General features: G+C 63.7%; 52 protein-coding genes and 1 pseudogene. 16 read left to right on the forward strand and 37 right to left on the reverse strand.

All coding sequences use genetic code 11. From position 1 onward, the window contains the following. Positions 1-111 precede the first annotated feature (111 nt). Complete coding sequence (locus IDM28_RS01815) at positions 112-879, forward strand: SDR family oxidoreductase (protein ID WP_188035236.1); 768 nt, start codon at positions 112-114, stop codon at positions 877-879. A gap of 48 nt (positions 880-927) precedes the next feature. Here the strand turns inward: IDM28_RS01815 and IDM28_RS01820 are convergent, their stop codons facing one another. The 3 genes from IDM28_RS01820 to IDM28_RS01830 all read right to left on the reverse strand — a co-directional run bounded on the left by IDM28_RS01820 (position 928) and on the right by IDM28_RS01830 (position 3,172). Then, on the reverse strand, positions 928-2,037 hold the full coding sequence (locus IDM28_RS01820) for an AGE family epimerase/isomerase (RefSeq protein WP_150572868.1): 1,110 nt from the start codon (positions 2,035-2,037) through the stop codon (positions 928-930). A gap of 58 nt (positions 2,038-2,095) precedes the next feature. Continuing rightward, on the reverse strand, positions 2,096-2,728 hold the full coding sequence (gene fabR, locus IDM28_RS01825) for an HTH-type transcriptional repressor FabR (RefSeq protein ID WP_101315997.1): 633 nt from the start codon (positions 2,726-2,728) through the stop codon (positions 2,096-2,098). A gap of 123 nt (positions 2,729-2,851) precedes the next feature. Continuing rightward, positions 2,852-3,172, reverse strand: coding sequence for a hypothetical protein (locus tag IDM28_RS01830; RefSeq protein ID WP_188035237.1), 321 nt, complete (start codon positions 3,170-3,172; stop codon positions 2,852-2,854). Between the two features lie 328 nt (positions 3,173-3,500). Between IDM28_RS01830 and IDM28_RS01835 the strand changes: the two genes are divergently transcribed. Next, a complete protein-coding gene (locus IDM28_RS01835) occupies positions 3,501-5,564 on the forward strand; it encodes an AsmA family protein (RefSeq protein ID WP_188035238.1) in 2,064 nt (687 codons plus the stop codon). A gap of 60 nt (positions 5,565-5,624) precedes the next feature. Here IDM28_RS01835 and IDM28_RS01840 read toward each other — a convergent pair whose 3' ends face one another. Together IDM28_RS01840 and osmE are read right to left on the reverse strand one after the other, a co-directional pair. Continuing rightward, positions 5,625-6,155: a bacterioferritin gene (locus tag IDM28_RS01840; protein ID WP_101316002.1), complete on the reverse strand. Its 531-nt coding sequence runs from the start codon at positions 6,153-6,155 to the stop codon at positions 5,625-5,627. Between the two features lie 43 nt (positions 6,156-6,198). Then, on the reverse strand, positions 6,199-6,540 hold the full coding sequence (gene osmE / locus IDM28_RS01845) for an osmotically-inducible lipoprotein OsmE (RefSeq protein WP_101316004.1): 342 nt from the start codon (positions 6,538-6,540) through the stop codon (positions 6,199-6,201). Between the two features lie 123 nt (positions 6,541-6,663). On the opposite strand from osmE, the gene IDM28_RS01850 reads away from it, so the two are divergent. The 3 genes from IDM28_RS01850 (at position 6,664) to IDM28_RS01860 (ending at position 8,984) form a co-directional block, all read left to right on the forward strand. Continuing rightward, entirely contained in the window at positions 6,664-7,554 is an 891-nt protein-coding gene (locus IDM28_RS01850) for an esterase/lipase family protein (RefSeq protein WP_188035239.1), read from the forward strand. A 78-nt stretch (positions 7,555-7,632) separates the two neighbouring features. Beyond that, positions 7,633-7,905, forward strand: a complete 273-nt coding sequence (locus tag IDM28_RS01855; protein WP_101316008.1) for a PsiF family protein — start codon at positions 7,633-7,635, stop codon at positions 7,903-7,905. A gap of 71 nt (positions 7,906-7,976) precedes the next feature. Then, positions 7,977-8,984, forward strand: coding sequence for an AI-2E family transporter (locus tag IDM28_RS01860; protein WP_101316010.1), 1,008 nt, complete (start codon positions 7,977-7,979; stop codon positions 8,982-8,984). 51 nt (positions 8,985-9,035) lie between these two features. On the opposite strand, the gene IDM28_RS01865 is transcribed toward IDM28_RS01860, so the two are convergent. Further along, positions 9,036-10,307 (reverse strand): Hsp70 family protein, encoded by a 1,272-nt coding sequence (locus IDM28_RS01865; protein ID WP_188035240.1) that lies wholly within the window; start codon positions 10,305-10,307, stop codon positions 9,036-9,038. A gap of 164 nt (positions 10,308-10,471) precedes the next feature. Between IDM28_RS01865 and cbpA the strand changes: the two genes are divergently transcribed. Then, positions 10,472-11,434, forward strand: a complete 963-nt coding sequence (gene cbpA, locus IDM28_RS01870) for a curved DNA-binding protein (protein ID WP_101316014.1) — start codon at positions 10,472-10,474, stop codon at positions 11,432-11,434. A 2-nt stretch (positions 11,435-11,436) separates the two neighbouring features. Next, positions 11,437-11,742, forward strand: a complete 306-nt coding sequence (locus tag IDM28_RS01875) for a chaperone modulator CbpM (protein ID WP_188035241.1) — start codon at positions 11,437-11,439, stop codon at positions 11,740-11,742. 145 nt (positions 11,743-11,887) lie between these two features. On the opposite strand, the gene IDM28_RS01880 is transcribed toward IDM28_RS01875, so the two are convergent. The 17 genes and pseudogenes from IDM28_RS01880 to cbiE form a co-directional block, all read right to left on the reverse strand. Further along, positions 11,888-12,397 carry a GNAT family N-acetyltransferase gene (locus IDM28_RS01880; RefSeq protein ID WP_188035242.1) on the reverse strand — a complete coding sequence of 170 codons (510 nt, stop codon included), beginning with the start codon at positions 12,395-12,397 and terminating at the stop codon, positions 11,888-11,890. Between the two features lie 31 nt (positions 12,398-12,428). After that, entirely contained in the window at positions 12,429-13,127 is a 699-nt protein-coding gene (urtE, locus tag IDM28_RS01885; RefSeq protein ID WP_101316020.1) for an urea ABC transporter ATP-binding subunit UrtE, read from the reverse strand. Positions 13,128-13,177: 50 nt separating this feature from the next. After that, on the reverse strand, positions 13,178-14,035 hold the full coding sequence (urtD, locus tag IDM28_RS01890) for an urea ABC transporter ATP-binding protein UrtD (protein WP_188035243.1): 858 nt from the start codon (positions 14,033-14,035) through the stop codon (positions 13,178-13,180). Next, positions 14,032-15,111 carry an urea ABC transporter permease subunit UrtC gene (gene urtC, locus IDM28_RS01895; protein ID WP_101316024.1) on the reverse strand — a complete coding sequence of 360 codons (1,080 nt, stop codon included), beginning with the start codon at positions 15,109-15,111 and terminating at the stop codon, positions 14,032-14,034. The genes urtD and urtC overlap by 4 nt, the downstream gene beginning before the upstream one ends. Then, complete coding sequence (urtB, locus tag IDM28_RS01900; protein ID WP_101316026.1) at positions 15,111-16,598, reverse strand: urea ABC transporter permease subunit UrtB; 1,488 nt, start codon at positions 16,596-16,598, stop codon at positions 15,111-15,113. Before urtB ends, urtC begins: the two co-directional genes overlap by 1 nt. Before the next feature lie 99 nt (positions 16,599-16,697). Further along, positions 16,698-17,963, reverse strand: coding sequence for an urea ABC transporter substrate-binding protein (gene urtA, locus IDM28_RS01905; protein WP_101316028.1), 1,266 nt, complete (start codon positions 17,961-17,963; stop codon positions 16,698-16,700). A gap of 195 nt (positions 17,964-18,158) precedes the next feature. Continuing rightward, positions 18,159-19,562 carry a D-serine/D-alanine/glycine transporter gene (cycA, locus tag IDM28_RS01910; RefSeq protein ID WP_150571350.1) on the reverse strand — a complete coding sequence of 468 codons (1,404 nt, stop codon included), beginning with the start codon at positions 19,560-19,562 and terminating at the stop codon, positions 18,159-18,161. Positions 19,563-19,696: 134 nt separating this feature from the next. Then, entirely contained in the window at positions 19,697-21,061 is a 1,365-nt protein-coding gene (locus IDM28_RS01915; RefSeq protein ID WP_188035244.1) for a PepSY-associated TM helix domain-containing protein, read from the reverse strand. Between the two features lie 49 nt (positions 21,062-21,110). Beyond that, positions 21,111-23,175, reverse strand: a pseudogene (locus tag IDM28_RS01920) (TonB-dependent copper receptor). A gap of 66 nt (positions 23,176-23,241) precedes the next feature. Continuing rightward, on the reverse strand, positions 23,242-23,700 hold the full coding sequence (locus tag IDM28_RS01925; RefSeq protein WP_316936990.1) for a DUF2946 domain-containing protein: 459 nt from the start codon (positions 23,698-23,700) through the stop codon (positions 23,242-23,244). Between the two features lie 25 nt (positions 23,701-23,725). After that, positions 23,726-24,208 (reverse strand): copper chaperone PCu(A)C, encoded by a 483-nt coding sequence (locus tag IDM28_RS01930; protein WP_188035245.1) that lies wholly within the window; start codon positions 24,206-24,208, stop codon positions 23,726-23,728. A 48-nt stretch (positions 24,209-24,256) separates the two neighbouring features. Beyond that, entirely contained in the window at positions 24,257-24,646 is a 390-nt protein-coding gene (locus tag IDM28_RS01935) for a DUF2946 domain-containing protein (RefSeq protein ID WP_181089637.1), read from the reverse strand. Positions 24,647-24,775: 129 nt separating this feature from the next. Then, positions 24,776-25,627: an SPFH domain-containing protein gene (locus tag IDM28_RS01940; RefSeq protein ID WP_101316041.1), complete on the reverse strand. Its 852-nt coding sequence runs from the start codon at positions 25,625-25,627 to the stop codon at positions 24,776-24,778. A gap of 25 nt (positions 25,628-25,652) precedes the next feature. Continuing rightward, positions 25,653-26,090, reverse strand: a complete 438-nt coding sequence (locus IDM28_RS01945; RefSeq protein WP_150571354.1) for an NfeD family protein — start codon at positions 26,088-26,090, stop codon at positions 25,653-25,655. A gap of 127 nt (positions 26,091-26,217) precedes the next feature. Then, complete coding sequence (locus tag IDM28_RS01950) at positions 26,218-26,937, reverse strand: cobalt-precorrin-6A reductase (protein ID WP_188035246.1); 720 nt, start codon at positions 26,935-26,937, stop codon at positions 26,218-26,220. Continuing rightward, positions 26,934-28,028, reverse strand: coding sequence for a cobalt-precorrin-5B (C(1))-methyltransferase (locus IDM28_RS01955; RefSeq protein ID WP_188035247.1), 1,095 nt, complete (start codon positions 28,026-28,028; stop codon positions 26,934-26,936). The genes IDM28_RS01950 and IDM28_RS01955 overlap by 4 nt, the downstream gene beginning before the upstream one ends. Beyond that, a complete protein-coding gene (cbiE, locus tag IDM28_RS01960) occupies positions 28,021-29,232 on the reverse strand; it encodes a precorrin-6y C5,15-methyltransferase (decarboxylating) subunit CbiE (RefSeq protein ID WP_188035248.1) in 1,212 nt (403 codons plus the stop codon). The genes IDM28_RS01955 and cbiE overlap by 8 nt, the downstream gene beginning before the upstream one ends. Before the next feature lie 131 nt (positions 29,233-29,363). Between cbiE and cobG the strand changes: the two genes are divergently transcribed. From cobG to IDM28_RS01995, 7 genes are all read left to right on the forward strand, one after another. Beyond that, a complete protein-coding gene (cobG, locus tag IDM28_RS01965; protein WP_410524650.1) occupies positions 29,364-30,695 on the forward strand; it encodes a precorrin-3B synthase in 1,332 nt (443 codons plus the stop codon). Then, positions 30,688-31,314, forward strand: coding sequence for a precorrin-8X methylmutase (locus IDM28_RS01970; protein ID WP_101316053.1), 627 nt, complete (start codon positions 30,688-30,690; stop codon positions 31,312-31,314). The genes cobG and IDM28_RS01970 overlap by 8 nt, the downstream gene beginning before the upstream one ends. Further along, the gene (locus tag IDM28_RS01975) at positions 31,311-32,045 is read left to right on the forward strand and encodes a precorrin-2 C(20)-methyltransferase (RefSeq protein WP_101316055.1); all 735 of its coding nucleotides are present in this window, start codon (positions 31,311-31,313) and stop codon (positions 32,043-32,045) included. Before IDM28_RS01970 ends, IDM28_RS01975 begins: the two co-directional genes overlap by 4 nt. Then, positions 32,033-33,739: a precorrin-3B C(17)-methyltransferase gene (gene cobJ / locus IDM28_RS01980; RefSeq protein WP_188035250.1), complete on the forward strand. Its 1,707-nt coding sequence runs from the start codon at positions 32,033-32,035 to the stop codon at positions 33,737-33,739. Before IDM28_RS01975 ends, cobJ begins: the two co-directional genes overlap by 13 nt. A 94-nt stretch (positions 33,740-33,833) precedes the next feature. After that, on the forward strand, positions 33,834-34,523 hold the full coding sequence (locus tag IDM28_RS01985; RefSeq protein ID WP_188035251.1) for a hypothetical protein: 690 nt from the start codon (positions 33,834-33,836) through the stop codon (positions 34,521-34,523). Between the two features lie 60 nt (positions 34,524-34,583). Beyond that, on the forward strand, positions 34,584-35,267 hold the full coding sequence (locus tag IDM28_RS01990; protein WP_188035252.1) for a hypothetical protein: 684 nt from the start codon (positions 34,584-34,586) through the stop codon (positions 35,265-35,267). Continuing rightward, on the forward strand, positions 35,267-35,890 hold the full coding sequence (locus tag IDM28_RS01995; protein WP_188035253.1) for a hypothetical protein: 624 nt from the start codon (positions 35,267-35,269) through the stop codon (positions 35,888-35,890). Before IDM28_RS01990 ends, IDM28_RS01995 begins: the two co-directional genes overlap by 1 nt. Here IDM28_RS01995 and IDM28_RS02000 read toward each other — a convergent pair. The 14 genes from IDM28_RS02000 to IDM28_RS02065 form a co-directional block, all read right to left on the reverse strand. Beyond that, positions 35,887-36,483, reverse strand: a complete 597-nt coding sequence (locus IDM28_RS02000) for a MarC family protein (RefSeq protein WP_101316065.1) — start codon at positions 36,481-36,483, stop codon at positions 35,887-35,889. The two genes, IDM28_RS01995 and IDM28_RS02000, sit on opposite strands and share 4 nt — an antisense overlap. A gap of 95 nt (positions 36,484-36,578) precedes the next feature. Next, positions 36,579-39,356, reverse strand: a complete 2,778-nt coding sequence (locus IDM28_RS02005; protein ID WP_188035254.1) for a hybrid sensor histidine kinase/response regulator — start codon at positions 39,354-39,356, stop codon at positions 36,579-36,581. A 139-nt stretch (positions 39,357-39,495) separates the two neighbouring features. Further along, positions 39,496-40,788 carry a phosphoribosylamine--glycine ligase gene (gene purD, locus IDM28_RS02010; RefSeq protein WP_150571361.1) on the reverse strand — a complete coding sequence of 431 codons (1,293 nt, stop codon included), beginning with the start codon at positions 40,786-40,788 and terminating at the stop codon, positions 39,496-39,498. Between the two features lie 109 nt (positions 40,789-40,897). Then, the gene (purH, locus tag IDM28_RS02015) at positions 40,898-42,505 is read right to left on the reverse strand and encodes a bifunctional phosphoribosylaminoimidazolecarboxamide formyltransferase/IMP cyclohydrolase (RefSeq protein WP_150573670.1); all 1,608 of its coding nucleotides are present in this window, start codon (positions 42,503-42,505) and stop codon (positions 40,898-40,900) included. A 79-nt stretch (positions 42,506-42,584) separates the two neighbouring features. Then, positions 42,585-42,905 carry a DNA-binding transcriptional regulator Fis gene (fis, locus tag IDM28_RS02020; protein WP_101316071.1) on the reverse strand — a complete coding sequence of 107 codons (321 nt, stop codon included), beginning with the start codon at positions 42,903-42,905 and terminating at the stop codon, positions 42,585-42,587. Beyond that, complete coding sequence (gene dusB, locus IDM28_RS02025; RefSeq protein WP_101316073.1) at positions 42,902-43,915, reverse strand: tRNA dihydrouridine synthase DusB; 1,014 nt, start codon at positions 43,913-43,915, stop codon at positions 42,902-42,904. Before dusB ends, fis begins: the two co-directional genes overlap by 4 nt. A gap of 173 nt (positions 43,916-44,088) precedes the next feature. Further along, a complete protein-coding gene (locus IDM28_RS02030; RefSeq protein WP_188035255.1) occupies positions 44,089-45,450 on the reverse strand; it encodes a DUF3426 domain-containing protein in 1,362 nt (453 codons plus the stop codon). A gap of 28 nt (positions 45,451-45,478) precedes the next feature. Next, on the reverse strand, positions 45,479-46,372 hold the full coding sequence (gene prmA, locus IDM28_RS02035) for a 50S ribosomal protein L11 methyltransferase (RefSeq protein WP_188035256.1): 894 nt from the start codon (positions 46,370-46,372) through the stop codon (positions 45,479-45,481). Between the two features lie 165 nt (positions 46,373-46,537). Continuing rightward, positions 46,538-47,893 carry an acetyl-CoA carboxylase biotin carboxylase subunit gene (gene accC, locus IDM28_RS02040; protein ID WP_101316079.1) on the reverse strand — a complete coding sequence of 452 codons (1,356 nt, stop codon included), beginning with the start codon at positions 47,891-47,893 and terminating at the stop codon, positions 46,538-46,540. A 17-nt stretch (positions 47,894-47,910) separates the two neighbouring features. After that, positions 47,911-48,369 (reverse strand): acetyl-CoA carboxylase biotin carboxyl carrier protein, encoded by a 459-nt coding sequence (gene accB, locus IDM28_RS02045; protein WP_103435906.1) that lies wholly within the window; start codon positions 48,367-48,369, stop codon positions 47,911-47,913. Positions 48,370-48,469: 100 nt separating this feature from the next. Next, on the reverse strand, positions 48,470-48,922 hold the full coding sequence (gene aroQ, locus IDM28_RS02050; protein WP_101316084.1) for a type II 3-dehydroquinate dehydratase: 453 nt from the start codon (positions 48,920-48,922) through the stop codon (positions 48,470-48,472). 178 nt (positions 48,923-49,100) lie between these two features. Then, a complete protein-coding gene (locus IDM28_RS02055; RefSeq protein ID WP_188035257.1) occupies positions 49,101-50,870 on the reverse strand; it encodes a protein-disulfide reductase DsbD in 1,770 nt (589 codons plus the stop codon). Positions 50,871-50,948: 78 nt separating this feature from the next. Beyond that, positions 50,949-52,910, reverse strand: a complete 1,962-nt coding sequence (locus IDM28_RS02060) for a methyl-accepting chemotaxis protein (RefSeq protein ID WP_188035258.1) — start codon at positions 52,908-52,910, stop codon at positions 50,949-50,951. A gap of 131 nt (positions 52,911-53,041) precedes the next feature. Next, a complete protein-coding gene (locus tag IDM28_RS02065; RefSeq protein ID WP_101316090.1) occupies positions 53,042-54,379 on the reverse strand; it encodes a diguanylate cyclase in 1,338 nt (445 codons plus the stop codon). A 245-nt stretch (positions 54,380-54,624) separates the two neighbouring features. On the opposite strand from IDM28_RS02065, the gene IDM28_RS02070 reads away from it, so the two are divergent. Further along, entirely contained in the window at positions 54,625-55,692 is a 1,068-nt protein-coding gene (locus tag IDM28_RS02070; protein WP_101316092.1) for a DUF2333 family protein, read from the forward strand. 2 nt (positions 55,693-55,694) lie between these two features. Then, on the forward strand, positions 55,695-56,231 hold the full coding sequence (locus tag IDM28_RS02075) for an NUDIX hydrolase (RefSeq protein WP_101316094.1): 537 nt from the start codon (positions 55,695-55,697) through the stop codon (positions 56,229-56,231). Positions 56,232-56,323: the final 92 nt, after the last annotated feature.

A 56,323-nucleotide genomic window follows, 5' to 3' on the forward strand; every position in this document is an offset into this window, starting at 1 on the left:
TTGCGCAATGTGTACGTTTTTTGACCAGTCGCTTAAACGGCTTGCTGGCTGGGCCGGCCACGGGCATGCTTCAAGGCCTGCCGACGACACCCCATTGCGAAGGAGAACAGCATGACGTCTACCGTATTCATCACGGGCGCCACTTCCGGTTTCGGCGAGGCCACCGCCCGCCTGTTTGCCGACGCAGGCTGGAAGCTGGTCCTGACCGGCCGCCGTAAAGAACGCCTGGATGCGCTGTGCGCCGAGTTGTCGGCCAAGACCGACGTGCATGGCATCGTGGTCGACGTGCGCGACCGCGCGGCAATGGAGCAGGCCATCGCCAACCTGCCGCCGGCGTTCGACAAGCTGCGCGGGCTGGTCAACAACGCAGGCCTGGCACTGGGTGCAGACCCTGCGCAGAAGTGCGACCTGGACGACTGGGACACCATGGTCGACACCAACATCAAGGGCCTGATGTACACCACCCGCCTGCTCCTGCCGCGGCTGATCGCTCATGGTCGTGGCGCGTCGATCCTCAACGTGGGTTCGGTGGCGGGTAACTATCCATACCCTGGCAGCCACGTCTATGGCGGCACCAAGGCGTTTGTCGGTCAGTTCTCGCTGAGCTTGCGCTGCGACCTGCGTGGCACTGGCGTGCGGGTCAGCAACATCGAGCCAGGCCTGTGCGAAAGCGAGTTTTCGCTGGTGCGCTTCGGTGGCGATCAGTCCAAGTACGATGCAACCTACGCTGGCGCCGAAGCGATCCAGCCGCAGGACATCGCCGAGACCATCTTCTGGATTCTCAACCAGCCGGCGCACATCAACATCAACAGCCTTGAGTTGATGCCGGTGAGTCAGGATTGGGCTGGGTTCTCGATCGATCGCTCGCGCAAAGGCTGAGCGCAGCAACGGGGCCGGCCTGCGGCCCCTTGGTGCGACGCGTAACCGTCAGGCCAGCGCGTCCAGCCCTTGCAGGCAGGTCGCCAGGTGATAGGGCGTGGTCGACGGCATGTCGTGCCGGCTGACCGCGCCGGTGGCGTCCAGGCATTCGCGCCAGCCGCCTGCATGCAGGAACTTGTCCTCCAGCGAGCGTAGCTGTTGCAACAGCTGCTGCTCACTGCCCGGGCGCAATGCCAACGCGCGCAGGTATTCTGCCTTGGCCCAGATACGCTGGGTTGGGTCGAGCACCTTGCCATTGATATCCAGGCTGGCGAGTACCGCCGCATCGATCACGCCATGGCGCTCGGCGTAGTCAAAGCCACGGGCGATCGACCCATGCAGCGCGCTGCTGTTGAGCAGCGGCGATGTTTCGAGCAGGTAGAACCACTCGAACTGATGACCAGGTTCGAACCAGTTATCCACAGCGCCGCGCGGTTTTTCCAGCATCAGGCCGTGCTCGGGCTCGATGAAGTGCGTTTGCAGCGCCTCACACAGTTGCAGCAACGCTTGCTGTACGTCCTGATCGTCGCGTACTGCGAGGGTTTGCAGGAAGGCCTCGGCCAGGTGCATCTGCGGGTTTTGCAGCGGGCCGCTGCCCAGGTCGGCCCAGTCTTCGCCCAGGCTTGCTTCATACAGGCCATCGTCGCGCGCGAAGCGTTCGGCTACCACTTCCAGCGCTGCGTTCAGTGTGGCTTCGACCAGCCCCTCCTGCACCTTGCCCCAGTAATGCGCGCAGGCGAACACGATGAACGCATGGGTGTACAGGTCCTTGCGCCGGTCCAGCGGCTTGCCGGCGGCGTCTACGCTGTAGAACCAGCCGCCGTGTTCGGCATCGTGGAAGTGGCGCTGCAGCGAACGGAACAATGCTGCGGCGCGCTCGGCGGCGCCGGCTTGCTCGATACGGCTGCTGAACAGATACAACTGACGTGCGACGGCCATCGCCCGGTAGCGCTGCACGGGCAGTGGCTGGTGCTGTTCATCGAGGGCTTCGAAAGGCAGAGCCAGTTCGTCGTTCCAGCCTGGGCCTTGCCACAACGGCACGATGCGTTCAGCGAAGTGCTGACGGAAACGCGCCAGGCGGGTGCTCAGCTCGGGCAGGGTAGGGCGGGGGTCGGACATGGCAACGCTCGTCGCAATCGGGCAGGGCGCCATGATAGCAGCTAGCGGCCAAGGGTCGTCAGCCAGGGGTGCTCAAACCCTGCCAGTGGCGTGCACCGACAAAGATGAAACGCAGCTGCTGGGTGATCTTCTCCTGCGCGCTGAGCGGCTGGGCGGTGTGAGGGTCAGGGCTGTCGATCAGCTCGGGCAAGGTGGCGAACACGGTCTTGACCACCAGGTCGGCCATCACTTCCAAGGCTGCCGCATCAAGGTGCTTCCAGCGCGGCATCAGGCCGAGGTCAGTGGCAAGGTCGGAACTGATGTGCTGGCGCAGGCGAGCGATGGCCTGGCGCACCGGCTGCGAGCCGCCGTATTGCTCGCGGGCGAGAAACAGGAACTGAGTGCGGTGCGCCGCGACCATGTCGAGAAAGATGCGTACCGAGGCATCGGTGATGCCACCCATTTCAAATTCGTTTTGCCGCACCAGGCGGATCGCGTGGCGGAAGGTCGCGTCGACCTCTTCGACCAAGGCCAGCCCGAGCGCGTCCATGTCAGGAAAGTGCCGATAGAAACCGGTGGGCACGATGCCGGCGGTCTTGGCCACTTCACGCAGGCTGATGCTGCCAAAGCCACGGCCGCTCTCCATCAACTGGCAGGCAGCGTCCAGCAAGGCTTGACGGGTCTGGAGCTTCTGTTCGGCGCGAGGCAGCATGGGGCAGGCTTCTGTGGCTGTACGACGGGGTTATTCTGGATAAAAAAACAAAGCCCGGTCAATGGACCGGGCTTGGAGGGTAGCAGGCGCAATATCGAGGATCGACCTTTTCTGCCATGGCAATCAGCTCACACGGCTGAGTTCAAGCAGACGATCCGAGCCACCTTCAGCTACTCGGCCACTGCGCTCGATCAGGCGGTCCGAGCCACCTTCAGCGACGCGGCCACTGCGTTCGATCAGGCGATCAGAGCCACCTTCGGCAACACGGCCACTGCGTTCGATCAGACGATCCGAGCCACCTTCGGCAAGGGTGTTCAAAGGCTGCACGGCGGCCGCGTCGCTGGAGCGCGATTCGGCGGTCAGGTGCTGCTCCTGACCAGGCAAGGCGAAGGCACTGGTGGCCGCGATGGACAGGGCAAGGCTAAGCAGTAATTGGCGTTTCATGATCAGGGCGCTCCTCTGGAGGGCTGGAAAGTGGGTACGAAGCCAATGCTACCCGCCGCACCGCCAGAGAAAAGTTCATAAGGATAATGGTAACAATCGACAGGATTGATACTGTTGCAGCAGCGGCTCTAACCCAGGCATTTCGGCTCCGCGCGCATGCCACTGAGCAGCTTGGTAACCAGTCAATCTCACGGCAAAGCTGATGAGGTCGTCAGAAAATTCTTGGCTAGAATGCGCCATGGATTAAACCCAGCGGCTTTTCATCAGTCCCACTTATTAAGTGTCACCGTCGTGGCGCCATGAGCCATGCAGTCAGGAGAATCACGCAATGACGCGCCCCGCCAGAATCATCACCTGGACCCTCGCCACACTGATCACCTTGCTGGCGATCCTGGTGGTGGTGATCGCCACCTTCGACTGGAACCGCGCCAAGCCGCTGCTCAACGAGAAAGTCTCAGCCGCCTTGCAGCGCCCGTTCGCCATCAACGGCAACCTCGCCGTCAAATGGCGCACCGAGCCTGAAGAAGGCGGCTGGCGCGCCTGGGTGCCGTGGCCGCACTTCATTGCCGAGGACCTGACCCTGGGCAACCCGGAGTGGCTCAAACAGCCGCAGATGGTCGGCCTGGAGAAGGTCGAATTTCGTCTGTCACCGCTGCCGCTGATCTTTCAGCACATTGTCATCCCGCGCATCAACCTGACCAAACCCAATGCCAGCCTGACCCGCCTGGCCGATGGCCGCGCCAACTGGACGTTCGATTTCGGGCCAAAGGATGAAAACGCCGAACCGTCGAAATGGGTGCTGGATATCGGCGCCATCGGTTTTGATCAGGGCAATGTCAGCTACAACGACCAGATCCTCAAGGCTGACATGAAGGTGCAGATCGACCCGCTGGGCAAGCCAATTCCATTCAGCGAGATCGTCGGCAAGGCCCGCGCCGAGAAGAGCGCCGGCGCCCAGGACTACGCCTTTGGCCTCAAGGCCAGCGGCCGCTACAAGGATCAGCCGGTGTCCGGCACTGGCAAGATCGGTGGCCTGCTGGCGCTGCAGGACGCCAGCCAGCCGTTCCCGTTGCAGGCCGACGTGCGTATTGCCGACACCCATGTGGTGGTCGCCGGCACCCTGACCGACCCGCGTAACCTGGGCGCGCTGGACCTGCGCCTGAAGCTGTCCGGCGCGAGCCTTGGCAACCTCTACCCGCTGACTGGCGTGACCCTGCCGGACACACCTGCGTACTCCACCGACGGCCATCTGCTGGCCAACCTGCACGCTGCCGAGGGTGCGCGGTTCAGCTATGAAGGTTTCAACGGCAAGATCGGCGACAGCGACATTCATGGCGATCTGGCCTTTGTCGCGAGCAAGCCGCGGCCCAAACTGAGCGGCAAGCTGGTCTCCAATCAGCTGCTGTTCAAGGACCTTGCGCCGTTGATCGGCGCTGACTCCAACGCCGAGCAAAAGGCCCGTGGCGGTGCCAGCAAGCAGCCAGGCGACAAAGTGCTGCCGGTCGAAGAGTTTCGGACCGAGCGCTGGCGTGCAATGGATGCCGACGTCAGCTTCAGCGGCAAGCGCATCGTGCACAGCTCCAAGCTGCCGTTCAACGACCTGGCCGTGCACCTGATCCTCGATGACGGCCTGTTGCGTCTGCAGCCGCTGCGCTTTGGCGTAGCCGGTGGCAATCTCGCCGCCAACATCCGCCTGGATGGCCGTAACGTGCCGATGCAGGGCCGGGCCCGGCTGACCGCGCGTGGCTTCAAGCTCAAGGAACTGTTCCCAGGCTTTGCGCCGATGCAGACCAGCTTTGGCCAGCTCAACGGCGATGCCGATATCAGCGGCCGTGGCAATTCGGTTGCGGCGCTGCTCGGCACCGCCAACGGCGACATGCGCATGCTGATCAACGATGGCGCGATCAGCCGTGAGCTGATGGAACTGGCCGGCCTCAACGTCGGTAACTATGTGGTCGGCAAATTGTTCGGCGACAAGGATGTGCAGATCAACTGCGCGGCCGCCGATGTCGGCATCAAGGACGGCCTGGCGAGCACGCGCGTGTTTGTCTTCGATACCGAGAACGCGATCATCTATGTCGATGGCACGGTCAACTTCGCCAGTGAACAGCTCGACCTGAAGGTCACCCCGGAGTCCAAGGGCCTGCGCCTGTTCTCGCTGCGCTCGCCGCTGTATGTACGCGGCAAGTTCGTCAAACCCAGTGCTGGTGTGCAGGCGCTGCCGCTGGCCTTGCGTGGCGCCGGCATGGTTGCCCTGGGCGTTGCGGTTGGCCCGGCAGCAGGGTTGCTGGCGCTGATTGCACCGGGTGACGGCGAGCAGAATCAATGCACGCCATTGCTCGAGCAAATGAAAGCCGGCAAGGCGCCGGCTGAGGTCAAGACGAAGAAGTAAGGCGGGTTCGTTATCGGCCTCTGCACCGCAGGTTGCGGGCAGAGGCCAGAGGCTAGCGAATCACAGACCCTTGAGCAGATCGGCCATGTCGTCGGCGTGCTCTTCTTCCTGGGCCAGGATGTCTTCGAAGATGCGCCGGGTGGTCGGGTCGCTCTCGCCGATGTACTGGATGATCTCGCGGTAGCTGTCGACCGCGATGCGTTCAGCCACCAGGTCTTCCAGCACCATCTCCTTGAGCGAGTTGCCCGCGACGTACTGCGCGTGGGAGTTCTTGCTCAGGTTGTCCGGGTTGAAGTCCGGCTCGCCGCCCAGCTGGACGATACGCTCGGCCAATTTGTCGGCGTGTTCGGCTTCCTGGGTGGCGTGCTCGAGGAACTCGTCAGCTGCTGCTGCCGCCTTGATCCCGCTGGCCATGAAGTAGTGGCGCTTGTAGCGCAGTACGCAGACCAGCTCGGTTGCCAGCGACTCGTTGAGCAGCTGGATGATCTTCTCGCGGTCGGCGCTATAGCCTTCGGTCACGGCGCCGTCTTCAACGTGCTGGCGGGCGCGTTCGCGCAAGGTGTGTTTATCGGTCAGTTCAACGTTGCTCATGCTTATCTCCGAGATATCAGGGTTGTCAGGGCTTCAGGAAGACTCACGCGCCAGTTGCGGCTTTCTTGTCTTCTTCTCGTTGTTTGCAGGTCTTGAAGCCTTTGGCATCGACGTGGCCGGTGGCATCGAAGCGCACGTAGTAGGGCTGCTGATGGCCATCACGGTTGAGGATGTAGTCGTTGCAGGTGCCGCCGTTGGGCAGGTCAATGACCATCGACGGGCTGCCACCGATGGCGATTACCTTCTGCATGGTCATGCCGTTCTCGACCTGCTTGACCAGCGGCTCGTCGCGGTAGGTAACGTAGTCCACCGGGTTTTCCGGACGGCTGCCGCAGGCGGCCAGGGTTGCGCTGGCCAGAAGGATTGCCAAAGTCTGTTTGTACATGGTCCCGCTCCTTGCTCAGGGTGTGTGCAGGATTGGAACCGCAGCGCGGCTCAGGAGTTCGATTGTGGCTGTCATCTACCCCGCGTTAGTGTTGGCGCACGGCCAAACCCGAGGAGAACGGCAATGAAACAGGATCTGGCGACGCGATACCCGGTGGTGCTGGTGCCGGGCATGCTCGGTTTTGTCCGGCTGCTGGTTTATCCCTACTGGTTCGGCATCGTGTCGGCGCTGCGCCGCGGCGGTGCCAAGGTCTATCCGGTGCAGGTGTCGCCGCTGCATTCCAGCGAGGTGCGTGGCGAGCAGCTGTTGGCGATCATCGAAGACATCTGCCAGCGCAGCGGCGCCGCCAAGGTCAACCTGATCGGCCACAGCCAGGGCGCACTCAGCGCGCGCTATGCCGCTGCCAAGCGGCCAGACCGGGTTGCCTCGGTGACGTCGGTGGCCGGGCCCAATCACGGCTCGGAGCTGGCCGACCACCTCGAACGCACGGCGCCCGGGCACTCGCTTAAAGGGCGTGTGCTGCGCGTCGTGTTGCACGGCCTGGCGCGGTTGATGGGCTGGCTGGAAACGGGCTGGCGCCGTGAGCGGCTGCCGATCGACGTGCACGCGTCGCATCAGTCGCTGACCTGCGCGGGTGTGGCGCTGTTCAACCAGGCTTATCCACAGGGCCTGCCTAAGGAATGGGGCGGCGAGGGCGCCTATGAGGTCAATGGCGTGCGCTACTACTCGTGGTCGGGCACGCTGCAGCCAGGCTTGACCGACCAGGGCCGCAACCGCTTTGACGGCAGCAACCGCTTCTGTCGCCTGTTCGCCCGCAGCTTCGTCCGCGAGAAAGGCCAGTGCGACGGCATGGTCGGGCGCAACAGTTCGCACCTGGGCCAGGTGCTGGGCGATGACCACCCGCTGGATCATCTGGACATCGTCAATCAGTCACTCGGTGCGGTGGGCAAGGGCGCCGAACCGGTGCGGCTGTTTAGCGAGCACGCCGCGCGCTTGAAAGCCGCGGGGCTCTGATGGCGCTGGCACGCGGAAATAGTTGGCTACACTCAGGCTTGGATCCGTGCATTGGGCGCGGAACAAGGAGACCACTCCATGAAGCGACTGCAAGCGCCATTGCTGGTATTGGGCATGTTGATCTGCGCGCAGGGCTTTGCCGCCACCGCCCAGCAGGAAAAGATGAAGAGCTGCAACGCCGACGCCACTGCGCAGACCCTCAAGGGTGATGAGCGCAAGGCATTCATGAGCAAGTGCTTGAAGGTCACCCAGCAGGAGAAAATGACCCGCTGCAACGCCACCGCCACCGAGAAGACCCTCAAGGGTGACGAGCGCAAAGCATTCATGAGTACCTGCCTGAAGAAGAAATGAGCTGTATCTATGTTTGCGCGCCGAAGGCTGGCAGACTGCGATTCTTTTCCGCTGTCTGCCCCTGAGGCTGTATGACTTTCACCCCTCGCCAGGTCACCCTGGCCAGCTGGATCATCGTCTTTGCCGGCCTGTTGCTGGCCCTGCCGCTGAAGTTGTTGCCAAGCCTGCTCGCCGGCCTGCTGGTGTTCGAACTGGTCAATATGCTTACCCCGCGGCTACAGCCGATCATTGCCGGGCAGCGCGCGCGCTGGCTGGCGGTGGCGTTGCTGGGCACGCTGGTGGTGATCAGCCTGACGTTGCTGATTGCGGGCGCGTTCAGCTTCTTGCTGCATGAAGCGGAGAACCCTGGCGCCTCGCTGGACAAGTTCATGCTGCTGGTGGAGCAGGCGCGTAGCCAGTTGCCACCGTTCATCGAAGGCTACCTGCCGGCCAGTGCGGCCGAGTTCAAGGTGGCGATTGGCGAATGGCTGAGGAGCCACCTCGGTGAATTGCAGCTGGTTGGCAAGGGCATGGCGCACATGTTCGTCACCCTGCTGATCGGGATGATCCTCGGTGCCATCGTTGCCTTGCAGCGCATCCCCGATATCTCCCGGCGCAAGCCACTGGCAGCGGCGATGTTCGAACGGCTGGCGCTGCTGGTGCAGGCGTTTCGCAATATCGTCTTCGCCCAGATCAAGATCTCGCTGCTCAACACCTTCTTCACCGGGATCTTCCTCGCAGTGGTGCTGCCGCTGTTCGGCGTACACCTGCCGCTGACCAAGACCCTGATCGTGCTGACCTTCCTGCTCGGCCTGCTGCCGGTGATCGGCAACCTGATGTCGAACACGCTGATCACCATCGTCGGCTTGTCGCTGTCGATCTGGGTGGCGTTGGCGGCGCTGGGCTATCTGATCGTTATCCACAAGGTCGAGTACTTCCTCAACGCGCGGATCGTCGGCGGCCAGATCAGGGCCAAGTCGTGGGAGTTGCTGCTGGCGATGCTGGTGTTCGAGGCCGCGTTCGGCTTGCCGGGTGTGGTGGCCGGGCCGATCTATTATGCGTATCTGAAAAGTGAGCTGCGCCGCGCCGAGCTGGTGTAAGGGGCAGGCCTGACAGCACGCGCTAACGCGCTGCCAGGCTTGCGCTGAGGCTTACAGCGCGCCGTAACGCTTGCGCGCCTCGATCGCCAGGCCGCTGCCGATGCTGCCGAAGATATTGCCTTCGACGTGGCGAGCATTGGGCAGCATCGCCGCAACGCTGTTGCGCAGCGCCGGGATGCCGCTGGAGCCGCCGGTGAAGAACACCGTGTCGACCTGGCCCTCAGTGACGCCAGCCTTGTTCAGCAATTCGCTGACGCTGTCGCGGACCCGTTGCAGCAGGCTGCCAATGGCGTCTTCGAACAACCCGCGGGTCAGCTCGACGGTCAGTTCCGGTTCGACCCGGCGCATGTCGATCTGGCGGCTGGGCTGGTCGGTCAGCTCGATCTTGCTGGCCTCGATCTCCATCGCCAGCCAGTGCCCGGCACGCTGCTCGATCAGCTTGAACAGACGATCGATGCCCAGCGCGTCTTCGATGTCATAGCGCATGTTGCCCAGCGCCAGCTGTGATTTCTGCGAATACACGGCGTTGATGGTGTGCCAGGTGGCCAGGTTCAAGTGGTAGCTGGTCGGCATCAGCGCACCGCTCTTCATCTTGCTGCCGTAGCCGAACAGCGGCATCACGCCTTGCAGGCTCAACTGCTTGTCGAAGTCGGTACCGCCAATGTGCACACCGCCGGTGGCGAGAATGTCACTCTGGCGCTCGGCCAGATGGTGGCGATCGGGCGACAGGCGAATCAGGGTGAAGTCGGAGGTACCACCGCCGATATCGACGATCAGTACCAGCTCTTCGCGGCTGATGCCGGACTCGTAATCGAAGGCCGCAGCAATTGGCTCGTACTGGAACGACACGTCCTTGAAGCCGATCTTGCGCGCCACGTCGGCGAGGGTGTCTTCGGCTTCCTGGTCGGCCGCCGGGTCATCGTCGACGAAGAATACCGGGCGGCCCAGCACGACTTGCTCGAAGCTGCGGTCGGCGTCGGCTTCGGCGCGTTTTTTCAGCTCGCCGATGAACATCCCGAGCAGGTCCTTGAACGGCAGGGCAGTGCCGAGCACGCTGGTGTCATGCTTGATCAGCTTGGAACCGAGCAGGCTTTTGAGCGAGCGCATCAAGCGCCCTTCGTAGCCTTCGAGGTATTCGTGCAGGGCCAGGCGGCCGTACACCGGGCGACGCTCCTCGATATTGAAGAACACCACCGAGGGCAAGGTGATCTTGCCTTGCTCGAGGGCGATCAGCGACTCGGCACCAGGGCGGTGCCAGCCGACCGTGGAGTTGGAGGTGCCAAAATCGATGCCCAGGGCACGGGCCGGGGATACGTCGGACATGGACAATTTACTTCCGGAGGCAAAACGGCCGCGCAGTTTATGCCCTTTGCCAGCAGAATCAAGACCAGTCGTCTGCTCCACGGCAACCCCAAACCGCCCTTGAAAGGCTATGCTTGGTCCCTATCTTCAGATGCAACACGCAAATTCACACTGGTGATCCATAGATGGACTTCAAAGACTATTACAAGATACTCGGCGTAGAGCCCACCGCGGACGACAAGGCGATCAAGGCCGCGTACCGCAAGCTGGCCCGCAAGTATCACCCCGATGTCAGCAAGGAGCGCGATGCCGAGGACAAGTTCAAAGAGGCCAACGAGGCCTACGAAGTGCTTGGTGACGCGCAGAAACGCGCTGAATTCGACGAGATCCGCAAGTATGGCGGCCAGCACGGCCGGCCGTTCCAGGCCCCGCCCGGCTGGCAGGGTCGCGGCGCTGGCGCGGACAATGGTTTCGAAGGCGGCGACTTCTCCGACTTCTTCAGCTCGATCTTTGGCGCACGTGGCGGCAGCCCGTTCGGACGCGGACAGCAGCAACAGCAACGCAGTGCGGGCAGACGAGGGCAGGACGTGGAACTGGAGCTGGCGGTTTTCCTTGAGGAAACCCTGAACAAAGAGTCCAAGCAGATCAGCTTCCAGATCCCGCAGACCAACGCCGCCGGGCAGCGCACCGGGTTCACCACCAAGACCCTCAACGTCAAGATCCCGGCCGGGGTCACCGACGGCGAGCGCATCCGCCTCAAGGGCCAGGGTGCGCCAGGGGTTGGCGGTGGTGCCAATGGCGACCTGTTCCTGACCATTCGCATGGCGCCGCACCCGCTGTTCGATGTCGAAGGCCATGACCTGATCATCACCGTGCCGCTGGCGCCGTGGGAAGCCGCGCTGGGCACCAAGGTCGCGGTACCGACCCTGACCGGCAAGATCAACCTGACCATCCGCCCCGACAGCCAGAGCGGCCAGCGCCTGCGCGTCAAAGGCATGGGCTTGAGCAACAAGCAGGGCGAGCGCGGTGATCTGTACGCGCAATTGAAGGTGGTCATGCCGACCCAGTCGGACGACGCCACCCGTGAACTGTGGGCCAAGCTTGCCGAGAAGGCCGCGTTCAACCCGAGGACTCAATGGAGTAGTTGATCATGAGCAGCACCCTGATCGTTCAACTGGACATGCGCACCCTCTGCCAGGAAGCCAATATCACGGCTGACTGGGTGATCGAAATCGTCGAGCACGGCATTGTTCAACCATCGGGGCGAACGCCGGAAGACTGGCTGTTCGACGACCGCGCGCCGGTAACGCTCAAGCGCGCGGTCAAGCTGCATCAGGAGCTGGAACTGGAGTGGGAAGGCGTGGCGCTGGCGCTGGAGTTGCTGGAAGAAGTGCAGCACCTGCGCAGCGAGAACAGCATGCTGCGCCAGCGTTTGGGGCGGTTTACCCAGATGTGACTCGCCACAGGGCCATCGACCGGCGCGTGGCCTGTAGGAGCGGCCTTGTGTCGCGAAAGGCCCGCAAAGCGGGCCCGGCGATGTCAGCGGCGGAGCTGAAATTTTTGGGGCCGCTGCGCGACCCTTTCGCGACACAAGGCCGCTCCTACAGGTGCGCGGGGTCCAGTAGCAATTGCATGAAGGTCAGGTCCAGCCAGCGACCAAACTTGATGCCGACCTGCGGCATCTGCCCGGTCACAATGAACCCCAGCCGCTCATGCAACCGCACCGACGCTGCATTGCCGCTCTCGATCGCAGCCACCATCACATGCTTGCCGCAGCCACGCGCACGCTCGATCAGTGCCGCCATCAGCAACGGCCCCAGGCCCTTGCCGCGTTGATCATCGCGCACATACACCGAATGCTCGACGGTGTGCCGAAAACCCTCGAACGGGCGCCAGTCGCCAAACGATGCATAGCCCAGCACGCCGCTGTCATCGGCTACCACCAGAATCGGATAGCCCTGCTCAGCCCGCGCCGCAAACCAGGCCTGGCGGTTGGCCAGGTCCACCGGGGTCTCGTTCCAGATCGCCGTGGTATTGCGCACGGCATCGTTGTAGATGGCGAGAATGCCCGGCACATCGGCAGCCTGGGCATCGCGAATCGGGTAGCTCATGACAACGTCTCGCAGAAGGATTGCCTGCAGATTAAATGGTTACCAACCCGCGCACACCTTCGGCCTGCATGTTTTCGCCACGGCCTTGCTGGATGATCTCGCCGCGGGCCATCACCAGGTACTGATCGGCCAGCTCCTCGGCAAAATCATAGAACTGCTCGACCAGCAAAATGGCCATGTCGCCGCGGTCGGCCAGCTTGCGGATCACCGCGCCGATTTCCTTGATCACCGACGGCTGGATGCCTTCGGTAGGCTCGTCGAGGATCAACAAGCGTGGCCGGCTGGCCAGGGCACGACCGATGGCCAGCTGCTGTTGCTGGCCGCCGGACAAGTCACCGCCACGGCGCTGCTTCATCTGCTCAAGTACCGGGAACAGCTCATAGATGAACGCCGGCACTTCCCGCGCCTCGCGGGCCGGGAAACGTGACAGGCCCATCAGCAGGTTTTCTTCAACGGTCAGCCGGGCAAAGATCTCCCGCCCCTGTGGCACATAAGCGATGCCGGCATGCACCCGCTGCTGCGGCTTGAGCGTGGTGATCGGCTGGTCTTCCCAGTGCACGCTGCCTTCCCGCGCCGGCACCAGCCCCATCAAACAGCGCAGCAAGGTAGTCTTGCCGACCCCATTGCGCCCGAGCAGACAGGTCACTTCACCGATCTTGGCCTCGAATGACAGGCCACGCAGGATATGGCTGCCGCCGTAGTACTGATGCAGGGTATCGATTTTCAGCATGTGCAAATCCTTGAGCGCAACGGTTGGCGCGGTCTGTTGGCAAACAACGATCAGCGGCCCAGGTAAACCTCGATCACCCGCTCATCCGCCTGCACCTGCTCCAGCGAGCCTTCGGCCAGCACGCTGCCTTGGTGCAGCACGGTGACGTGGTCGGCGATGCTGCCGACAAAGCCCATGTCGTGCTCCACCACCATCAGCGAATGGCTGCGCGCGAGGCCCTTGAACAGCTCGGCGGTGAACTCGGTTTCGGCATCGGTCATGCCTGCCACCGGCTCATCGAGCAGCAACAGTTGCGGCTCCTGGACCAACAGCATGCCGATTTCCAGAAACTGTTTTTGCCCGTGCGACAGCAGCCCGGCCTGGCGATGGGCCAAGGGCAGCAGGCGCAACTGGGTCAACACTGAGTCGATGCGCTCGCGCTGCTCGGATGACAGCCGCGAGGCCAGGCTAGCCCATACCGACTTGTCGGTCTTGAGCGCCAGTTCGAGGTTTTCACAGACGGTCAGCGCCTCGAACACCGTCGGCTTCTGGAACTTGCGACCTATGCCGGCCTGGGCGATCTGGTATTCGCTCATGCGGGTCAGGTCGAGGGTGTCGCCGAAAAACGCCGTGCCGGTGTCCGGGCGGGTCTTGCCGGTGATCACGTCCATCATGGTGGTCTTGCCGGCACCATTGGGGCCGATGATGCAGCGCAGCTCGCCAACCCCGATGTACAGGTTCAGCGCATTGAGCGCCTTGAAACCATCGAAGCTGACGCTGATGTCTTCCAGGCTCAGCACCGTGCCGTGGCGCACATCCAGGCCTATGCCGCGGCGCTGGCCGAGGCCGATCGCATCGCGCCCGGCGCCGATCTGGTCGAATACCGGTTCGAGCATGAATTCCGGGTGTACCGGTGGGATGCCTCTCATGGCTGGTTCCTTTTCTTCAACAGGCCGACCACGCCTTTGGGCAGGTACAGGGTGACGATGATGAACAGCGCGCCGAGGAAGAACAGCCAGAACTCCGGGAAGGCCACGGTGAACCAGCTCTTCATGCCATTGACCAGGCCCGCTCCGAGCAGTGGCCCGATCAACGTGCCGCGTCCGCCCAGTGCTACCCATACGGCAGCCTCGATGGAGTTGGTCGGCGACATTTCACTGGGGTTGATGATGCCCACCTGTGGTACGTACAACGCCCCGGCCAGGCCGCACAGCACGGCGCTGAGCACCCACACCAGCAGCTTGAAACCGCGCGGGTCATAGCCGCAGAACATCAGCCGGTTCTCCGCATCACGCAGTGCCGTCAGCAGGCGGCCGAACTTGCTCTGGGTCAGCCGCCAGCACAGGTACAGGCTGGCCAGCAGCAGGCCGACGGTAAGCAGGAACAACACTGCGCGGGTGCCTTGCGCGGCCACATCGAAGCCGGCAATGGTGCGGAAGTTGGTGAAGCCGTTGTTGCCGCCAAAGCCGGTTTCGTTACGGAAGAACAGCAGCATGCCGGCGAAGGTCAGCGCCTGGGTCATGATCGAGAAGTACACGCCCTTGATCCGTGAGCGGAAGGCGAACCAACCAAACACCAGCGCGAGCAGGCCCGGCGCCAGCACTACCAGGCACAGCGCCCAGGCGAGATGCTGGGTGCCGGCCCAGAACCATGGCAGCTCGGTCCACGACAGAAAGGTCATGAACGCCGGCAGGCCGTCACCCGCCGCCTGGCGCATCAGGTACATGCCCATGGCGTAGCCGCCGAGGGCGAAGAACAATCCATGCCCCAGCGAAAGCATGCCGGCGTAGCCCCACACCAGGTCCAGCGCCAGCGCGACAATGGCGTAACAAAGGATCTTGCCGACCAGCGTCAGGGTGTAGGCCGAGACCTGCAACGAGTGCTCTGCGGGTAGCAGCGACAACAGCGGCAAGGCCAGTAGCAGCAGGACAACAACGATGCCGATGGCCAGCGACAAGCGCGGCCCGGCCTTTTGTGCGGCGGTGACAAGCAGTGGCTGGTTCATCAGTCGATTACCCGTCCCTTGAGAGCGAACAAGCCTTGCGGGCGCTTCTGAATGAACAGGATGATCAGCGCAAGGATAAGGATCTTGCCCAGCACCGCACCGATCTGCGGCTCGAGCAGTTTGTTGGCGATGCCCAGGCCGAACGCGGCCCACAGCGTGCCGGCAAGCTGGCCGACGCCACCGAGTACCACCACCAGGAACGAGTCGATGATGTAGCTCTGGCCAAGGTCTGGGCCGACGTTGCCGACCTGGCTCAGGGCCACCCCGCCAAGGCCGGCGATGCCCGAGCCAAGGCCGAAGGCGAGCATGTCGACGCGGCCGGTGGAGACCCCGCAGCAGGCAGCCATGTTGCGGTTCTGGGTGACCGCGCGCACGTTCAGCCCCAGCCGGGTGCGGTTGAGCAGCAGCCAGGTGAGCAGCACCACCGCCAGGGCAAAGCCGATGATCACCATGCGGTTGTAGGGCAGTACCAGATTCGGCAGCACTTGAATCCCGCCGGACAGCCACGCCGGGTTGGCTACCTCGACGTTCTGCGCGCCGAACAGCAGGCGGATCGCCTGGATCAGGATCAGGCTGATGCCCCAGGTCGCCAGCAGGGTTTCCAGTGGGCGACCGTACAGATGACGGATCACTGTGCGCTCCAGCGCCATACCGACCCCGGCACTGACGGCAAACGCCACCGGCAGGGCGATCAGCGGGTAGAACTCGATGGCGCCTGGCGCGTAGCGCTGCAGCAGTACCTGGACCATGTAGGTGCTGTAGGCGCCGAGCATGAGCATCTCGCCGTGGGCCATGTTGATCACCCCAAGCAAGCCGAAGGTGATCGCCAGGCCCAGTGCTGCCAGCAGCAGGATCGAGCCCAGCGACAGGCCGCTGAAGGCCTGCCCGAGCAGTTCACCGATCAGCAGCTTGCGCTTGACCTGGGCCAGGCTGGTTTCGGCGGCGGTGCGCACGGCGGCGTCGGTCTCGACACCGGGCTGCAACAGCGCTTCAAGACGGGTGCGGGCCAAAGGGTCGCCGGTTTCGCCGAGCAGACGCACTGCGGCCAGGCGTACCGAGGGCTCGCTGGCGACCAGTTGCAGGTTGGCCAGGGCCAGGCCCAGAGCGGCATGCACCGCTGGGTCTGACTCATTGGCGAAGCGCCGGTCTAGAAACGCCACCTGTGCCGGCTGGGCGCTGCGTTGCAGTTCGCCAGCCGCGGCCAGCCGCACGCGGGCGTCATCGCTGAGCAACTGATGGCTGGCCAGGGCATTGTCGATCAGGCCGCGCAGACGGTTGTTCAGGCGCAGCTTGCGCGTGTCGCCGTCGGCGATCCGGCCTTGTTTCAGCGCGGTCAGCAGCGCCAGCCGCGCAGGCTCTGGCTGGGCTGCCCAGTCCTGCAGCAGGCGGGCCTGGTCTGCGGGCTTGGCAGCGTAGAAGAGGTCGCCCTCGCTGGCCTGGGTTGCCAGCGGCAGCAGCAGGAGCAGGGCGAGCAGGAATCTGAGCATTGGTTGATCCTGTTGTGTCAGGGGGAGGCGAGGGCTGCGCGCTCGATCGCGACACAAGGCCGCTCCTACAGGAAAGGGCCGCAGAGCGGCCCCCGTCACTTAGTTACCCTTCACCGCATAATCCGGACGCTTGTCGTTGCCAGGAATGAACGGGCTCCACGGTTGCGCACGCAGGGGCTGCTCGGTCTCCCAGACCACACTGAACTGACCGTCATCCTGGATCTCGCCGATCATTACCGGCTTGTGCAAGTGGTGGTTGGTCTTGTCCATGGTCAGGGTGTAGCCCGACGGCGCGGCAAAGGTCTGTCCGGCCAGCGCTTCGCGGACCTTGTCGACATCGGTGGACTTGGCCTTCTCGACCGCCTGCGCCCACATATTGATACCGACATAGGTGGCTTCCATCGGGTCGTTGGTCACCGCCTTGTCGGCGCCCGGCAGATTTTTTGCCTTGGCGTAGGCCTTCCAGTCCGCGACGAACTTCTGGTTGACCGGGTTATCCACCGACTCGAAGTAGTTCCACGCCGCCAGGTGGCCGACCAGCGGCTTGGTGTCGATACCGCGCAGCTCCTCTTCGCCCACCGAGAACGCCACTACCGGTACGTCGGTGGCCTTCAGGCCCTGGTTGGCCAGTTCTTTGTAGAACGGCACGTTGGAGTCGCCGTTGACGGTGGAGATCACCGCGGTCTTGCCGCCGGCAGAGAACTTCTTGATGTTGGCGACAATGGTCTGATAATCAGCGTGGCCGAACGGCGTGTACACCTCTTCTATGTCCTTGTCGGCCACACCTTTGCTGTGCAGGAAGGCCCGCAGAATCTTGTTGGTGGTGCGCGGGTAGACATAGTCGGTGCCGAGCAGGAAGAAGCGCTTGGCGCTGCCGCCGTCTTCGCTCATCACGTATTCCACCGCCGGGATCGCTTGCTGGTTAGGCGCCGCGCCGGTGTAGAAGACGTTTGGCGACATCTCTTCACCTTCGTACTGCACCGGGTAGAACAGCAGCCCATTGAGCTCCTCGAACACCGGCAGCACCGACTTGCGCGACACCGACGTCCAGCAGCCGAACACCACCGCGACCTTGTCCTGGGTCAGCAACTGGCGGCTTTTCTCTGCGAACAGCGGCCAGTTGGAAGCCGGGTCGACCACCACCGCTTCGAGCATTTTGCCATTGACCCCGCCCTTGGCGTTGATCTGGTCGATGGTCATCAACGCCATGTCCTTGAGCGAGGTCTCGGAAATGGCCATGGTCCCCGACAGCGAATGCAGGATGCCGACCTTGATGGTCTCGGCGGCCTGGATACTCCAGCTCAGGCCCATCGCCGCAATCGATGCGCTAAGGGTAAAGGCCTTGATCAGACTGCGACGCTTCATGTGCTCTCTCCGCTGAGTTTTTTATGCTGTTGGCGACTCTGCAGGAGACATTGCAAGCGCTGTGCCCGCTTTTCGGACACGGCCAAAGCCCCGGTTTCCGGGGCTTTGCGGGGGAAGGGTAGGGTTGCTGGGTCCAGCTTGGTGCTGGCGCCCGAGGCGTGCACGGTATTGGGGCCGCTAGGCGGCCCCAAGCAGTCAGCGGTCCATTGCGGCCCGCGGCTGGCGCTTGCTGCGCACGAACTGGTAGGTCACTGCCAGCAGCAGGAACCAGATCGGCGTCACTACCAGCGCCGAGCGGGTGTCGGCCTCAAGGCTGAGCAGCACCAGAATCGCGGCGAAGAACACCAGGCACACGTAGCACATGAAGCGCCCGCCGGGCATCTTGTAGATCGAGCTTTGATGCAGCGCCGGGCGCTGGCTGCGGTACTTCAGGTACGACAGCAGGATCAGCGTCCAGACGAACATGAACAGCACCGCCGACACCGTGGTCACCAGGGTGAAGGCTTCGATCACGTTCGGCACCAGGTAGATCAACACCGCGCCCAGCAGCAGGCAGGCGCAGGAGAAGAACAGACCGTTGGCCGGGACCGCGCGGCGCGAGAGCTTCTCGAAGGCCTTCGGTGCATCGCCTTCCTGGGCCAGGCCGAACAGCATGCGGCTGGTGGAGAACACGCCGCTGTTGGCCGACGAGGCGGCCGAGGTCAGCACCACGAAGTTGATGATGCTGGCCGCAGCAGGCAGGCCGGCGAGGACGAACAGCTCGACGAACGGGCTCTTGCCCGGCACCACGTCCCGCCACGGCGTCACTGCCATGATCGCGATCAGGGCCAGCACGTAGAAGACGATGATGCGGATCGGGATCGAGTTGATCGCCCGCGGCAGGGTGCGCTCCGGGTCTTTCGCTTCGGCGGCGGTGGTGCCGACCAGCTCGATACCGACAAAGGCGAACACGGCGATCTGGAAACCGGCGAAGAAGCCCATCAGGCCATGGGGGAACATGCCGTCATCGTTCCACAGGTTGGCCAGCTGCGCAGTGCTGCCAGTGGGCGACTGGAAGCCGGTGATGACCATATACAGGCCGGTGGCGACCAGGCCGAGGATGGCGACGATCTTGATCAGGGCGAACCAGAATTCCATCTCGCCGAACATCTTCACCGTCACCAGGTTCAGTGACAGCAGCAGCGCCACGCAGCTCAGCGCCGGGATCCACTGCGGCAGGTCAGGGAACCAGAACTGGGTGTAGGCGGCGATCGCGACCACGTCGGCGATACCGGTGACGACCCAGCAGAACCAGTAGGTCCAGCCGGTGAAGTAACCGGCCCAGGGCCCGAGCAGGTCGGCCGAGAAGTCGATGAAGGACTTGTAGTTGAGGTTCGACAGCAGCAGCTCGCCCATCGCCCGCATGACGAAGAACAGCATGAAGCCGATGATCATGTAGACGAAGATGATCGACGGGCCAGCAAGGCTGATGGTCTTGCCCGAACCCATGAACAGGCCGGTGCCGATGGCGCCACCGATGGCGATAAGCTGAATGTGGCGGTTGCTCAGGTTGCGTTGCAGATGCTGATCATCTGGCTCGGGGGTGGAGGTCACGGTCATTGGCTGCATTCCATTATTGGTTCAGTCTTTTTTTGCTAGCCGAGTAGGCTAACACGCCCGTTCCAGATCGGGGCGTGACAGATCGACACGAGTTTTGCGTGGCAGCCTGGGGCCGCAAAACGGCCCCGGCTCTCTCAAGCCCGAACCACCATCCGCCGCCTCACCACGCAACGATCAACCACCCACATCACCAGCATCGACACCCCCACCAACGGAAACGCGACGCCCAAGACCAGCATCACCACTGTCGCCGTCTTCCAGCGCGGCAAATCATGGCGCAGCGGCGGCACCCCCAGGCCACCCTCGGGCCGGCGCTTCCACCACATCACCAGACCGCTCACCGAACCGAGCAGAATCATCAGGCACACCAGCAAGATCACGATCTGGTTGAACGCGCCAAACATCTTGCCCTCATGCAGCATCACGCCCAGCTCAGTCGCGCGGGCGACCGGGCTGTAGTCCTGCCAGCGCACATCGGCCAGCACCTGGCCGGTGTACTGGTCGACATGCAGGGTGGCGTCGTTGCGGGGATCATCAGCAAACACCGCAATGGTAAACACGCCGTCGGCGGTGGTCGGCAGAGTGATGCTGTAGCCGGGCTCGACCTGGCGGCTGCTGGCAATGTCCTCGACCTGCTGCAAGCTGACCTGCGGCGCTGCTGGCTTGCTCGACATCATGTGGTGCCCGGCATGTTCGGCATGGGCGCCCGACTGCGGCATCGGCGTGTTCTCCATCGCCCAGGGCACGGTCTGCCGATGCGCCTGGTTGAGCACCCGCGCCTGCTGGTCCGACTTGGGCACGTCATTCCACATCGCCGCCGGGAAGCGGTTCCACAGATCGGCATACTGCTTGCCCCACATGCCAGTCCAGGTCATGCCGCTGAGCAGCATCAGCAGCAACAGCGCCGATCCCCAGAAACCGCTGACCGCATGCAGGTCGCGCCACAGCAGCCTGCCGCGCGAGGCAAAGCGCGGCCAGAGCACGCCGGCACTGCTGCGCCCGCGCGGCCACCACAGGTACAGCCCCGACACCACCAGCACAATGCCCCAGCCAGCGGCCAGTTCCACCAGCCGGTCGCCGACGGTGCCGACCATCAGCTCGCCATGCAGGGCACGGGCGATGGCCTGCAGGTTCTGCTGGGCGTCCTGCTCGCCGAGCACCTTGGCGTTGTACGGATCGACGAACACGTTCAGCTCACGACCGCCGTCATGCACCACGAATTGCGCGCTGCGCTCGCTGTTCAGCGGCGGCAGGTACTGGCCGACGTGGCCCTGTGGATAAGCCTGCTGAACCTGCGCCAGCAGCGCGTCGGCGTTTTGGCGATGGTGGCCGCCTTCGACCACCATCAGCTCGCGGTACATCAGCGGGTCGAGCTGTGGCTTGAACAGATAGATGATCCCGGTGAGCGCCAGCAGAATCATGAATGGCGCAACGAACAGCCCGGCATAGAAGTGCCAGCGCCAGGCCAGGTTATAGAAGGAAATACGCGGTCCGCTCATGGAACCTCCCATCAGAGGGGCGCGGTCATGGCCGCGCCCGTTGTAATTGTCAGAAGCTGAGATCGACTTTGGTCCAGAAGGTCCGGCCAGGTTCAGGCACCGGCTGCGGATCGTTCGCCGGGTAACCAAAACCGGCGTTGCCGGCCAGGTTCAGGTGCTCGGCGTAAGCCTTGTCGAACAGGTTGTCGACGCCTGCGCTGAGCTTGAGATTGCGCGTGACCTTGTAGGCGCCGTTGAGCGAGAACACGCCAAAGCCTGCGCTTTTTTGATAGTCCTTGCCGACCACATTGCCCTGATTTTCAGCGACGCGGTTCTGCGCCGAGACCAACCGCCACAACGCCCCGGTGCTCCAGTTGTCCTGGCTGTAGGTCAGGCCCAGGCGGCTTTCCAGTGGCGGCATCTGCGGCAGTGCCTTGCCGTCGCTGCTGTTTTTGCCCCAAGCGTAAGCCAGGGTCGCATCGGCCTTCCAGTTTTCCGACAGCTTGTACGCCGCGCCCAGCTCGCCGCCCATGATCCGCGCATCGATGTTCTGCGCCTGGGTGGTGCTCATGCCCATCATGCCGGTCTGGTAGTCGAACAAAATGTAGTCGCGGATCTGCCCGACATAGCCCGAGGCCCAGGCTTGCAGGCGCTCGTCACGGTACTGGAGGCCGAAGTCGAGCTGGGTGGTTTTCTCCGGTTTGATCGCGTCGAAGGCGTTGCGTGCACCTGCCGGGCCGTCGGCCGAGAACAGCTCCCAGTAATCCGGGAAGCGTTGCGCATGGCCAAGGCCGATGTAGGTGGTGGCCGACAGCGCGCTGAGGTCATGCTCATAGCGGACAAAGCCGCTGGGCAGGGTATCGGCGCGAGTGTTGCCGGCGGTGGCCTGGTCGCTGCGCAGATCGCGCGCCGAAGCGCGGTCAAGGCGGGCACCGCTGATCAATCGGTCTTCGCCGCTCGCGTACCAGGTCAGCTCGGCGAACGCGCCGTAGTTGTGGAACTCGGCATCCTTGCTCCACGGCTGGCCACGGTGCGCGTCGACGCCCATGCCGCTGCGCTGGCGGTGCTCGCTGCTTTGCGCATCGATACCGTTGATCAACTGCACATCGGCCCAACGCCAGGTGGCCTTGATCCGCGCGCCGAGGGTGCGCCGGTCGACGTTGGCGACCATCGGCATGCCCATCATGCCGCTGCCGGACGGGGTGCGCAGGCTGTAGTTGTCCATCACGTGGTCGGCGTAGTTGTAGTAGACCTGCGCCTCGATCTTGTCGAGCACCTCGCCGAGGTTGGATTTTTCGAAGCGCAGGCCCAGGCTTTCGCGCTTGAACTGCGAGCCGTCCATGCCGCGCCCGGCGTAACGGGCTTCGCCGTCACCTTTGCCGGCGGTGAGCTCGAGCAGGGTGTCGGCATCCGGCGTCCAGCCAAGGCTGACGTCGCCGTTCCACTTGTCCCAGCGCGACGGCACGCTGTCGCCGTTGCCGTCGCGGTAGTCATCCGAGCGTGACTGGTTGCCGACGAAGCGCGCATACGCCTCGCTGTTGCCGGCGGCGACGTCGAGCAGCTTGTCGAAGCGGCCATTGGAGCCGGCCAGCAGGCTGGCGTTGACTCGGCTGCCAAGCTCGCCGAACTGCTCCGGCTCGCGTTCGAAGAGGATCGTCCCGGCCGAGCCGCCGGGACCCCCAGATCACAGTTTGCGGGCCTTTGATCACGGTAAGGCGGTCATAGGTTTCCGGCGAGATGTACGAGGTTGGCGCGTCCATCCGGTTGGGGCAGGCGCCGAGCATCTGGCCGCCATTGGTGAGGATGTTCAGGCGCGAGCCGAACATGCCGCGCAACACCGGATCGCCGTTGGTGCCGCCAGCGCGGATCGCCGAGAAGCCGGGGATGGTCTTCAGGTAGTCGGCACCATCACTGGCCGGCACTGGTTGGCGCGGGTCCTTGGGGTTGGTGACGATGGTCAGCGGCGAGCTGGGGGCGACGGCGGTGATTACCGTCGGGCTCAGCTCGGCGGCGTCGTGGTCGTGGCCAACATGGCCGCTGTCGGCGGCGATAGCCAAGGGGCTCAGCAGCGAGCCGCAGAGCACGGCGATAGTGCCGCGCAGGGAAAGGGTGAAAACGGGGATGCAGCCGGACATAGTGATTCCAGTCGATCAGTCGAATATGAGCGCACAGCCTCCTGGCTGCGTGCGGTCAATGGATGTTCAGACGTAGATCGACTGGGCAGGTGGCGCCCGGCTGCGGGCGCCGGGGAAAATCGCCTGGCGCGCGTGGCCGTGGCGGGTGGCGCTTGGCGGGGGCGGGGCAGGTGGAACGCGGCTGGCGTTGAGCGGGCTGAAGCTCTGCGGCAGCGCCGGGCAGTTGAACAGCAGGGTGCAATAGCCGCACTTGGCCCACAGCGCGTGCAGCTCGGCGTCATCGCTATGGTTGTGGTGGTGCTTGCTGTCGGCGTGGGCATGGCTGGCGGGCATGGGCATGTTCATGGCCATGTCGCTGGACATGCTCATGCTCATGCTCATGCCCGTGTGGTGCTCCATCGGCATCGACTGAGAAATCAGCGGCCCGATGAAGATCATCCACATGGCAAACAGGCTCAGCCAGCCGCCACCGGCGCGCCTGCGAGCAGGGCGGGTGGTACGGCGGTAGCTGTGTTTGCCCAGCACGTTCACGGCTGGCGCCTGTCAGCGGTCAGTGCGCGTGTTGCTGTTGCGGCTGGTCGGCCGGCGGCTGCTTCTGGACAGCCACTTGCACGGTGATATCGCCGGCTTTTTCGAAGTGCAGGGTCAGTGGGAAGCGCTTGCCGTCGGTGAGCAGGCTGCGGTCCTTGGGCTGCATCAGCATCACGTGGTAGGCGCTGGGGGCGAACAGCAGGTCCTTGCCGGCGGGGATGGTCACGCCGTCGACCTGCTGCATTTTCATCAGGCCTGCTGCGTTCATGGCGTGCTCATGCAGCTGCGCGTCATCACTGATCGGGCTGTCGACGCTGAGCAGGCGGTCGTCGCTGCTGCCACTGTTGTGCACGGTGAAATACGCCGCCACGTTGGGCGCATTGGGCGGCAGCTGCAGCGACCACGGGTGGGCGATGTGCAGGTCACCCTGAGTGTATTCATGGGCATTGGCGAATGCGCCAGGCAGCAACAGGGCGACCACGACGAGGGCTTGCTTGAGCATGGGGAAATCTCCGATCTGGACAGGTTCAGGACGCGGGGCGGCTGTAACTCAGGTCAGAGGAGAGGCGCGCGGATTGAGCGCAGGCCATAACTGGCGCGGCGTCGGTTGGTAGCTGGCAAGAATGCTCGCAGTGCCGTTGTCCATGGCGACAGGGATGTGCAACTGCGGCGGATGCCCAGGCAAGGCCAGCAGCGTCAGGCCGCCTGAGCAGCACCAGCAATGTTGCATGCTCGCGTGCTCGTCGCCTTGCGGGCCGAGGTCGATCTTGGCCAGCGCCTGCACTGCCGGCGTGGGCTTGACGCCCATGCTGGAGCAGAACGCCCCCCACAGCAGCTGCTCGGCCGCGCTTTTCGGCGCAGCGGAAGACAGCGGCATGGCCAGCAGATTGAACAGCACTGCAAGGCAGGCGATCCAGGCGATGGGCCGACGTGGGGGCATGGAGAGATCCGGTCAGGAATCGTGGTGGCTATTGTAAGGCGCAGTATAGGTAAAAATACCCCGGTGCGGTGAAGTGCCGCAGCTGCGCCTGTGCAATGGCCGCCCTGACCTGAGCGGGGCGGCGGTGTATCAGGCCTTGCGCCCGAGCAGCCCGCGCACTGTTTCTTGCAGGTCGGCCGGCAACACCACGATCTTGGAATTGTTGCTCGCAGCGAGGGTTTCCATCGCACCGATGTAACGCTCGCCAAGCAGGTACATGGCCGGAGTGGTTTCGCTGCCGACCGCCTCGCGCACCAGGGTAATCGCTCGGGCCGAGGCTTCGGCCAGGTTGATCTGCGCTTCTGCGTCGAGCCGAGCCGACTGCAGGCGCGCTTCGGCTTCCAGTACGGCCGCTTGCTTGGCACCCTCGGCGCGGGTCACGTCGGCTTTACGCTCACGCTCCGCGGCGGCCTGACGTTCCATCGCCAGCTGCATGTTCGGCGACGGCTTGATGTCCTGGATTTCTACCGAGCGCACGGTCACGCCCCAGTCTTCGGTCTGCTCGGACATCGCTTCGCGCAGACGCGCCTTGATCTGCTCGCGGCTGGACAGCGCTTCGTCGAGGTCCATGGCACCGACGATCGCCCGCAGCGAGGTCATGGTCAGGCTGGTCACGGCAAACGAGAAGTTCTGCACGCCGTAGGAGGCCTTCTGCGGGTCGATTACCTTGGCGAAGCACAGTGCGTTGGCGACGATGACGGCGTTGTCCTTGGTGATGATTTCCTGTTGCTGGACATCGAGGATGATGTCCTTGGTCGGCAGGCGATAGGCAACCACGTCCATGTACGGGATGAGGATGTTCAGGCCGGGCTTGAGCGTGCTGTGGTAGCGGCCCAGGCGCTCGACGATCCACTCTTCGCCCTGGGGCACGATGCGCACCCCTTTGAATACGGTGATCAGAACAAACAGTGCCAGGCAGGCGACGACGATTAGGCTGGTCATGGTGCAGCGTCCTTTAAGTACGGATTCAGGCCCGGGTGATCCGGGCGGTGTTGCCTTCGATGGCGGTCAGGCGCACACGCTCGCCGGCGGCGATGTCACTGTCGGCGATGCACACCCATTCCTCGTTGCCGAGGATCGGCTTCTGGAAGCGCACCCGGCCCTTCTGAAACTCCGAGACGGCCACGGTAAGCAGGCCAACCTCGCCGATCACGCTGTCGGCAGTCCAGCGCACGTCGGGTTTTTTCCGGCGAAACAGCTTGAACCAGAGCAGGGTAGTGGCCGACGAGAACAGCACCCACAGCAGCACCTGGCTGTCCAGTTGCAGGCTGGGTGCGATCAGGGCGATCAGCGCCACCAGCACGGCGCCGATGCCGAACCAGAGAATGAAGAACGTGGGCAGGACCAGTTCAAGCAGGACCAGGGCAACGCCGAAGACGAGCCAGATCCACCATTGCATTTCCATATGGGTGGCCTTCCAGGAGGGGAATGCGCAGTTTACGGCAGATGGCCGGATGGTGGCCATTGAGACGGTTCCTAAAGCTGTGCAGGAAATCTCTCGACCAGCCTGCCCGCTGGCGCCAGCAGCGCGATCAAAGCCCCAGCGCGGCCAGCAAGGTGTCTACCTGAGCAAACTCACGATCCACTGTCGGCAGTAGTGGGCGCTTGAGCACCAGCACCGGTATGCCCAGCTCGCGGGCGACCTCAAGCTTGGGCTCGGTGGCGACGCTGCCGCTGTTCTTGCTGACCAGCACGTCGATCTGGCGGCGGGCGAACAATGCGCGCTCATCCGCCATCGCGAACGGCCCGCGGGCGGCGATGACTTCGCAGCGGTCATTGCCCGGGTAGCTGTCGAGGGCACGCAAGGTCCAGAACTGCTGCTCAGGTATTTCGTGCAGATGAGCCAGGGGCTCGCGGCCCAGCGTGAACAGTGGCCGGGCAAACGGCGAGAGGGCCGTGACCAGCTCGGCCCAGTCCGCCACCTCGCGCCAGTCATCTCCCGGCTGGGGCTGCCAGGCCGGGCGGCGCAGTGCCCAGCAGGCCACACCGGCACTGCGCGCAGCCTGCGCGGCATTGGCGCTGATCTGCGCCGCATAGGGATGGGTCGCGTCGATCAGCAAGCTGATGCCGGCTTCGCGCAGGTACTGCGCCAGGCCCTCGGCGCCACCATAGCCGCCGACCCGTAGCTGGCAGGGCAGATCCTGCGGCACGCGGCCAACGCCGGCCAGACTGTAGACGTGCTGCGGGCCCAGCCGCCGGGCAATGGCCAAGGCTTCGGTAACACCGCCAAGCAGCAGAATCCGCTCGCTCATTGCACACCCGCCCGGCCGACGATGCCGCCCTGGCGGTCGATGGCAAACACCTCGACCTGCACCTGCGCTGGCACCACGCTGCAGGCAAAGGCGCGGGCATGGGCACACACTGCGTCGCCCAGCGCGATGCCTGCGGCATGCGCCAGGGCCAGCGCCTGCTGGCTGGTATTGGCGGCGATGATCGCCTGCTGCAGCGACTGATCGGCGCCCAGCGCTTGAGCCCAACCGGCCAACTGCGGCAGGTCGATACTGGAATGACGGCTGTGCAGGTCCATGTTGCCCGCAGCCAGCTTGCTGATCTTGCCGAAACCGCCGCACAGGCTCAGGCGCGCCATCGGCACCTTGCGCAGGTGCTTGAGCACCGCACCGACAAAGTCGCCCATCTCGATCAGGGCGATTTCCGGCAGGTTGTAGACCTGGCGCATGGTGTCTTCGCTGGCATTGCCGGTGCAGGCAGCGACGTGCGTGTAGCCGTTGCTGTGGGCGACATCGATGCCTTGCTGGATCGAGGCGATGTAGGCCGCGCAGGAGAACGGCCGGACGATACCACTGGTACCGAGAATCGACAGCCCGCCGAGAATGCCCAGGCGTGGGTTCATGGTTTTCAGGGCCAACTGATCACCGTCACGCACGTTCACCGTGACCTCGAAACCGCCGCTGTAGCCACAGTCGTTGGCCAGTTGCTGCAGGTGCTCGCTGATCATCCGTCGCGGTACCGGGTTGATGGCCGGCTCGCCGACCGCCAGCACCAGTCCGGGCCGGGTTACGGTGCCGACACCGACACCCGCGACAAAACGCACGCCGGGCGTGGCGAGCAGGCGCACCTGGCTGTAGAGCAGGGCGCCGTGGGTCACGTCGGGGTCGTCGCCGGCGTCCTTCAAGGTGCCGGCCTCGGCGCAGTCGCCGTTGCGCCTGCAGAACTCCAGGCGCATCTGCACCACCTTGCCCTTGGGCAGGGTGATGTGCACCGCGTCGGCGTCGACACCGCTCAGCAGCAGGCGTGCGGCGGCGAGGCTGGTTGCCGTGGCGCAGCTGCCGGTGGTCAGGCCGCTGCGCAGGGGCGCGGGTTGTTCGCGGGTTTCTTCACGCATCCAGGGCTTTCACTACGTCGAGCAAGGTGATCGGCAAGGCCTGGCGCCAAGTGTCGAAGTTGCCCAGCGGTTGCGTGTGGGCAATGTGGATGCGGGTCAGCTCGCCGCCGTGCGCTTCGCGAAACTGGGCAAGGGCCATTTCGCTTTGCAGGGTGACGGCATTGGCTACCAGCCGGCCACCGGGGCGCAGGCGCTCCCAGCACAGGCCGAGCATGCCTTCGCCGGTGACGCCACCACCAATGAAGATCGCGTCGGGCCGCTCCAGTTCGGCCAGCGCCTGCGGTGCCTTGCCGCGGATCAGGCGCAGCCCCGGCACGCCAAGCGCGTCGCGGTTGTGCTCGATCAACGCTTGCCGGCCTGCATCGGCTTCGATCGCCAGGGTGCGGCAGCTGGGGTGGGCGCGCATCCACTCGATGCCGATCGAGCCACAGCCGGCGCCGACATCCCACAACAGCGCGCCGGGTTGCGGTGCCAGGCGGGCGAGAGTGATCGCGCGAACATCGCGCTTGGTCAGCTGGCCGTCGTGTTCGAAGGCCGAGTCCGGTAAACCGGCAGCAGGTGACAAGCGCGGTGTGTCCGCTGCAGCCTGGCATTCGATGGCGACCACATTCAACGCAGCCAGCTGACTGTGTGGCCAGTCTTCGGCCGTGCCTTGCACATGACGTTCCTGCGGCCCGCCAAGGTGTTCGAACACCTGCAAACGGCTCGGGCCGAAGCCTTTGTCGCGCAGCAGCGCAGCGATCTGTGCCGGGCTGTCGCCATCGTTGCTCAGCACCAGCAGGCGCAAGCCGGTGTAGCAGTAGGCGTTGAGTGCGGCCAGCGGGCGGGCGACCAGCGACACGATCTGCACCTCCTGCAGTGGCCAGCCCAGGCGCGCAGCGGCCAGGGCGCAGGACGATGGCGCCGACAGAACCCGCAACTGCTCGGCTGGCACCTGCCGCGCCAGGCTGGCGCCGACGCCGAAGAACATCGGGTCGCCGCTGGCCAGTACGCATACCGGCTCGCCGCGCAGCGCCAGCACCGGTTCCAGGCTGAACGGGCTCGACCAGGGCAGTTGCTCGGCGCTGACACAGTGCGGCAACAGCGCCAGCTGGCGCGGGCTGCCGAAGATCCGCGAAGCCGCCAGCAGGGCACGCCGGGCAGGTTTGCCCAGGCCGCTGAAACCGTCTTCACCGATACCTACAACTGTCAGCCAGGGGGCCATCTGCTTCCTCATCAAGCTTGAGTGGGCCACAACGGCCGCAAATTCACACGATCTTCGACCGCCGGTTTTTCATGCCGTCGAGCAAAGCAGGCATAATACCGCGCCTTCTACACTCAAGCGCACTTTGACGATTGCCGGATGCCTTCTTGAACCCGCCCCTTGACCCTGCCGTTTCGCCCCGCCCCTCGGCCTGCCCGGGGTTGTGGCGCATCGTCGCCGCCCGCGATGGCGGCATCTGCCGGATCAAGCTGCCGGGTGGCCTGCTGCTGGCCGATCAGGCCGACGCTGTGGCCGAGGCTGCCGAGCGCTTTGCCGGCGGTGTGATCGAGGCTACCAACCGGTGCAATCTGCAGATTCGCGGGGTCGGCGCGCAGCACGCCGCGCTGATCGAGCATTTGCTGGCGGCTGGCCTTGGCCCGCGCCAGGCGGCTGGCGACGATGTCCGCAACCTGATGCTGAGCCCGCTGGCCGGGCGCGATCCGGCCATGCTGCTGGATACCCGGCCGCTGGCCAGGCAGATCCTCGAGATGCTCGAAAGCACGTCGCATCTGCATCAACTTTCGGCCAAGTTTGCCGTGCAGTTGGATGGCGGTGAGCACCTGGCCATGCTCGAACACCCGCATGACCTGTGGCTGTCGCCGCTGCAACTGGAACAGCAGACCTGGCTGGCCTTCGGTCTGGCCGGTTGCCCAGGCACCGATCAGCCGCTGGGCGCGGTGCCGTTGGGCGCTGGGCTGGCGCTGACCCGGGCGGTGCTGGAGCGCTTTCTCGAGCTGGCCAGTGCCGAGCAGTCGCGCATGCGCCAGTTGCTGCAGACCTGCCCGGTCGAGCATTTCATCGAAGGCCTCGGCATCGAGCTGCGGCGCGACCCGCCAGTGCTCCAGTGGCGACGGGCCAAGGCCTACGCCAACTGGCTCGGGCCGCTGGCGCAAGCCCAGGGCACTGCGCTTGGCGTTGCCCCACCGCTGGGCCGCTTGACCCCGGCGATGCTGCGTGGCGCCGCCCAGGTAGCGCGCGTCAGTGGTGACGGTGAATTGCACCTGAGTCCCTGGCAGAGCCTGGTGTTGAGCAGCATCGCAACAAGTCAATTGCAGGCCGCCCAGGCCCAGTTGCAGGCGTTCGGCCTGGTCTGCTCCAGCCGCGAGCCACTGGCACGAGTGACCGCCTGCAGCGGCGCCAGCGGTTGTGCCAAGGCACTGGCCGAGACCAAGGCCGATGCCGTCCAGCTCGCCGTGCTGATTGCGCCCGGCGCACCGGCCAGCGTGCACCTCAGCGGCTGCCCGCGCTCCTGCGCTGTGGCCCATGTCGCCCCGGCGACCTTGCTGGCCCGTTCGCCGGGCCGCTACGACCTTTATTTGCGTGACGCGCAGCAGCCCGGCTTTGGTGCCCTGCGCGCGACCGACCTTACCTTGAAAGCAGCAGGCGCCATGCTCGACCTGCCCACGGAGCACCTTGATGATTGACTACATTCGCGATGGTCAGGAGATCTATCGCAATTCCTTCCGGATCATCCGCGAGGAGGCCCGCCTGGAGCGGATTCCTGCCGATCTGGAAAAGCTCGCGGTGCGGGTGATTCACGCCTGCGGCATGGTCGAGGCAATCGATGGTCTGCAGTTCTCCGCAGGTGCCGGCGCTGCCGGGCGCGCAGCGCTGGCCAAAGGCGCGCCGATCCTGTGTGACGCGCACATGGTTGCCGAAGGCATCACCCGTGCGCGGCTGCCAGCCAACAACCAAGTGATCTGCACCCTGCGCGATCCAAGTGTGCCGGCACTGGCCAAGGAGCAGGGCAACACCCGTTCGGCAGTGGCCCTGGAGCTGTGGCGCGAACACCTGGAAGGCAGCGTGGTGGTGATCGGCAATGCACCGACGGCGCTGTTCTACCTGCTTGAGATGATCGACGCGGGCGCGCCGAAACCGGCGCTGATTCTCGGCTTCCCGGTGGGCTTCGTCGGCGCGGCCGAGTCCAAGGCGATGCTCGCCGCCGACAGCCGTGGCGTGCCGTTCGTGATCATGCAGGGCCGTCTGGGCGGTAGCGCAATGGCCGCCGCCGCCGTCAACGCGCTGGCCACGGAGGTCGAATGATGACGCCACGCGGACGACTGCTTGGCCTCGGCGTTGGCCCTGGCGACCCGGAACTGATCACCGTCAAGGCCTTGCGCCTGCTGCGCGAGGCGCCGGTGGTGGCTTACTTTGTGGCCAAGGGTAAGCGCGGCAACGCCTTCGGCATCATCGAAGCGCATTTGCAGGCGCAGCAGACCTTGCTGCCACTGGTGTATCCGGTCACTACCGAAGCGCTGCCTGCGCCGCTGTCCTACGAACAGGTCATCAGTGATTTCTACGATGAGGCCGGCGAGCAAGTGGCCGCGCATCTGGACGCCGGGCGTGATGTAGCGGTGATCTGCGAAGGTGATCCGTTCTTCTACGGATCGTACATGTACCTGCATGACCGCCTGGCGCAGCGCTATGACGCCGAGGTGATTCCTGGTGTCTGTTCGATGCTCGGTGGCGCCTCGGTGCTCGGCGCGCCGCTGGTCTACCGCAACCAGACCCTGACCGTATTGTCCGGTGTGTTGCCTGCCGAAGAGCTCAAGCGGCGGCTGGCCGACGCCGATGCGGCGGTGATCATGAAGCTGGGGCGCAACTTCCCCAAGGTGCGCCAGGTGCTGGCCGAGTTGGGCCTGGACCAGCGCGCGCTGTACGTTGAGCGTGCGACCATGGCCAATCAGAAAATCGTTGCGCTGGACGCGGTCGATCCGCAGTCTTCGCCCTACTTTTCGCTGATCATCGTTCCGGGTGAAAAATGGCAGGGCTGAACCTACGCAAAGCGCCGGCCATCATCATCCTCGGCCAGGCCAGCCTGGCTACTGCGCAGCGCCTCCAGCAACTGTATCCCGAGGCCAGCATCCATGGCCTGAATGGCCGGGTCGCGGGCGCCGACAGTGGCTATGAGTCATTTGGCAGCACCATGCGCGAGCTGTATTTGCAAGACACGCCGATCATTGCCCTGTGCGCCGCTGGCATCGTCATCCGCAGCCTGGCCAGCGTGCTCAGCGACAAGGATGTCGAGCCACCGGTACTGGTGGTCGCCGAAGATGGCAGTGCCGTGGTGCCGTTGCTCGGCGGCCTCGGCGGGGTCAACGTGATGGCGCGCGAGATCGGCGCGGCGTTGTCGGTCGCTGCCGCGATCACCACGAGTGGTGAACTGCGTTTCGGCACCTGCCTGCTCAATCCGCCGGTTGGCTATGCCTTGGCAGACCTGGAGCAGGGCAAGCGCTTTGTCTCCGACCTGCTGGCCGGTCAGAGCGTGCGTATCGAGGGTGATGCGCCGTGGCTTGCGCAGGCGCAACTGCCCGCCGATGCGGCAGCGCAACGAACCATTCACGTGGGCTGCGAAGCGCGCCCCGCCAGCCGTGACGAACTGCTGATCCATCCACGTTCGGTGCTGGTCGCCGTCAGTGCCGAGTCTGCCGAGCTTGCCGAACACGTGCGCGCGGCCCTGCGCGCGGCCAATATTGCCGAGCCAGCGCTGGCGTGCCTGCTTGCCAGTGACCAGCACATGGCCCTGCCGGGCCTGCACCAGGCGGCGCAGCAACTCGGTGTCGCACTGCGCTTTGCCGCGCCGGCAGTGAGCCTGGCCGAGATGGTCGAACAGAGCGTGCCTGGCGCCCGCTTGAGTGAACACTCGGGGTTGTTGGTGGCAGTTGCCAGCGCGCCCATCGACCCTGCCCAGGTCGGTCGCGGTCGTGGCCGGCTGGCAGTGATCGGCCTCGGCCCCGGCGCCGCCGAACTGATGGTGCCTGCAGTCAAGCGCGAACTGAGCCTGGCCGAGGATGTGCTCGGTTACGAAACCTACGTGCGTATGGCTGGCCCGTTCCGCCCGGATCAGGTGCTGCACAACACCGACAACCGCGAGGAGATGCAGCGCGCCCGGCATGCCTTTGAGCTGGCCGCACAGGGCCGTTCGGTCGTGGTGGTGTCGTCGGGTGATCCCGGCGTGTTCGCCATGGCCGCCGCCGTGCTCGAGGCCTTGCACGAGTCGACCGACCCGGCCTGGCATCAGGTCGATCTGCAGATCCTCCCAGGCGTATCGGCATCGTTGGCTACCGCTGCTCAGGCCGGCGCGCCGCTGGGGCATGACTTCTGCGTGATGTCGCTGTCGGACAACCTCAAACCCTGGTCGATCATCGAGACACGCCTGGACCTTGCCGCCCAGGCTGATCTGGTGCTGGCGTTCTATAACCCGATTTCGAAAGCCAGACCCTGGCAATTGGGTGTAGCGCTGGACGTCGTGCGCCGTCATCGCTCAGGCGCTACGCCGGTAGTCCTTGGTCGCGATATTGGCAGGCCAGGGCAGACGCTGCGCGTAGTCACACTGGCCGAACTGCTGCCAGAAATGGTCGACATGCGCACCATGGTGTTGGTCGGGTCTTCGACAACCTGCACATTGCCGCGTGCCGACGGTGGCACCTGGGTCTACACCCCGCGGTGGTACCCAGCGGCCAACTGAGGTGTTGAGGAAATCCTTCAGCGCTCCTTCCCCGAAGGCCTGCGCATAGGGTGGTAATCCCTGAATCACAGGGGCTACCACCAAGGATTTATTCATGTCTGACAGCAACGATATTGCGAGCACCAACACCGCCGTCCTGGTCCAGGATTCACTGCTCGCCTGCGGTGCCGGGATGACCCAGCAAAGCCGTAACGACGTCAAGAATGCCTTCCACTTCGCCACATTGGTGGCCGATAAACTGTATGACCCACAAATTCAAAGCAAGGCCTGGTACGACCAGTTTCTGAAGGCCATGCAGGATTGCGGGTTTGTCGCCGCGCGCCGCAGTTTCGAACTCGAAACGGCATCTTCGGTAACGGTTACCGTCGGCGCAGTGGTGTTTCGCGTGATGTCCGCTGCCGGTGCTGCTGCGCTGGGCGGGCCTGTTGGTGAGGCGTTTAGCAAGCTGGCCCAGAAAGCGATCGACAAGCTCGGTTCGATCGATAGCGAAAAGCGGATCTTCATCAGCGATCGAAAGAATAAGCGTAGCGGCATGGTCGGGCTGGGTGCGTGCATGGAAACGCCTGAAGGTGAGGTGGTGCTGGTGATGAGCTGCGTCAACGCCGCAGCGCCCGAGTCCAACACTGACCTGCTCGGCGTGGAATGGAACATTACTTCCTCGGAGTACTACGCCGGCGGCGCGGTGTTGTCGTTCAACCGAATGATCTACGACCGCGTACGTGAGCACATCGAGACCAAGCTCGGCGTGCGCAGTGTTGAAGACATTCTCGAGTACGAGATCTGAGCAGGCTGACGGCGACATGCTTCGCCGTCATTCCAACGACTTGCAGGCAGCAGGCATCCCATGCAAATACAGAATCACGCCCTGGTGCTGGTCGCCGGGACAGTGTTGTTGACTGATCCTCAGATCAGCCCATCGCAGCGTCAGGCAGCCATTGATAGCACGCTCTACGCGCAGCTGGTCGCGAACAAGCGTGCGGGCAATCGCTTTACCGAGCCGACCACCTGGGACCGCGCTTATCGAGCAGTGTATGCAGAGCTGGGCTGGCTCGTGACCAGTCAGGCGCACGATGAGCAGAGTGTTCCGGGCGTTGCCGGGCTGGCCATCTCTCCAGCGCTTCAAGCGTGGTTCGGGCAGGCAGGCATCGATGGCGGTCAGGTCTTGCGCAGCGTCTTCGAAAGCTTGCGCGAGCACCCAGATGGGCTGCGGCAGCTGCAAGGTTTCATCCGCTCGGACACTGCAGACGGGCATTTGGCAAAGCTGGAAATCGGCCTGATGGACGCGGACATGCGTCTGCATCTGTGCAGCCTGAGCTGGCAGTCCACGGCCGCTGTCGAGGTAGCCGAGCAGCCCAGCCTGAGCGAAATCGCGACGTTGCCGGCGGAGGTCCAACTGCGCTGCCTCTCACTGCTGTGCGACGCGCAGTCCTTTGAAACAAAACGCAGCCAGTTACGCATGTTGATGGACAAGAAACAGCATGAACACGCCTATGTGCTCGAACTGCCCACGCAGAACAGGAGGATGTAATGGCAAATACCCAAGCAGCGGTAATCGGCTCGTCGATTGTGAGCTTCCTGCCCGGTCTTGATGGACAGCAGTGCGACGCGGTAAAGACGGCGGTTGCCTTGGCCGAGCGCGCCACCCTGAGCGTGTTCAATGAGGGTCTGGTCGAGGACTGGTTGAGCTACTTTCGTAACCAGCTAAAGTTCATGGGGTGGGATGCGGTTGCGCCAGAGGACATACATTGGCCGACGGATCAACGGTCAAAGCTGGTGGACAAAGCGCTTCAGACCATTGCCGCCACGGCAGGTGAGCACTTTGCCGAGTCCACCGATCTTGCCCTGCGCCGGTTGATGGCCAGCCCGGCCACCCTGGGTACCTTCGAGCGACAGGCCGCCGAGCGACAGTGCCTGCAATTTCTTCCTTGTTCGCCGGCCGGTAACGGTCGAGTCGACATGGTGCTGTACTTCGAGACTGACAAGAAGACTCGCTTCGCGACCGGCTTCATGGAGCGCAAACGTAGCTACCATAAAGTCTCTGCCGAGCTGGTGCGGTTCAATGTCCGAGCATTCATGGACACGCACCTGCCCAAGGTTCTTGCCAGCACGGTAGAGCAGGCGCGACTGAGTATCCACGAGTACCAGATCTAGTTAAGCAAGTAGCCCTTGATCCCGGTAAAGATGATCTGCGCAGCCAGGGCACAGACGAACAGCCCCATCAAGCGGCTGACGATCTGCAAGCCCTGGTCACCCAGGATTCGTTCGATACCGTGCGAGAGGTACAGCACCAGGCCGACAGTGAAACTGGCCAGAGCAATACTGACGATTGCCAGTAGCTTGTCATCCCAGTGCGGCTGGCTGACGCCCATCACCAGCAGCGCACCGATGGTGCCGGGGCCGACGGTCAGCGGGATGGTCAGCGGTACGATGGTTACGTCCTGCTGCACGTTGTCGCTCTGCACCGCCGGCTTGCCCTGGGCCATGCTCAGCGCAGAAATGAACAACACACTGCCGGCACCGATACGAAAGGCGTCGGCAGTGATGCCGAACACGCCGAAGATCACCCGGCCAAACAGGTACAACAGCACGCTGGCAATGAGCACGGCAATCGCCACGCGCCAGGCCAGTTGCTTGCGCTCCTTGCTGGAGTGGCCGCGGGTCAGGCTGATGAAGCAGGACAGCACGAAGAACGGGCTGTAGAGCACAAGCATCTTCAGATAAACGCTGAACAACTCATGAAGCATGGCCAGGATCCATGGCGATGGGATGGGTGCGGCAAGTGTATCAGCCGCTCAGGCGGTGGGTTTGAGCTTTGCCCGGCTGCGCTCAGCGCTGCCGGTCATGATGCATCCACCTCAGCGGCTCTCGCCTCGCGCTGCCCGGCCCAGTACTGGACCAGTTCGCGCAGTTGCGACAGCTCGACCGGCTTGGCCATGTGGCCGTCCATACCGGCCAGGCGTGCACGTTCCTTGTGCTCGCTGAGGATGTGGGCGGTCAGCGCGACAACCGGCGTGCGCTGGCGCTGGTTGGCCGCCTCCCACTCGCGCAGGCGAATGGTCGCTGAGAATCCATCCAGCACGGGCATCTCGCAATCCATCAAGACCAGATCGTAGCGACGAGCCTGCATGGCCTGCAGGGCCTCCTCGCCATTGCTGGCGGTATCAGGTTCGAGGTTGAGCTTGCCGAGCATGCCGCGGATGACCTTGGTCGAAATGCTGTTGTCTTCGGCAACCAGCACGTGGAAGTCGGCTGGAACTTCCAGTGTCGCCGGCGGCACGCCGAGCGCTGTCGGCGGGCTGGCCTGCTCACGCCCGCGCTGGGCCAGCTCTTCAGCGAGGGTGGTTTTCAAGGTGTAGCCGGCCACCGGCTTGGCGAGGATGCGCTTGACCCCGGCGTTGCGCGCGATGACCTTGCTCGGGGCGTTGCTGATGCCGGTCAGCATCACCACCAGGATGTCGTGGTTGAGGCTTGGGTCTTCCTTGATCTTGGCTGCCAGTTGCATGCCGGTCATGCCGGGCATGTTCTGGTCGAGCAGGACCGCGTCGAAATAGTCGCGCAGGTGCGCCTTGGTGCGCAGCAGGGCGAGCGCTTCCTTGCCCGACGGCACGGCGCTGACATTCATCCCCCAGGCACTGCATTGCTGCACCAGAACCTTGCGACAGGTATCGTTATCGTCGACCACCAGTACTCGTGCGTCGCGCAGCGGGCCGTCCAGGTCGGCCGGTGGCTGCTCCAAACGCGACGGGTCGAGCGGCAGGGTCAACCACAGCGTGTTACCCATGTTGCTGCTGCTCTTGATGCCGAATTCGCCCTGCATCAGGCCAATCAATTGTTTGGCGATCACCAGCCCGAGATGGCCACCGAGCTTGTTGCTGGAAAGAAACTGATGGCTGTGTAGCTCGGCCTGCAGCAAGGCTTCGCGCTCGGCCGGTGGCATGGCACTGCCGCTGTCTTGGACGGCAATGCGCAAACGCGGCAGCTCGCCGCGTTGATCCAGTGCCACCACCAGCAGGATTTCGCCCTGCTCGGTATTTTTCAGCGCGTTTTCCAGCAGGCTGGAAAGGGCCTGACGCAAGCGCGTTGGGTCGCCGCTGATGACCCGCGGGACTTGCGGTTGGGTAAAGCTGATCAGCTCGATGTTGCGTTGTTCGGCCTTGGCTCGAAAGATATTCAGGCAGTCTTCGATCAAGGCGTTGAGGTCGAACTGCACATCGTCCAGCTCGATCTGCCGCGACTCCAGCTTGGAGATGTCGAGGATCTCGTTGATCAAGGTCAGCAGCTCGTTGCCGGCGCTGTGGATGGTCTGCACGTAGTCGCGCTGCTTGACCGACAGCGGCGTGCCCAGCAACAGCTCGGTCATGCCCAGCACGCCGTTCATCGGTGTGCGGATTTCATGGCTGATCTTGGCCAGGAACTCGGCCTTGGCGTTGAGCTCGGCGTCGCTGGCTGCCAGCGCGCGGCTGGCACGGAAGCGGTCCTCATTGATGCGTCGCAAGCGTTCACTCACTGCCAGGTTGAGCAGCAGGCCGCTGCTTACCGTCAGTGCCAGCAGAATGCACAGCAACCATGGCGTCGGCGTGCGGGTCAGGCCGAGCAACGCTGGCAGCAACACCAGCCCGCCGAGGTTGTACACCAGCATCGCCAAGGCGAACAAACGTGCCGGGCTGTAGCCCTTGTACCAGTGATAGCTGCTGACCAGCAGCATGCTTGCGCTGCCAATCGCGAGCAGGGCGTAGGTCATCAGGTTGAGCGGCAGGGTGTCGACGAACAGCAGGATCAGGCTACTGACGCCAACCAACAGCATCTCGCCCTGCAACAGCCGATTCAGCCGCGGCGAATTGCCGGTACTGAAAAAGTGCTGGGTGAAGTACAGACCGGCCAGCCCGGCCATGACCAGGGTCAGGTAGGCGGCAGGCGTTTGCGCACTGTGCCAGACGTGCCACCAGGGCCCGCTGAGGTTGAGCAGGATCAGCGCGCTGAGCAGCATCAGGCCGTGGTAAAGGGCAAGAATCAGGGTGGTGCTCGAGCGCACGTAGAGGAAGCGGATCACGTTGTGCAGGATCAGCATGACCAGACCGCCGAACAACAGGCCGAACAACAGCAGCAAGTGTTGGTCGCCCGCAGCCTCGGCAGCAGACAGCAGGCTGATGGCTGGGCGCAGTTGGTGTTCCGAGACCAGGTGCAGGTAGACGTCCAGTGGCTGGCTGCTGTTGGGTAAAGTCAGCAAGTGGTCACTGCCGAGCAGGGTCGGCTCGCTGCCGGTGTTGGCCTGCGGACCATGGTGGCGCTGGCGCAGCAGTTTGTCACCGTTGAGCACGTACAGATCGAGGCGGGACAGGTCGGGAGCGAAGATGCGCAGCAGGCGTTGCTGGTCATCCGGTTCCAGCCGGTAGTGCAGCCAGAGCGCTTGATCAGGCTCGGCAGCCTCCAGCTCGTTGAGTTGGAGGGGACTGAATTGGTTGCGGTAGCGTTCGGAGCGTACGTCGCTCAGTTGCAGGTTGGCCTGTTCATCGAGCAGCAGCGACCAGCCACCACCTTGCTCGGCCGAGGCCGGCGGCAGGCAGAGCAGGGTCAGCAAGCTGACGAACAGGGCAAGGGCAATCCGAAGCCGACGCAAGACGAGATCCTTTCTTAGCGGGTGTGGCGAAGCACAACTATGCGCGGCGGGTGAAGGCGAACGCAAGGCCCATCGGCATCCTGTCGACGAGCCGAAGGCCGTGCACCAAAGGGCGTCACGGCCATTCGCCAAAGCGCTGTTACTGCGCTTCACCACGCTCGCGGGCAATGGCCCGGTAGCCGATGTCGGTGCGGTAGAAGCTACCGTCCCAGCTGACTTCCTTGGCCAGGCGGTAAGCCTGTTCCTGGGCCTGGGCGACGGTCTGGCCGAGGGCAGTGGCGCACAGCACGCGGCCGCCGTTGGTCACGACCTGGCCGTCCTGCAGCGCAGTGCCGGCATGGAAGACCTTGCCTTCCAGCTTGGCCGCAGCGCCGAGACCGTGAATGGTAGCGCCCTTGGCGTAGTCGGCCGGGTAACCGCCGGCAGCCAGCACGACACCCAGGCTTGGCCGCGGGTCCCATTGTGCTTCGACCTTGTTCAAGGCCTTGGCGAAGGCGGCTTCGATCAACAGCACCAGGCTCGACTCCAGGCGCAGCATGACTGGCTGGGTTTCCGGGTCGCCGAAGCGGCAGTTGAACTCGATCACCTTGGGGTTGCCGGCCTTGTCGATCATCAGCCCGGCGTACAGGAAGCCGGTGTAGACGTTGCCTTCGGCGGCCATGCCGCGCACGGTCGGCCAGATCACCTGGTCCATCACCCGCTGGTGCACTTCGGCGGTAACCACCGGGGCTGGCGAGTAGGCGCCCATGCCGCCGGTGTTCGGCCCGCTGTCGCCGTCGCCGACGCGCTTGTGGTCCTGGCTGGTCGCCATCGGCAGCACGTTTTCACCGTCGACCATGACGATGAAGCTGGCTTCTTCGCCGTCGAGGAACTCTTCTATGACGACCCGCGAACCTGCATCACCAAAGGCGTTACCGGCGAGCATGTCGCGCACGGCGTCTTCGGCTTCCTGCAAGGTCATGGCAACGATCACGCCTTTGCCCGCAGCAAGGCCGTCGGCCTTGATCACGATCGGCGCGCCGACCTTTTGCAGGTAGGCCAGGGCTGGCTCGACTTCGGTGAAGTTCTGGTAATCCGCGGTAGGGATCTGGTGACGGGCCAGGAAGTCCTTGGTGAATGCCTTGGAGCCTTCAAGCTGGGCAGCGCCCTTGGTTGGGCCAAAGCAGTCGAGCTTGCGGCTGCGGAACAGGTCGACGACGCCGGCAACCAGTGGCGCTTCCGGGCCGACGATGGTCAGGTCGACGTTCTGCTCGGCGAAATCGGCCAACTGCTCCAGAGCGGTCACCTGGATGTCGACGTTCTCGCATTTGGCTTCGGTGGCGGTGCCAGCGTTGCCTGGGGCGACGAAGACTTTTTCGACGCGTGGGTCCTGGGCAACTTTCCAGGCCAGGGCGTGTTCACGGCCGCCGTTGCCGATGATCAAAACTTTCATGTCTAAAACCTCGGAAATCTCTTGGGCGGTAGGCCGAACCTACCGCGCTGTATTCGCGGTACGAGGTCGCAACGCAGCAGATGCCTGCTTCAGTGCGGCCGATTGCCGATCAGTGGCGGAAGTGGCGCATGCCGGTGAACACCATGGCGATGCCGGCTTCGTCGGCAGCAGCGATCACTTCAGCATCGCGCATCGAACCACCTGGCTGGATCACTGCAGTGATGCCGGCCTTGGCAGCGTTGTCGATACCGTCGCGGAACGGGAAGAACGCGTCCGAGGCCATGACCGCACCTTGTACCTGCAGGCCAGCATGCTCGGCTTTGATTGCAGCAATGCGTGCCGAGTTGACGCGGCTCATCTGGCCAGCACCGACACCGATGGTCTGGCGCTGCTTGGCGTAGACGATAGCGTTGGACTTGACGAACTTGGCTACTTTCCAGGCGAAGATCAGGTCGTGAATTTCCTGCTCGCTCGGCGCGCGCTGGGTAACGATCTTCAGATCATCGGCGCTGATCATGCCGATATCGCGGCTCTGCACCAGCAGGCCACCGTTGACCCGCTTGAAGTCCCAGCCAGCGCTGCGCTCGGCTGGCCACTCGCCGCACTCGAGCAGACGCACGTTCTGCTTGGCGGCTACTACGTCACGGGCAGCCTGGGAGATCTTCGGCGCAATGATCACTTCAACGAACTGACGCTCGACGATGGCCTTGGCGGTCTCGCCGTCCAGCTCGCGGTTGAAGGCGATGATGCCGCCAAAGGCCGACTCGGTGTCGGTGGCGTAGGCCAGTTCGTAGGCCTGACGAATGCCGCCTTCGTTGTCCGGAACCACAGCAACGCCGCACGGGTTGGCGTGCTTGACGATCACGCAGGCCGGCTTGACGAAGCTCTTGACGCACTCGAGGGCGGCATCGGTGTCGGCCACGTTGTTGAACGACAGCTCTTTGCCCTGCAGCTGGGTGGCGGTAGAGATGCTCGCTTCGCCCTTGTTCGCTTCAACGTAGAACGCCGCGTTCTGGTGCGGGTTCTCGCCGTAGCGCATTTCCTGGGCTTTGACGAACTGGCTGTTGAAGGTGCGCGGGAACAGGCTGCGGTCGGAAGTCGACAGGGTCTCGGCAGCCTGGTTCACGGTGCCCATATAGTTGGCGATCATACCGTCGTAGGCGGCGGTGTGCTCGAACGCCTTGAGCATCAGGTCGAAGCGCTGAGCGTAGGTCAGGCCACCGGCCTTGAGGCTTTCGAGGACCTGGCCGTAGTCACCGGCGTTGACCACGATGGCCACGTCCTTGTGGTTCTTGGCTGCCGAGCGAACCATGGTCGGGCCGCCGATATCGATGTTCTCGATTGCGGTCGGCAGGTCGCAGCCAGGCTTGGCGATGGTGGCTTCGAACGGGTACAGGTTGACTGCCACCAGGTCGATTGGCTTGATGCCGTGCTCGTTCATGATCGCGTCGTCGGTGCCGCGACGACCGAGGATGCCACCGTGGATTTTTGGATGCAGGGTCTTCACCCGGCCGTCCATCATTTCAGCGAAGCCGGTGTAGTCGGCCACTTCCACCGCGTCGACGCCATTGTCCTTGAGCAGCTTGTAGGTGCCACCGGTGGACAGGATCTCGACGCCGAGCTGTTGCAGCTCGCGAGCGAATTCGAGGATCCCGGTCTTGTCGGAGACGCTGATCAGGGCGCGGCGGATCGGCAGGCGGGTAGTCTGGTCGGTCATTTCGGATTCCATAACGCGGTGGAGTCAGCAAAAAAGGCGCCTCCTGCGGGAGCCGCCTTTTCTGATTGGGATTCTGGCCTTAGAGCAAATCGTACTGCTTGAGCTTCTTGCGCAGGGTGCCACGGTTGAGTCCGAGCATCTCGCTGGCTTTGGTCTGGTTGCCCTTGACGTAATTCATCACACTTTCGAGCAGCGGCGCCTCGACCTCCGAGAGCACCAGGTTGTACACGTCCGTGACGGAGGCGCCTTCGAGGTGGGCGAAGTAGTTGTGCAGCGCCTTCTCGACGCTGTCGCGCAGGGTCTGGCCCTCCTCGCTCGGCGTATTCAGGTGCTGCTTGAGGTTGGCGTTGTCGCTCACGGGCGTTGTTCCACTCACTAAAGTCTCGGTCATCATCGTCATGCGGCCACCCCTTGTTCGTCCTTTGTTTCAAGGCTCTGTCGGCATTCGGAGAAAAACTCGCGAACGTTGGCGCATTGCGCGTGTGTCTCATCCAAAGCGTTGAACCGGGAGCGGAACTCCTTGCCGCCGGGTCGGGTTGCCAGGTACCAGCCAACGTGCTTTCGGGCGATACGTACGCCCATTACATCGCCGTAGAAGGCATGCAGCGCGGCCAGGTGCTCCAGCAAAATGCGTTCAACTTCGTCCAGCCCTGGCGCCGGCAAGTATTCACCGGTCTGCAGGTAATGCTCGATCTCGCGGAAGATCCACGGCCGGCCTTGGGCCGCACGGCCAATCAGCAGGCCGTCGGCACCGGTGGCATGCAGCACCGCCCGGGCTTTTTCTGGCGAGGTGATATCGCCATTGGCAAAGACCGGGATCGACACTGCCTGCTTGATCGCAGCAATGGTGTCGTACTCGGCTTCACCGGTGTACAGGTCGGCGCGTGTGCGGCCATGCACCGCAAGCGCCTGGATGCCGGCCTGTTCGGCAATTTTTGCCACGTTCAGGCCGTTCTTGCTCGAACGGTCCCAGCCGGTACGTATCTTCAGGGTCACCGGGACATCCACTGCGCCAATGACGGCGTCGAGGATCTCGCTGACCAGCACTTCATCTCTCAATAAAGCAGAGCCTGCGGCTTTGTTGCAGACTTTTTTTGCCGGGCAACCCATGTTGATGTCGATGATCTGCGCGCCGGCCTCGACATTGGCCCGGGCCGCCGCCGCCATCATCTGTGCGTCACCCCCGGCGATCTGTACCGAGCGCGGCTCGGGATCACCTTCATGGATGCGGCGCAGACGTGACTTGCGGCTGTCCCACAGGCTCATGTCGCTGCTGACCATCTCCGACACCACCATGCCTGCGCCCAAGCGCTGACAAAGCGTGCGGAAAGGCTGGTCCGTAACCCCGGCCATAGGCGCAAGGATAAGGTTGTTGCGAAGCGTATATGGGCCGATGCGTACCGCCGACATAGGTGTTCCCTGTTGTGGGGCCGAATCATTGAGGTCAAAAAGGGTGGGCATAATACCCGCTCTGGATGACTGGATAAAGGTCAATTTGGATAAAATCTGAACAGCTGCGGCCTTATGCCTCGCAGTTCTGGACAAGCTGCAGGCGCCGGTAAACCGGCGTCTGCGGGCAATTGTCACTCCGGCGAGCGGAAGCTCAGGCTGTAGTTGACGGCCTTGGGGCCCGGATCGAGGATATCCAGGGCGATATGGATAGGCGTCTGGCTGGGCATTTCGCCGCGCCCGGCCAATTCACCGGAGAGGTACTCGCTGGGTTTGAAGCGACGACTGGCAATCGACTGGCCGTTGAGGTCGGCAAAGCGCAGTTCCAGCAATGGGAACGGTTGGGCAAACGGCGCGCGGTTATAGATGATCGCGTCGACGATCAGGGCGCCCTTGAAGTCCGGATGGCTGCGCACCACCAGGTTGCTGCTCTTGATCCGGGCAATGTCGACCCGGGTCGGCACCTTGCAGCCCAGCGTCGGGCACAGTTGCTGGAACCACGGCCGGTACTGGTCCTGGCGGGCCATTTCGTCGAAGTGGAACCACACGTATTGAAAGGCCAGCAAGCCGGCGGCAAGCAGGGTCAGCGTGCCCCACAGCAAGCGCTTGCCCCAGTTGACCTGGGGTTTTTGCCAGTCCAGCTGGAGCGGGTCGTCGACCACATCGATCAGCGGCTCCTTGCGCCGGTTGGCGCGGCTGTTCAGGCCCGGTTCGATACGCTCATCGAGCGGCTGCTCGAGTTCCTCGTCGTGGGCGTCCAGCGCTGACAGGTTTTCCTTGCGGCGGCCATCATCGAACGCCGACAGGCCGCTTACAACCGTGTCATGGTCGTCGTCGGCGGCCAGAGACTCGCGGCTCAACGCTTCGGCTGCGGTCAACGGCGCGCCCAGCGTGGGCTGCTGGCGGCTGGGTTGATCGTCCGGGTCAAGCACCAGGCCAATGCTTGGCTCGGTGCGCTCGCGGGGCGATGGCTCGTGCTCGAAGGCTTCCTGCTCAAACGGCTCTTGCTCAAGCGCTTCGGGCTCGATCAGTGGCGGCTCGAGGACTAGCGGTGAAGGCTCGCTCAGAGGCTCGTCGGTGGCGTTACCGAACGGGCGGCCGACGTCTTCGTCCGGGTCGTGCACCTCGCGCACTGCCTGCAGGGCATCGCTGCGCGCCTCGCTCTGGCCTTCGCTGGCCCGATCGCGACGCTCCAGATTGGCTAATGCCTGGTCCAGGTCGATTTCGTCAAAGGCCTGAGCGCTGGCCTGCCAGTCGTCCTGGCTCGGCGCCGGCCCAGCAGGCGCTGGTGCTTCGACCGGGGTAGCCAGCTCCGGCTGCGCAGGCGCCGTCTCGGCAGTGGCTACGCGGTTTTGCTCGAGCAGTTGCTTGGCGGCGTTGAACACTTGCAGGCACTGGCCGCAGCGAACCACCCCGCGGGCCACGCTCAATTGATGATGCGTGACGCGAAAGCTGGTCTGGCAATGCGGGCACTGGGTGACGAAACTGTCGGTCATGCGGCGATCCGGGGGGCTGTGCAGGTGATTATTTCAGGCCTGCCGAGCGACGGCGGCCACTGATGCGAACCCAGCCGTCGCGGACGACGATCGGGTCCAGGTCAAAGTCTGCAGCATAGGCGGCGGCGACTTCTTCACCCTGTTCGGCGAGGATTCCCGATAACGCCAGCAGGCCGCCCGGTCGTACCAGGCCCGACAACTGCGGCGCCAGCGAGACCAGCGGGCCAGCCAGAATGTTGGCCACCAGCACGTCGGCCTGCATCGCCGGCATGTCTTCAGGCAGGTACAGCGGGAAGCGCTCGGCTTCGATACCGTTGCGCCCGGCGTTGTCGCGCGAAGCTTCCAGCGCCTGCACATCGATATCGGTACCGACCGCTTCGCGCGCGCCCAGCAACAGCGCAGCGATGGCCAGAATGCCCGAGCCACAGCCGAAGTCCAGTACCTGCACGTCAGCCAGTTGCTGGCCGTCGAGCCACTCCAGGCACAGCGCGGTAGTCGGGTGGGTGCCGGTGCCGAACGCCAGGCCCGGGTCGAGCAGCAGGTTGACTGCTTCCGGCTCAGGGGCTGCGTGCCAGCTTGGCACGATCCACAGACGCTGACCAAAACGCATGGGCTGGAAGTTGTCCATCCAGCTGCGCTCCCAGTCCAGGTCTTCGATGACTTCAGCCTGATGCTCGGGCAGCTCGGCGTTGGTCAGCAGGCGCAGGTGAGCGAATACCTGCTCAGGCTCAGCGTCGGCTTCGAACAGGGCCAGCAGGTGGGTGTGCGACCACAGTGGCGTGGTGTTGAGGTCCGGCTCGAAGATCGGCTGGTCTTCGGCGTCCATGAAGGTTACCGAGACAGCGCCTACTTCGAGCAGGGCATCTTCGTAGGTTTCGGCTTGTTCCGGGCTGATGGCCAGACGTACTTGCAGCCAGGGCATGGCGGGTACCTTAAAAAATCTGTGGGGGCAGCGACTGGGCTGCGCGAAGTAGGGCAGTTTACTTCAGTGTGTGCGGTTTGTGCGCGTGGCGAGGCAAGCGAGGCACGAGCGGCAATAAAAAACCCCGGCACAGGGCCGGGGTTTGTTCAGCGCATCACTTCAAGATCAATCCTGGTTGGCCAGTTTGTGCTCGAGGTAATGGATGTTGACGCCACCTTTGCAGAAACCTTCATCGCGCACCAGGTCGCGGTGCAGCGGGATATTGGTCTTGATACCGTCGACCACGATTTCGTCGAGGGCATTGCGCATGCGCGCCATGGCTTCGTCGCGATCCTTGCCGTAGGTGATCAGCTTGCCGATCAGCGAGTCATAGTTCGGCGGAACCGAATAGCCGCTGTACAGGTGCGAATCGACCCGCACGCCATTGCCGCCTGGAGCATGGAAGTGCTTGACGGTGCCTGGGCTCGGGATGAACTTGCGCGGGTCTTCAGCGTTGATCCGGCATTCCAGCGAGTGGCCGCGGATCACCACGTCATCCTGAGTGAACGACAGCTTGTTGCCAGCGGCGATGCTGAGCATCTCCTTGACGATGTCGATACCAGTGACCATTTCCGAAACCGGGTGCTCGACCTGAACACGGGTGTTCATTTCGATGAAGTAGAAGCGGCCGTTCTCGTAGAGGAACTCGAACGTGCCGGCACCACGGTAACCGATGTCGATGCACGCCTTGACACAGCGGGCGAAGACTTCCTGACGCGCTTGCTCGTCGATGCCCGGGGCCGGCGCTTCTTCGAGAACCTTCTGGTGACGGCGCTGCAGCGAGCAGTCACGGTCGCCGAGATGGATTGCCTGGCCCTGGCCGTCGGACAGCACCTGGACTTCCACGTGACGTGGGTTGGTCAGGAACTTCTCGAGGTAGACCATCGGGTTGCCGAACGCAGCACCGGCTTCGGTACGGGTCAGCTTGGCCGACGCGATCAGGTCTTCTTCATTGTGCACCACGCGCATGCCGCGACCACCGCCGCCGCCAGCGGCTTTGATGATCACCGGGTAGCCGACTTCACGGCCGATGCGCAGGGCTTCTTCTTCGTCTTCCGGCAGTGGGCCGTCGGAGCCTGGTACGGTCGGTACACCAGCTTCGATCATGGCTGCCTTGGCCGAAACCTTGTCGCCCATCAGGCGAATGGTGTCGGCTTTCGGGCCGATGAAGGCAAAGCCGGACTTCTCGACCTGCTCGGCGAAGTCAGCGTTCTCGGCGAGGAAGCCGTAGCCTGGGTGGATGGCGGTAGCGCCAGTCACTTCGGCGGCAGCGATGATCGCCGGGATGTGCAGGTAGGAATCCTTGGACGACGCAGGGCCGATGCAGACCGATTCGTCCGCCAGACCCAGGTGCATCAGCTCACGGTCAGCCGTGGAGTGCACAGCGACGGTCTTGATGCCGAGCTCTTTGCAGGCCCGCAGGATACGCAGGGCGATTTCGCCACGGTTGGCGATCAGGACTTTTTCCAGCTTCGCAGACATCGTTGGCTCTCCGAGGATCAAACGACGGTGAACAGCGGCTGGTCGAATTCAACCGGCTGACCGTCTTCCACCAGGATGGCGTCGATGACACCGCCGATTTCGGCTTCGATGTGGTTCATCATCTTCATCGCTTCGACGATGCACAGGGTGTCGCCTTTCTTGATGCTCTGCCCGACTTCAGCGAAGTTCGGCGAGGTCGGCGATGGCTTGCGGTAGAAAGTACCGACCATTGGCGAACGGACCACGGTGCCTTTGAGCACTGGCGCGGCGTCGGCAGCAGGGGCGGCAGCGGCAACCGGAGCAGGCGCAGCTACTGGAGCGGCGGCCATCGGTTGTGGCGCGAAGTACTGCTGAGCAGCTGGGGTCTTGCTGTGACGGCTGATGCGAACGGACTCTTCGCCTTCCTTGATCTCCAGTTCGTCGATGCCGGACTCTTCCAGCAGTTCGATCAGCTTTTTGACTTTACGGATATCCATTAATCAGCAACTCCCAAGGTTCGGTCGGGGACGTAAATTGAAAACGTGTCGAAAACGTTTCTCTATGACCTCGGCCCGCAGGGGCCAAGGCCTTGTTTCATCAGGGCTGTGCGCTTGCAGCCAGCTGTTCCAGAGCTGCCTCCAGGGCCAGTCGATAACCGCTGGCGCCGAGACCGCAGATCACCCCTACCGCAACATCGGAGAAGTAAGAGTGATGCCGGAACGGTTCACGCTTGTGCACGTTGGACAGGTGCACTTCGATGAATGGGATGCTCACCGCCAGCAATGCGTCACGTAATGCGACGCTGGTGTGGGTGAAAGCAGCCGGATTGATCAGGATGAAATCGACGCCTTCGTCGCGCGCGGCGTGTATCCGATCGATCAGCTCATACTCGGCATTGCTCTGCAGGTACTGCAGATGGTGGCCTGCGGCACGGGCACGCTGCTCCAGATCCTGGTTGATCTGGGCGAGGGTGGCGGCACCGTAATGACCCGGCTCGCGGGTACCGAGCAGGTTGAGGTTGGGGCCGTGCAGCACCAGTAGGGTAGCCATCTGCGGGTTCCTTGGTCTTGTAGGGCAATACGACATGCGCGGCGACTATGCCGCAAAGCGAGTAGGTGTGTCCAGTTCCCGGCAATAGCCAGCACGTTGCCCGAGATTCGCGCAAAGTATGTGACCAGATGTTTAAATTTGGTCACCGCAGGCTGCGAACAGCGCAGTCAGCAGGAAGTTATAGCCCGAGTTGGCCGCGTACGCGCGTGAGGATCTGTGCAAAATCGCCGGCGTTTATTTCACCAACCACACGATCGCTGCTCATTTCGCTGCCGTTTGCGGCAAAGAACAGCAGTGCCGGCGGGCCGAACAAGCGATAGCGGTCGAGCAGGCTGCGCTGCTCGACATTGCTTTCGGTGATGTCGAAACGCAGCAGCTTGAAGGCGCCCAACTGCGCCTGCACCTGCGGTGCGCTGAGCACCTCATGTTCTATCACCTTGCAGCTGATGCACCAGTCGGCGTACCAGTCGAGCAGCACCGGTTGGCCGGCGGCCGAGGCCGCCGCCAGGGCTGCGTCGAGCGCCGCCGGAGTGGTGATGGTCTGCCAGGCGCCGGCGCTGACTGCGCCTGCAGCAGCGGCTGGAGCCGCGCTGGGCAGTGGCCGCAGTGGGTCACCCTGGCCGCTGAGGGCGCCGTACCAGCACGCCAAGGCGTACACCAGCAAGGCCAGGCCGGCCAATTGCGCGAGGCGCTCGCGTGGCGTTTTCACCACCAGCTCAAGGGCGCCGAGGAACAGCGCTACGCCCGCCGCGAGCAGGCCGATCAAGAGCAAAGTCAGCGGCCCGGGCAAAACCCGGCTGAGCAGGCCGATAGCCAGACCCAGCAACAGCACGCCGATGGCATTCTTGACGGTGTTCAGCCACGGCCCGCTCTTCGGCAGCCAGGCCGCGCCGCCGGTGCCGATCAGCAGCAATGGCGCGCCCATGCCCAGGCCTAGGGCGAACAGTTTCAGCGCGCCGCCCAAAGCGTCACCACTGGCGCTGATGTACAGCAGGGCGCCGGCCAGTGGCGCCGACACACAGGGTGAAACCAGCAGGCTGGAGAGCACGCCGAGCACCGCGGCACCGAGCAGCGAGCCGCCCTGGGTGCGATTGGCCACGCGGTCCAGGCGATTGCTCAGGGCTTGCGGTAGCTTCAGCTCGAACAGGCCGAACATGGCCAGGGCAAACAGCACGAAGAACAGCGCAAACGGCACCAGCACCCAGGCCGATTGCAGCCGCGCCTGCAGGTTCAGCCCCGCGCCAAACACGCCCATCAGCGCGCCGAGGGTGGCGAAGCACACCGCCATCGGCAGTACATAGGCCAGCGACAGGCTGAAACCACGCCAGCCGCCGACCTGACCGCGCAAGACCACACCCGACAGGATCGGCAGCATCGGCAGTACGCAGGGGGTGAAGGTCAGGCCGACACCGGCGAGGAAGAACAGCAGCAACGCTTGCCAGTCCCAGCCGGGCGCGCTGCTTGGCGAGCTGGCTGCACCAGCCGCATCGATGGCAATCCTTGCGGTTTCCGGCGGATAGCACAGGCCTTTGTCGGCGCAGCCCTGGTAGCCCACCAGCAGGGTAAAGCCGCGGTTGTCAGCGGCAGGTCGCGGCACGACGATATCGAGCACGCCGTGATACACCTCGACATCACCAAAAAACTCGTCGTGCTTGGCCTCACCGGGCGGAATCTGCGCCGTGCCCAGAGCTACATCGGCAGGCTCGCTGCGGAACTGGAAGCGGTGGCGATAGAGGTAGTAACCGTCGCTGGCGACGAAACGCAGGGTGATGTTCTGCGCATCACTGCTGACCAGGCTCAACTTGAACGCTTCATGCACCGGCAGGAAGTCGCTGTTGTTACTCAGGGCAGAGGCACCGAGCGTGGCACTGGGGCGGTTGTCGAGCAGGCCAGCGGCGAAAGCCGGGCTGGCCAGCAGCAGAAACAGCAGGAAAAACAGGCGGCGCATGGCGGACTCGCGAGGTCGAACGTGGGCGCATGATAGCGGACTTGGCGGGCATTGGGGGCGCCCGCCCGGCACCCTTGTTTAAACGCGGAATGCAGCCACTGCAGAGTTCAGCTCGCCGCCCAGCTTGAGCAATTGCTCGCCTTGTTCACGGCCTTCGCCGATGCGCTGCAGGTTGTCTTCGCCCAGTTGGTGAATGCGCTCGCTGTGGTCGCGGATGTCGCTCACGGCGCCGGTTTGTTGCGCCGTCACATCGGCGATACGCCCAGCGGTGTCGGCGATGGTGCGGATTGCCGTGACGATTTCATCCAGAGCGCCATCTGCCGTCTGCGCCTGGCTGGCAGTGGCCTCGGCATGCTCGAGCTGGGTGCGCATGCCATTCACCGAGTCGCGCGCGGCCAGTTGCAGGCGGTCGATCAGTGCCTGGATTTCGCCGGTAGCGCCAGTTGTGCGCTGCGCCAGCGAGCGCACCTCATCGGCGACCACGGCAAAGCCGCGGCCCATCTCGCCGGCGCGAGCCGCTTCGATTGCGGCGTTGAGCGCCAGCAGGTTGGTCTGTTCGGCAATCGAGCGAATCACCGTGAGCACACCGCCGATGGTCGCCGACTCCTGTGCCAGTTGTTCGATCATCTGCGCGTTGCCCTGGACTTCATCAACCAAGGTACGCAGCCCGGACAGGCTCTGGCCGATCACCCGCTGACCGTGCTCGACGGCACTGCCGGCCTCGCGACTGGCTTGGGCCGCAGCGCTGGCATCACCTGCCACTTGCTGAATGGTCGCTTCCAGCTCGCCCAGGGCATCGCGGATCTGCGCGGTGTCACCGGCCTGGCGTTCGGCGCCTTGGTGCAGGCCGCTGCTCATGCCGGCCAAGGCATGACTGCTGCCGGCAACCTGCTCGGCGTTGGCGCGCAAGGTCGCCACCAGTTGCACCAGATACTGGCGCAGGTGGTTGAGCGAATCTTCGATGTCGTGCAGTTCGCGGTTGGTCTTGCCCAAGGAAATGGGCTGGGCAAAATCGCCCTCGGCCCAGCGTGACAGTGCTGGTGCAAGGCTGCCGAGGGTTCCCGCCAGGCGCCGCTGGAGGCTGTCGATGAGCAGCGCGATGAACAGAATCAAGACGATCATCACGCCCTGAATGATGCGCACCTCGGCGGCGATGCTGGCGTGTTGCGCGCGTACCTGCGGCTCCAGCCCGGCAATCGCTTGCTGCACCGCCTCGAGCCGCTCGCGGGTGCTGTTGGCCAGGGTTGCGCGCTGATCGATCTGTTCGCGGGTGCGCTGCAGTTCGGCGCGATAGCGGCTGAGCAGGCTCTGCAGATCGCGCTTGAGGGCCAAGGCGACGTCTTCGCGCTGCTCGCTAGCCTGGCTTTGCAGGCCCATCAGCGCGGCGAAGTCGTCAGCGCCGGACTCGGCCGCGCGGGTCACGCCCAGTAGCGGCAATGCTGCAATCTGCTCGGCCTGAACACGTACCTGCTGCAATTCGCGTTCGACTTCTTCAGCCAGCTCGGCGCGCCCACTGCTGACCAGCTTGTCGCGGGCCAGCGATAAACGGCCCAAATGCACCGCTGCGTCCAGCAAGGGCGCCAGGTAGCGCTGGGCCTGCTCGCTGGTGCTACCTTGGGCGTAGCCAGCCAGCTGTTCGAGAGTGCCGCCCAGTTCGCGTTCGGCCTGCAGCAGCAAGGCTTGCGGATCACCCGCCAGCTTGCCGGCGGCCAGTAGCTGATTGCCGGTGAATGCCTGCAACTCGCCGAGGCTGGGGCGCAGTTGCTCGGCCAGAGCTTCGGGCCAGTCAGCAAGCGCTGCCTGCAACTGCTGGTTGCCCTGCACAGCGGCGGCGTGGCGTACGGCGTCGCCGCTGGCCAGGTAGGCCTGGGTATCGCGCTCGATATGGTTCTGAAACTGCTGCGACAAGCCCAGATAGCGTTCCATCAGCAGATAGGGACGCTCCAGCGCTCGTTGTGACCACCACAGGGTTGCGCCCAGGGCAATGCACACGGCAACGAGCAACAGGGTATTGAAATTGGTCAACCACTTCAGGCGCATGGCGCAGGCTTCCGGCAGCGTGGAGAGAGGTAGGTGCCTGAAGTTATTGCGATTTCATGACGGGGTGATGACGGAGGAGGGTGCTGCGCTGGACAATTGTGGCCTTTTGCCTTGACCGGGCCTGGCGCCTTTTACGCGGGGTCTACCCGCACCACGCAGTTGCGCCCGGCATGCTTGGCCCGGTACAGCGCTTCGTCAGCGGCACTGGCCATGCTCAGGGCATCGTGCGCTTGATCCAACTGCACCACGCCGGCGCTGAACGTGCAGTGCAGGTCATGGGGTTGGGCCGGATAGATGATCTCGGCAAAGCGCCGGCGGATCTCGTCGAGCACCTTGTAGGCCGCGCTCAGCGGCGTATTGGGCAGCACAATGGCGAATTCCTCACCGCCGTAACGGCCGATGTAATCGGTCTTGCGCAGGCGTTGCTTGAGGAACAATGCCAGGCTCTTGATCACCCGATCGCCCATGGGGTGGCCGTGGCGGTCGTTGATCTTCTTGAAGTGGTCGATGTCGAGCATGGCAAAGCTCAGCGGCTGCTGTTCGCGGCGGGCGCGGAAGCTGCAGTCTTCCAGCAATTGCAGGATATGCGTGTGGTTGTACAGACCGGTCAGGCTGTCGCGGACCATCCTCGCCTTGAGATGACGCGCGCGCACGGCGCGGTTGCGTACCGTGGTCAGCAGCTGGCGTGAACGCACCGGCTTGGTCAGAAAATCATCACCGCCTTCGCTCATGGCATCGAGCTGCTTGTTCAGGTCGTCCTCGGCCGACAGGTAGATGATCGGCACGCTGACATAGCGGTCATTGTGGCGGATCACCTTGGCCAGCTCCGGCCCGGTACAGTCGGGCATATAGAGGTCGAGGATGATCAGGTCGGGCTGGAAGTCAGCCAGCTCGGCCATGGCGCGGATCGGCTCGGTCAGGCTGCGGGTGATCATCCCGGCGCTGTTGAGCACGCGCTCGGTATGCAGTGCCTGGGTACGCGAGTCGTCGATGATCAGTACTCGAAACGGGTCGTACTGAGTGGCGTTGGTCAGCATCTCGACCTTTTCCAGCAGGCTCGATGCTTCCAGCGTACCGGTCATGAACGCCTGGCCACCGGCGCGCACGGCGGCCAGGCGCGTCGGCGTGTCGGTTTCGTGCAGGCTGAAGAACAGCAGCGGCACAGCCTGATCCAGCCCCAGCTGGGCCTGCGCCGCCAGCAGCAGGCCACAGCCCGGGCCGCTGAAGTCGACGTCCATGACTATCGCCGCCGGCAAGCGCTCGCGCATCGCCGCGCAGAACGCCTCGGCAGTGGCCAGTGCGTGCACCCCCAGGCCAAAGAATTCCAGCTGCTGCGCCAGGCGTTCGGCGCGGTCATGATCCTGCAGCAGGATATACACCGGTTTGCGCAACGGCGGCAGCGGCACCTCGTCGACGTGATCGCTGCTGCGCTTGGCGCGCTCGTGGCTGGGCTGTGGTGACTGGATCATGGCTGACTACTTATTATGGGGGAATGCAGCTTCGATGATGGCTGTATGCTAGCACCACTTCTGCAAGCTGCGCGTGTGCCAGGTCAACATTGCGTCTGGTCCTGTTATTCAGTTGCTGACCGCCCGGTCGCTTATGCGCAAGCCGGTGTCTGCTTTATAGTGGGTCGATGTGGGCTTGCCGTGGCACCCTGGCCGTAGCCTGAGGTCCAAGCTCTGAACCGTCGTGACTGATTAAGGACAATGCCATGCTGGACTGGAAAAACCGTGAGGCCACTGCCGAGCCTCGTGAGCGGCCCGACTCCCGTCGCGCCGCCGCCCGTAGCTACTTTGGCGGCCTCTGGAGCCGCGCTCTTGGGGTTGTGATCGGGCTGTACCTGCTGGTCTGTATCGGCCTTGGCTGGTACTGGAGCCAGGAGCCTGACCTGTTCCCGGTGCAGCAGAATGCCCAGGCCAGCGCCGAGCGCAGCGGGCAGAAGATGGTCATTGGCTACACCACCGTCGAGACGCTGAAAACCGTTGCCGCCACCCTGCTCGACAAGCCGGGCGGTTACATTTCCAACGACCGCTTCCCACCTGGGCTGTGGATGGACAACATGCCGAGCTGGGAATATGGCGTGCTGGTGCAGGTGCGCGACTTGTCGCGGGCACTGCGCAAGGACTTCGCCCGTTCGCAGTCGCAGTCGACCGAAGACGCCGACCTGGCCAAGGCCGAGCCGCGCTTCAACTTCGACAACAAGAGCTGGATCCTGCCATCGAGCGAGTCCGAGTTCTCTGAAGGCATCAAGTCGCTCGAGCGTTATCAGGCGCGTCTGGCCGCAGGCGACAAAGGCGCGATCTTCTATACCCGTGCCGATAACCTGAACAACTGGCTGGGTGACGTAGCCACCCGTCTGGGTTCGCTGTCGCAGCGGCTGTCGGCCAGTGTCGGCCGGGTCAAGCTGAACAGCACCCTGAAGACTGAAACCGTGGTGGCTGGCCAGGTGCCGCAGCTTGACGAAGAGCTGGTGGAAACACCATGGATGCAGATCGACAACGTCTTCTATGAAGCACGCGGTCAGGCCTGGGCGCTGTCGCACCTGCTGCGCGCCATTGAAGTGGACTTCGCCGACGTCCTGGCCAAAAAGAACGCCACGGTTAGCGTGCGCCAGATCATTCGTGAGCTGGAAGCCTCGCAGGAAGCCCTGTGGAGCCCAATGGTGCTCAACGGTAGCGGCTTCGGCATGTGGGCCAACCACTCGCTGGTGATGGCCAACTACATCTCGCGCGCCAACGCTGCAGTGATCGACCTGCGTCAGCTGCTGTCGCAAGGCTGAGCATGACCATCACCCCGGCCGAGGCTGCCCACCGGGCGGCCTCGGACCTCGAACTGATCGCCTGGGTCGACGAGCATGATCAACTGCTCGGAGCCATGCCGCGTGCACAGCTGCGTGAAGCAGGGCTGATCGGCCGCTGCACGTTCATTCTGCTGTTCAACAGCGCCGGCTTGCTCTGCATCAACCGCCGCTCCCTGAGCAAGGCGGTCTACCCGGGGTACTGGGACGTGGCCGCTGGCGGCATGGTGGCGACCGATGAGAGCTATGCCGAATCGGCGGCCCGCGAGCTGGCCGAGGAACTCGGGGTGACCGGCGTCGAACTGCGCTTTCATGAGCGGTTCTATTTTGACCAGCCGGGCAATCGGCTCTGGTGCGGCGTGTTTTCGGCGGTCTGGGACGGGCCGTTACGCTTGCAGCCGGAGGAGGTCAGCGAGGCGCGCTTCGTCAGCCTGGCGCAGGTCGACGACGAGCGTCAGCGCTTGCCTTATTGCCCGGATTCACTGGTTGCGCTGCAGCGCTATCAGGCAGGCTTGAGCTAGTCTGCGGCCAGGAGTCTGCGTCAGGTCGTAAAACCTGCGCAAAATGGCGCAATCCAGTACTTAGCAAGCGGCGCAATTATCGTTACACTGCG

The organism is Pseudomonas sp. EZ-C24, assembly GCF_014525325.1.
Classification (GTDB): domain Bacteria; phylum Pseudomonadota; class Gammaproteobacteria; order Pseudomonadales; family Pseudomonadaceae; genus Aquipseudomonas; species Aquipseudomonas shirazensis.

Bases quoted from the DNA above. Each gene is read 5' to 3' on its own strand.
- IDM28_RS01815 (WP_188035236.1), top strand. From the start codon at position 112: ATGACGTCTACCGTATTCATCACGGGCGCCACTTCCGGTTTCGGCGAG.
- IDM28_RS01820 (WP_150572868.1), bottom strand. From the start codon at position 2,037: ATGTCCGACCCCCGCCCTACCCTGCCCGAGCTGAGCACCCGCCTGGCG.
- fabR (WP_101315997.1), bottom strand. From the start codon at position 2,728: ATGCTGCCTCGCGCCGAACAGAAGCTCCAGACCCGTCAAGCCTTGCTG.
- IDM28_RS01830 (WP_188035237.1), bottom strand. From the start codon at position 3,172: ATGAAACGCCAATTACTGCTTAGCCTTGCCCTGTCCATCGCGGCCACC.
- IDM28_RS01835 (WP_188035238.1), top strand. From the start codon at position 3,501: ATGACGCGCCCCGCCAGAATCATCACCTGGACCCTCGCCACACTGATC.
- IDM28_RS01840 (WP_101316002.1), bottom strand. From the start codon at position 6,155: ATGAGCAACGTTGAACTGACCGATAAACACACCTTGCGCGAACGCGCC.
- osmE (WP_101316004.1), bottom strand. From the start codon at position 6,540: ATGTACAAACAGACTTTGGCAATCCTTCTGGCCAGCGCAACCCTGGCC.
- IDM28_RS01850 (WP_188035239.1), top strand. From the start codon at position 6,664: ATGAAACAGGATCTGGCGACGCGATACCCGGTGGTGCTGGTGCCGGGC.
- IDM28_RS01855 (WP_101316008.1), top strand. From the start codon at position 7,633: ATGAAGCGACTGCAAGCGCCATTGCTGGTATTGGGCATGTTGATCTGC.
- IDM28_RS01860 (WP_101316010.1), top strand. From the start codon at position 7,977: ATGACTTTCACCCCTCGCCAGGTCACCCTGGCCAGCTGGATCATCGTC.
- IDM28_RS01865 (WP_188035240.1), bottom strand. From the start codon at position 10,307: ATGTCCGACGTATCCCCGGCCCGTGCCCTGGGCATCGATTTTGGCACC.
- cbpA (WP_101316014.1), top strand. From the start codon at position 10,472: ATGGACTTCAAAGACTATTACAAGATACTCGGCGTAGAGCCCACCGCG.
- IDM28_RS01875 (WP_188035241.1), top strand. From the start codon at position 11,437: ATGAGCAGCACCCTGATCGTTCAACTGGACATGCGCACCCTCTGCCAG.
- IDM28_RS01880 (WP_188035242.1), bottom strand. From the start codon at position 12,397: ATGAGCTACCCGATTCGCGATGCCCAGGCTGCCGATGTGCCGGGCATT.
- urtE (WP_101316020.1), bottom strand. From the start codon at position 13,127: ATGCTGAAAATCGATACCCTGCATCAGTACTACGGCGGCAGCCATATC.
- urtD (WP_188035243.1), bottom strand. From the start codon at position 14,035: ATGAGAGGCATCCCACCGGTACACCCGGAATTCATGCTCGAACCGGTA.
- urtC (WP_101316024.1), bottom strand. From the start codon at position 15,111: ATGAACCAGCCACTGCTTGTCACCGCCGCACAAAAGGCCGGGCCGCGC.
- urtB (WP_101316026.1), bottom strand. From the start codon at position 16,598: ATGCTCAGATTCCTGCTCGCCCTGCTCCTGCTGCTGCCGCTGGCAACC.
- urtA (WP_101316028.1), bottom strand. From the start codon at position 17,963: ATGAAGCGTCGCAGTCTGATCAAGGCCTTTACCCTTAGCGCATCGATT.
- cycA (WP_150571350.1), bottom strand. From the start codon at position 19,562: ATGACCGTGACCTCCACCCCCGAGCCAGATGATCAGCATCTGCAACGC.
- IDM28_RS01915 (WP_188035244.1), bottom strand. From the start codon at position 21,061: ATGAGCGGACCGCGTATTTCCTTCTATAACCTGGCCTGGCGCTGGCAC.
- IDM28_RS01930 (WP_188035245.1), bottom strand. From the start codon at position 24,208: ATGCTCAAGCAAGCCCTCGTCGTGGTCGCCCTGTTGCTGCCTGGCGCA.
- IDM28_RS01935 (WP_181089637.1), bottom strand. From the start codon at position 24,646: ATGCCCCCACGTCGGCCCATCGCCTGGATCGCCTGCCTTGCAGTGCTG.
- IDM28_RS01940 (WP_101316041.1), bottom strand. From the start codon at position 25,627: ATGACCAGCCTAATCGTCGTCGCCTGCCTGGCACTGTTTGTTCTGATC.
- IDM28_RS01945 (WP_150571354.1), bottom strand. From the start codon at position 26,090: ATGGAAATGCAATGGTGGATCTGGCTCGTCTTCGGCGTTGCCCTGGTC.
- IDM28_RS01950 (WP_188035246.1), bottom strand. From the start codon at position 26,937: ATGAGCGAGCGGATTCTGCTGCTTGGCGGTGTTACCGAAGCCTTGGCC.
- IDM28_RS01955 (WP_188035247.1), bottom strand. From the start codon at position 28,028: ATGCGTGAAGAAACCCGCGAACAACCCGCGCCCCTGCGCAGCGGCCTG.
- cbiE (WP_188035248.1), bottom strand. From the start codon at position 29,232: ATGGCCCCCTGGCTGACAGTTGTAGGTATCGGTGAAGACGGTTTCAGC.
- IDM28_RS01970 (WP_101316053.1), top strand. From the start codon at position 30,688: ATGATTGACTACATTCGCGATGGTCAGGAGATCTATCGCAATTCCTTC.
- IDM28_RS01975 (WP_101316055.1), top strand. From the start codon at position 31,311: ATGATGACGCCACGCGGACGACTGCTTGGCCTCGGCGTTGGCCCTGGC.
- cobJ (WP_188035250.1), top strand. From the start codon at position 32,033: ATGGCAGGGCTGAACCTACGCAAAGCGCCGGCCATCATCATCCTCGGC.
- IDM28_RS01985 (WP_188035251.1), top strand. From the start codon at position 33,834: ATGTCTGACAGCAACGATATTGCGAGCACCAACACCGCCGTCCTGGTC.
- IDM28_RS01990 (WP_188035252.1), top strand. From the start codon at position 34,584: ATGCAAATACAGAATCACGCCCTGGTGCTGGTCGCCGGGACAGTGTTG.
- IDM28_RS01995 (WP_188035253.1), top strand. From the start codon at position 35,267: ATGGCAAATACCCAAGCAGCGGTAATCGGCTCGTCGATTGTGAGCTTC.
- IDM28_RS02000 (WP_101316065.1), bottom strand. From the start codon at position 36,483: ATGCTTCATGAGTTGTTCAGCGTTTATCTGAAGATGCTTGTGCTCTAC.
- purD (WP_150571361.1), bottom strand. From the start codon at position 40,788: ATGAAAGTTTTGATCATCGGCAACGGCGGCCGTGAACACGCCCTGGCC.
- purH (WP_150573670.1), bottom strand. From the start codon at position 42,505: ATGACCGACCAGACTACCCGCCTGCCGATCCGCCGCGCCCTGATCAGC.
- fis (WP_101316071.1), bottom strand. From the start codon at position 42,905: ATGACGATGATGACCGAGACTTTAGTGAGTGGAACAACGCCCGTGAGC.
- dusB (WP_101316073.1), bottom strand. From the start codon at position 43,915: ATGTCGGCGGTACGCATCGGCCCATATACGCTTCGCAACAACCTTATC.
- IDM28_RS02030 (WP_188035255.1), bottom strand. From the start codon at position 45,450: ATGACCGACAGTTTCGTCACCCAGTGCCCGCATTGCCAGACCAGCTTT.
- prmA (WP_188035256.1), bottom strand. From the start codon at position 46,372: ATGCCCTGGCTGCAAGTACGTCTGGCCATCAGCCCGGAACAAGCCGAA.
- accC (WP_101316079.1), bottom strand. From the start codon at position 47,893: ATGTCTGCGAAGCTGGAAAAAGTCCTGATCGCCAACCGTGGCGAAATC.
- accB (WP_103435906.1), bottom strand. From the start codon at position 48,369: ATGGATATCCGTAAAGTCAAAAAGCTGATCGAACTGCTGGAAGAGTCC.
- aroQ (WP_101316084.1), bottom strand. From the start codon at position 48,922: ATGGCTACCCTACTGGTGCTGCACGGCCCCAACCTCAACCTGCTCGGT.
- IDM28_RS02055 (WP_188035257.1), bottom strand. From the start codon at position 50,870: ATGCGCCGCCTGTTTTTCCTGCTGTTTCTGCTGCTGGCCAGCCCGGCT.
- IDM28_RS02060 (WP_188035258.1), bottom strand. From the start codon at position 52,910: ATGCGCCTGAAGTGGTTGACCAATTTCAATACCCTGTTGCTCGTTGCC.
- IDM28_RS02065 (WP_101316090.1), bottom strand. From the start codon at position 54,379: ATGATCCAGTCACCACAGCCCAGCCACGAGCGCGCCAAGCGCAGCAGC.
- IDM28_RS02070 (WP_101316092.1), top strand. From the start codon at position 54,625: ATGCTGGACTGGAAAAACCGTGAGGCCACTGCCGAGCCTCGTGAGCGG.
- IDM28_RS02075 (WP_101316094.1), top strand. From the start codon at position 55,695: ATGACCATCACCCCGGCCGAGGCTGCCCACCGGGCGGCCTCGGACCTC.